Annotated in this window: 48 protein-coding genes and 1 tRNA gene (1 of these 49 running past the window's edge); 16 read left to right on the plus strand and 33 right to left on the minus strand. The window is 67.6% G+C overall.

Features of this window, described 5'->3' with window-relative positions; translation table 11 throughout:
• Positions 1 to 91: 91 nt before the first annotated feature.
• The 3 genes from hutG (at position 92) to AX750_RS13895 (ending at position 3,332) form a co-directional block, all read left to right on the plus strand.
• Positions 92 to 898, plus strand: a complete 807-nt coding sequence (gene hutG, locus AX750_RS13885; protein WP_066716609.1) for an N-formylglutamate deformylase — start codon at positions 92 to 94, stop codon at positions 896 to 898.
• Entirely contained in the window at positions 895 to 2,562 is a 1,668-nt protein-coding gene (hutU, locus tag AX750_RS13890) for a urocanate hydratase (RefSeq protein WP_066716612.1), read from the plus strand. Before hutG ends, hutU begins: the two co-directional genes overlap by 4 nt.
• Before the next feature lie 203 nt (positions 2,563 to 2,765).
• The gene (locus tag AX750_RS13895) at positions 2,766 to 3,332 is read left to right on the plus strand and encodes a HutD family protein (protein ID WP_066716614.1); all 567 of its coding nucleotides are present in this window, start codon (positions 2,766 to 2,768) and stop codon (positions 3,330 to 3,332) included.
• Between the two features lie 106 nt (positions 3,333 to 3,438).
• Here the strand turns inward: AX750_RS13895 and AX750_RS13900 are convergent, their stop codons facing one another.
• Positions 3,439 to 4,515 carry a citrate synthase/methylcitrate synthase gene (locus tag AX750_RS13900; RefSeq protein WP_066716616.1) on the minus strand — a complete coding sequence of 359 codons (1,077 nt, stop codon included), beginning with the start codon at positions 4,513 to 4,515 and terminating at the stop codon, positions 3,439 to 3,441.
• A gap of 86 nt (positions 4,516 to 4,601) precedes the next feature.
• On the opposite strand from AX750_RS13900, the gene AX750_RS13905 reads away from it, so the two are divergent.
• On the plus strand, positions 4,602 to 5,738 hold the full coding sequence (locus AX750_RS13905) for a citrate synthase family protein (RefSeq protein WP_066716618.1): 1,137 nt from the start codon (positions 4,602 to 4,604) through the stop codon (positions 5,736 to 5,738).
• Positions 5,739 to 5,769: 31 nt separating this feature from the next.
• Here the strand turns inward: AX750_RS13905 and AX750_RS13910 are convergent, their stop codons facing one another.
• The 7 genes from AX750_RS13910 to AX750_RS13940 all read right to left on the minus strand — a co-directional run bounded on the left by AX750_RS13910 (position 5,770) and on the right by AX750_RS13940 (position 12,617).
• Complete coding sequence (locus tag AX750_RS13910) at positions 5,770 to 7,176, minus strand: TRAP transporter large permease (protein ID WP_066716620.1); 1,407 nt, start codon at positions 7,174 to 7,176, stop codon at positions 5,770 to 5,772.
• Between the two features lie 8 nt (positions 7,177 to 7,184).
• Positions 7,185 to 7,769: a TRAP transporter small permease gene (locus AX750_RS13915; RefSeq protein ID WP_066716624.1), complete on the minus strand. Its 585-nt coding sequence runs from the start codon at positions 7,767 to 7,769 to the stop codon at positions 7,185 to 7,187.
• An 89-nt stretch (positions 7,770 to 7,858) separates the two neighbouring features.
• Positions 7,859 to 8,809 (minus strand): sialic acid TRAP transporter substrate-binding protein SiaP, encoded by a 951-nt coding sequence (locus AX750_RS13920; RefSeq protein ID WP_066734767.1) that lies wholly within the window; start codon positions 8,807 to 8,809, stop codon positions 7,859 to 7,861.
• 114 nt (positions 8,810 to 8,923) lie between these two features.
• The gene (locus tag AX750_RS13925; RefSeq protein WP_082735148.1) at positions 8,924 to 9,685 is read right to left on the minus strand and encodes a FadR/GntR family transcriptional regulator; all 762 of its coding nucleotides are present in this window, start codon (positions 9,683 to 9,685) and stop codon (positions 8,924 to 8,926) included.
• Positions 9,686 to 9,874: 189 nt separating this feature from the next.
• Positions 9,875 to 10,654 (minus strand): ABC transporter ATP-binding protein, encoded by a 780-nt coding sequence (locus AX750_RS13930; RefSeq protein WP_066716626.1) that lies wholly within the window; start codon positions 10,652 to 10,654, stop codon positions 9,875 to 9,877.
• Between the two features lie 12 nt (positions 10,655 to 10,666).
• Positions 10,667 to 11,440, minus strand: coding sequence for an ABC transporter permease (locus AX750_RS13935; protein WP_066716628.1), 774 nt, complete (start codon positions 11,438 to 11,440; stop codon positions 10,667 to 10,669).
• Positions 11,441 to 11,654: 214 nt separating this feature from the next.
• Entirely contained in the window at positions 11,655 to 12,617 is a 963-nt protein-coding gene (locus AX750_RS13940) for an ABC transporter substrate-binding protein (protein ID WP_066716637.1), read from the minus strand.
• 247 nt (positions 12,618 to 12,864) lie between these two features.
• Between AX750_RS13940 and AX750_RS13945 the strand changes: the two genes are divergently transcribed.
• Entirely contained in the window at positions 12,865 to 14,418 is a 1,554-nt protein-coding gene (locus tag AX750_RS13945) for an acetolactate synthase large subunit (RefSeq protein ID WP_066716639.1), read from the plus strand.
• A gap of 128 nt (positions 14,419 to 14,546) precedes the next feature.
• Here AX750_RS13945 and AX750_RS13950 read toward each other — a convergent pair whose 3' ends face one another.
• The 14 genes from AX750_RS13950 to AX750_RS14015 form a co-directional block, all read right to left on the minus strand.
• Positions 14,547 to 15,593: a histone deacetylase family protein gene (locus tag AX750_RS13950; protein ID WP_066716641.1), complete on the minus strand. Its 1,047-nt coding sequence runs from the start codon at positions 15,591 to 15,593 to the stop codon at positions 14,547 to 14,549.
• A gap of 74 nt (positions 15,594 to 15,667) precedes the next feature.
• Entirely contained in the window at positions 15,668 to 17,986 is a 2,319-nt protein-coding gene (locus tag AX750_RS13955) for a GGDEF and EAL domain-containing protein (RefSeq protein ID WP_066716642.1), read from the minus strand.
• Positions 17,987 to 18,058: 72 nt separating this feature from the next.
• The gene (locus tag AX750_RS13960) at positions 18,059 to 18,664 is read right to left on the minus strand and encodes a TetR/AcrR family transcriptional regulator (RefSeq protein WP_066716645.1); all 606 of its coding nucleotides are present in this window, start codon (positions 18,662 to 18,664) and stop codon (positions 18,059 to 18,061) included.
• Entirely contained in the window at positions 18,661 to 19,842 is a 1,182-nt protein-coding gene (locus tag AX750_RS13965) for an acyl-CoA dehydrogenase family protein (RefSeq protein ID WP_066716648.1), read from the minus strand. The genes AX750_RS13960 and AX750_RS13965 overlap by 4 nt, the downstream gene beginning before the upstream one ends.
• Before the next feature lie 96 nt (positions 19,843 to 19,938).
• A complete protein-coding gene (locus AX750_RS13970) occupies positions 19,939 to 20,433 on the minus strand; it encodes a hypothetical protein (protein ID WP_066716650.1) in 495 nt (164 codons plus the stop codon).
• 107 nt (positions 20,434 to 20,540) lie between these two features.
• Entirely contained in the window at positions 20,541 to 21,977 is a 1,437-nt protein-coding gene (locus AX750_RS13975) for an amidohydrolase family protein (RefSeq protein ID WP_066716652.1), read from the minus strand.
• Positions 21,978 to 22,091: 114 nt separating this feature from the next.
• Positions 22,092 to 23,681, minus strand: coding sequence for an ABC transporter substrate-binding protein (locus AX750_RS13980; RefSeq protein WP_197426510.1), 1,590 nt, complete (start codon positions 23,679 to 23,681; stop codon positions 22,092 to 22,094).
• A gap of 47 nt (positions 23,682 to 23,728) precedes the next feature.
• Positions 23,729 to 24,616 carry an ABC transporter permease gene (locus AX750_RS13985; protein WP_066716654.1) on the minus strand — a complete coding sequence of 296 codons (888 nt, stop codon included), beginning with the start codon at positions 24,614 to 24,616 and terminating at the stop codon, positions 23,729 to 23,731.
• Positions 24,609 to 25,553 (minus strand): ABC transporter permease, encoded by a 945-nt coding sequence (locus AX750_RS13990; RefSeq protein ID WP_066716657.1) that lies wholly within the window; start codon positions 25,551 to 25,553, stop codon positions 24,609 to 24,611. Before AX750_RS13990 ends, AX750_RS13985 begins: the two co-directional genes overlap by 8 nt.
• A 100-nt stretch (positions 25,554 to 25,653) precedes the next feature.
• The gene (locus tag AX750_RS13995) at positions 25,654 to 27,279 is read right to left on the minus strand and encodes an amidohydrolase (protein ID WP_066716660.1); all 1,626 of its coding nucleotides are present in this window, start codon (positions 27,277 to 27,279) and stop codon (positions 25,654 to 25,656) included.
• Between the two features lie 165 nt (positions 27,280 to 27,444).
• Positions 27,445 to 27,520 (minus strand) — tRNA-Thr (locus AX750_RS14000).
• Positions 27,521 to 27,601: 81 nt separating this feature from the next.
• A complete protein-coding gene (locus tag AX750_RS14005) occupies positions 27,602 to 28,549 on the minus strand; it encodes a prephenate/arogenate dehydrogenase family protein (RefSeq protein WP_066716663.1) in 948 nt (315 codons plus the stop codon).
• Positions 28,549 to 29,649, minus strand: a complete 1,101-nt coding sequence (hisC, locus tag AX750_RS14010; RefSeq protein WP_066716665.1) for a histidinol-phosphate transaminase — start codon at positions 29,647 to 29,649, stop codon at positions 28,549 to 28,551. Before hisC ends, AX750_RS14005 begins: the two co-directional genes overlap by 1 nt.
• A gap of 163 nt (positions 29,650 to 29,812) precedes the next feature.
• Complete coding sequence (locus AX750_RS14015) at positions 29,813 to 30,667, minus strand: chorismate mutase (protein WP_066716667.1); 855 nt, start codon at positions 30,665 to 30,667, stop codon at positions 29,813 to 29,815.
• A 201-nt stretch (positions 30,668 to 30,868) separates the two neighbouring features.
• On the opposite strand from AX750_RS14015, the gene AX750_RS14020 reads away from it, so the two are divergent.
• Positions 30,869 to 32,038, plus strand: a complete 1,170-nt coding sequence (locus AX750_RS14020; protein ID WP_066716669.1) for a homoserine O-acetyltransferase — start codon at positions 30,869 to 30,871, stop codon at positions 32,036 to 32,038.
• A gap of 128 nt (positions 32,039 to 32,166) precedes the next feature.
• Positions 32,167 to 32,790, plus strand: a complete 624-nt coding sequence (gene metW, locus AX750_RS14025) for a methionine biosynthesis protein MetW (protein ID WP_066716680.1) — start codon at positions 32,167 to 32,169, stop codon at positions 32,788 to 32,790.
• Positions 32,791 to 32,943: 153 nt separating this feature from the next.
• Here metW and clpB read toward each other — a convergent pair whose 3' ends face one another.
• Positions 32,944 to 35,565 (minus strand): ATP-dependent chaperone ClpB, encoded by a 2,622-nt coding sequence (gene clpB / locus AX750_RS14030; protein WP_066716691.1) that lies wholly within the window; start codon positions 35,563 to 35,565, stop codon positions 32,944 to 32,946.
• Positions 35,566 to 35,738: 173 nt separating this feature from the next.
• On the opposite strand from clpB, the gene AX750_RS14035 reads away from it, so the two are divergent.
• Both AX750_RS14035 and AX750_RS14040 read left to right on the plus strand, forming a co-directional pair.
• On the plus strand, positions 35,739 to 36,083 hold the full coding sequence (locus AX750_RS14035; protein WP_066716694.1) for a DUF2293 domain-containing protein: 345 nt from the start codon (positions 35,739 to 35,741) through the stop codon (positions 36,081 to 36,083).
• Positions 36,084 to 36,162: 79 nt separating this feature from the next.
• A complete protein-coding gene (locus AX750_RS14040; RefSeq protein WP_066716697.1) occupies positions 36,163 to 36,948 on the plus strand; it encodes an MOSC domain-containing protein in 786 nt (261 codons plus the stop codon).
• Positions 36,949 to 37,001: 53 nt separating this feature from the next.
• On the opposite strand, the gene AX750_RS14045 is transcribed toward AX750_RS14040, so the two are convergent.
• From AX750_RS14045 to AX750_RS14070, 6 genes are all read right to left on the minus strand, one after another.
• Positions 37,002 to 38,021 carry a DUF4167 domain-containing protein gene (locus tag AX750_RS14045; protein WP_082737577.1) on the minus strand — a complete coding sequence of 340 codons (1,020 nt, stop codon included), beginning with the start codon at positions 38,019 to 38,021 and terminating at the stop codon, positions 37,002 to 37,004.
• Between the two features lie 365 nt (positions 38,022 to 38,386).
• Complete coding sequence (gene prmC / locus AX750_RS26555; protein ID WP_066716709.1) at positions 38,387 to 39,205, minus strand: peptide chain release factor N(5)-glutamine methyltransferase; 819 nt, start codon at positions 39,203 to 39,205, stop codon at positions 38,387 to 38,389.
• A gap of 56 nt (positions 39,206 to 39,261) precedes the next feature.
• The gene (locus AX750_RS26925; RefSeq protein ID WP_066716712.1) at positions 39,262 to 39,540 is read right to left on the minus strand and encodes a hypothetical protein; all 279 of its coding nucleotides are present in this window, start codon (positions 39,538 to 39,540) and stop codon (positions 39,262 to 39,264) included.
• An 84-nt stretch (positions 39,541 to 39,624) separates the two neighbouring features.
• Positions 39,625 to 40,710 carry a peptide chain release factor 1 gene (gene prfA, locus AX750_RS14060; RefSeq protein WP_066716714.1) on the minus strand — a complete coding sequence of 362 codons (1,086 nt, stop codon included), beginning with the start codon at positions 40,708 to 40,710 and terminating at the stop codon, positions 39,625 to 39,627.
• 51 nt (positions 40,711 to 40,761) lie between these two features.
• Complete coding sequence (ptsP, locus tag AX750_RS14065; protein WP_067254467.1) at positions 40,762 to 43,029, minus strand: phosphoenolpyruvate--protein phosphotransferase; 2,268 nt, start codon at positions 43,027 to 43,029, stop codon at positions 40,762 to 40,764.
• A 184-nt stretch (positions 43,030 to 43,213) separates the two neighbouring features.
• The gene (locus AX750_RS14070) at positions 43,214 to 44,761 is read right to left on the minus strand and encodes a trehalose-6-phosphate synthase (protein ID WP_082735151.1); all 1,548 of its coding nucleotides are present in this window, start codon (positions 44,759 to 44,761) and stop codon (positions 43,214 to 43,216) included.
• 286 nt (positions 44,762 to 45,047) lie between these two features.
• On the opposite strand from AX750_RS14070, the gene otsB reads away from it, so the two are divergent.
• Together otsB and AX750_RS14080 are read left to right on the plus strand one after the other, a co-directional pair.
• Complete coding sequence (gene otsB, locus AX750_RS14075) at positions 45,048 to 45,842, plus strand: trehalose-phosphatase (protein WP_066716719.1); 795 nt, start codon at positions 45,048 to 45,050, stop codon at positions 45,840 to 45,842.
• 2 nt (positions 45,843 to 45,844) lie between these two features.
• Positions 45,845 to 47,686, plus strand: a complete 1,842-nt coding sequence (locus AX750_RS14080) for a glycoside hydrolase family 15 protein (RefSeq protein ID WP_082735152.1) — start codon at positions 45,845 to 45,847, stop codon at positions 47,684 to 47,686.
• A gap of 136 nt (positions 47,687 to 47,822) precedes the next feature.
• Here AX750_RS14080 and AX750_RS14085 read toward each other — a convergent pair whose 3' ends face one another.
• Positions 47,823 to 49,022 (minus strand): M20 family metallopeptidase, encoded by a 1,200-nt coding sequence (locus AX750_RS14085; protein WP_066716839.1) that lies wholly within the window; start codon positions 49,020 to 49,022, stop codon positions 47,823 to 47,825.
• A 195-nt stretch (positions 49,023 to 49,217) separates the two neighbouring features.
• Between AX750_RS14085 and AX750_RS14090 the strand changes: the two genes are divergently transcribed.
• A complete protein-coding gene (locus AX750_RS14090) occupies positions 49,218 to 49,724 on the plus strand; it encodes a hypothetical protein (protein ID WP_066716722.1) in 507 nt (168 codons plus the stop codon).
• Between the two features lie 8 nt (positions 49,725 to 49,732).
• Here the strand turns inward: AX750_RS14090 and AX750_RS14095 are convergent, their stop codons facing one another.
• The 3 genes from AX750_RS14095 to gcvA all read right to left on the minus strand — a co-directional run bounded on the left by AX750_RS14095 (position 49,733) and on the right by gcvA (position 52,478).
• On the minus strand, positions 49,733 to 50,239 hold the full coding sequence (locus AX750_RS14095; RefSeq protein ID WP_066716726.1) for a DinB family protein: 507 nt from the start codon (positions 50,237 to 50,239) through the stop codon (positions 49,733 to 49,735).
• A gap of 12 nt (positions 50,240 to 50,251) precedes the next feature.
• Positions 50,252 to 51,475 carry an FAD-binding oxidoreductase gene (locus tag AX750_RS14100; RefSeq protein ID WP_066716728.1) on the minus strand — a complete coding sequence of 408 codons (1,224 nt, stop codon included), beginning with the start codon at positions 51,473 to 51,475 and terminating at the stop codon, positions 50,252 to 50,254.
• An 88-nt stretch (positions 51,476 to 51,563) separates the two neighbouring features.
• Positions 51,564 to 52,478: a transcriptional regulator GcvA gene (gcvA, locus tag AX750_RS14105; RefSeq protein ID WP_066716731.1), complete on the minus strand. Its 915-nt coding sequence runs from the start codon at positions 52,476 to 52,478 to the stop codon at positions 51,564 to 51,566.
• Between the two features lie 111 nt (positions 52,479 to 52,589).
• Between gcvA and AX750_RS14110 the strand changes: the two genes are divergently transcribed.
• The 4 genes from AX750_RS14110 to AX750_RS14125 all read left to right on the plus strand — a co-directional run.
• Positions 52,590 to 54,110 (plus strand): aldehyde dehydrogenase family protein, encoded by a 1,521-nt coding sequence (locus AX750_RS14110; RefSeq protein ID WP_066716734.1) that lies wholly within the window; start codon positions 52,590 to 52,592, stop codon positions 54,108 to 54,110.
• Positions 54,111 to 54,249: 139 nt separating this feature from the next.
• Complete coding sequence (locus AX750_RS14115; RefSeq protein WP_066716736.1) at positions 54,250 to 55,467, plus strand: acyl-CoA dehydrogenase; 1,218 nt, start codon at positions 54,250 to 54,252, stop codon at positions 55,465 to 55,467.
• A gap of 110 nt (positions 55,468 to 55,577) precedes the next feature.
• Positions 55,578 to 56,765, plus strand: coding sequence for a CoA transferase (locus AX750_RS14120; RefSeq protein ID WP_066716738.1), 1,188 nt, complete (start codon positions 55,578 to 55,580; stop codon positions 56,763 to 56,765).
• Positions 56,766 to 56,814: 49 nt separating this feature from the next.
• Positions 56,815 to 57,671, plus strand: the 5' portion of a protein-coding gene (locus AX750_RS14125) for a thiamine pyrophosphate-binding protein (RefSeq protein WP_066716741.1). Its footprint extends 814 nt past the window's final position; only the first 857 of its 1,671 coding nucleotides appear in the window; its start codon is at positions 56,815 to 56,817; its stop codon lies beyond the right edge, outside the window.

A 57,671-nucleotide genomic window follows, 5' to 3' on the forward strand; every position in this document is an offset into this window, starting at 1 on the left:
GGGCCTACACCTCACCCCTGCCCCTCTCCTTACAGGAGAGGGGTTCCCCGCGCCTCAATGGACAAGACGCAACGCTTGCGAAAAGACGCTCATGACCTCGATCGTCACCGTCACCCGGGGCCCCTCCCCGCTCATCCTCTCGATGCCGCATCCCGGCACCGGGCTGCCGCCGGAGGTCGAAGCCGCGCTGAACGAACGCGGGCGGCTGGTCGAGGATACGGACTGGCACATGCGGGAGGTCTACGCCTTCGCGGAGCGCTTCCAGCCGACGATCGTCGAGGCGAAGCTGTCGCGCTTCGTCATCGACCTGAACCGCGACCCGTCCGGCGTCTCGCTCTATCCCGGCCAGGCGACGACGGAACTCGTACCAATGACGACCTTCGACGGGGCGCCGATCTGGATCACACCGCCCGACGCGGCCGAGATCGAGCGGCGCCGCGCCGCCTATTTCGCGCCCTATCACGAGGCACTCGCGGCCGAGATCGACCGGGTGAAGGCCGCCCATGGCTATGCCGTGCTGTGGGACTGCCACTCGATCAAGTCGGTGATCCCGCGGCTGTTTCCCGGCACGCTGCCGACGCTCAATCTCGGGACCAATTCGGGTCAGAGCTGCGCAGCCGCCATCGAGGCGGCGGCAGCGGCGGCGATGGCGGCGCAGCCCCTGACCCATGTCGTCAACGGCCGCTTCAAGGGCGGCTGGATCACCCGGCATTACGGCCGGCCCGACGCGCACGTTCATGCGCTCCAGATGGAGAAGGCGCTCTCAGCTTATCTCGCGACCGAGGCGCCGCCCTGGACCTTCGATGCCGCGATCGCCGCGCCGCTGCAATCCGCCCTCTCCGCCATCATCGCCGCCACGCTCGACGCCGCGGCCCAGCACGAACGGAGCCGTTCATGACCCGCATCGACAACAGCCGCGTCATCCGCAGCCCCCACGGCACGGAGCTCTCCGCCAAGAGCTGGCTGACCGAAGCGCCGCTGCGCATGCTGATGAACAACCTCGACCCCGACGTCGCCGAGAAGCCCGGCGAGCTCGTGGTCTATGGCGGCATCGGCCGCGCCGCCCGGACCTGGGAGGATTTCGACCGGATCTGCGCCTCGCTGCGCTCTCTGGAGGCCGACGAGACGCTGCTGGTCCAGTCCGGCAAGCCGGTCGGCATCTTCAAGACGCATCCGGACGCGCCGCGCGTGCTGATCGCCAATTCCAACCTCGTCCCGGCCTATGCGAACTGGGAGCATTTCCACCATCTCGATAAGCTCGGGCTGATGATGTACGGCCAGATGACGGCCGGCTCCTGGATCTATATCGGCACGCAGGGCATCGTTCAGGGCACCTACGAGACCTTCGTCGAGGTCGGTCGGCAGCATTTCGGCGGCTCGCTCAAGGGCAAGTGGATCCTGACCGGCGGGCTGGGCGGCATGGGTGGGGCCCAGCCGCTGGCGGCGACCATGGCGGGCGCCTCGATGATCGCGGTCGAGTGCAAGCCCTCCTCGATCGATTTCCGCCTGCGCACGCGCTATCTCGACGAGAAGGCCGACAGCATCGACGAGGCGCTGGAGATCGTCGAGCGCGCCCACAAGGCCGGCAAGGCCGTTTCCGTCGGCGTGCTCGGCAATGCCGCCGAGATCTTCCCCGACATGGTCCGCCGCGGCATCCGGCCCGACGTCGTCACCGACCAGACCTCGGCGCATGACCCGCTCAACGGCTATCTGCCGGCCGGCTGGACAATTGCAGAGTGGGAGGAGCGCAAGGAGCGCGATCCCGCCGGGACGATCCAGGCCGCCAAGCGCTCCATGGCGGAGCACGTCAAGGCGATGCTCGATTTTCAGACGATGGGCGTGCCGACGCTCGACTACGGCAACAACATCCGCCAGATGGCCAAGGACATGGGCGTCGAGAACGCCTTCGATTTCCCCGGCTTCGTGCCCGCCTATATCCGCCCGCTGTTCTGCCGGGGCATCGGCCCGTTCCGCTGGGCGGCCCTCTCGGGCGATCCCGAGGATATCTACAAGACCGACGCCAAGGTGAAGGAGCTGATGCCCGACGACGCGCATCTGCACAACTGGCTCGACATGGCGCGCGAGCGCATCCAGTTCCAGGGCCTGCCCGCGCGCATCTGCTGGGTCGGGCTCGGCGACCGTCACCGTCTGGGCCTCGCCTTCAACGAGATGGTGGCCAAGGGCGAGCTGAAGGCGCCGGTCGTGATCGGCCGCGACCATCTCGATTCCGGCTCGGTCGCCTCGCCCAACCGCGAGACCGAGGCGATGAAGGACGGATCCGACGCGGTTTCCGACTGGCCGCTGCTCAACGCCCTGCTCAACACCGCCGGCGGCGCGACCTGGGTCTCGCTGCACCATGGCGGCGGCGTCGGCATGGGCTATTCGCAGCATTCGGGCGTGGTCATCGTCGCGGACGGCTCAGCCGAAGCGGCCAAGCGGCTGGAACGCGTGCTCTGGAACGACCCGGCGACAGGCGTGATGCGCCATGCCGATGCCGGCTATGAGATCGCGCAGGACTGCGCGAGGGAGAAGGGGCTGAAGCTGCCGGGGATTTTGGGGTAAGGCGCAGCCGCCGGCTCAAAGTCGCGCCGTCATTCCGGGGCGGCGCGACAGCGCCGAGCCCGGAACCCAGAACCTCTGCCGCACAATGAAAGATGGCCCCGCTTGTCTCGGACCCGGCATCGGTTCTGGGTTCCGGGCTCATGGCTTCGCCATGCCCCGGAATGACAAGAGAGATCGACCGCGTTCCGTCTGAGGACATACTCATGCGCATCATCCGCGCCGCCGATTGCCGGACCATGCCGTGGAAGAACGGCGGCGGGACGACGACCGAGATCGTCGTGTGGCCGGGGGGAGCTTCGCTGAGCGATTTCGACTGGCGGGTTTCGATGGCGCAGGTCGGGGCGGACGGACCGTTCTCCTCCTTCCCGGGACTCGACCGGACGCTGTGCGTTCTGACCGGTGCCGGCATTCGGCTGGCCTTCGGCGATGGCGAGGCGGTGGCGCTCGATCACACCTCCCCGCCCTTCGCCTTCGCGGCCGACCGGGCTGTCGACGGCCTCCTGATCGACGGGCCGATCGTCGATCTCAACGTGATGAGCCGGCGCGGCGCCTGGACGCACAGCGTCGAGCGGCTCGTGGGCCCGGGCGAACACCGCATCGCGGGCGAAGCCGTCCTGCTGCTGGTCGCGCCCGAAGGCGGCTGGACCATTGACGAGGCGACGCTTTCCGCGGGCGACAGCGCCCTCATCCAGGGGCCGGCCGAGATGACCTGTGTCTCCGATGATGGTGGGCACGCGCTCTATGTGATCCGGCTGGCCCCCCAGCGCTGATCGCGCGCTCCCGCCATCACGAGCGCAGCGAAGCAATCCAGAGGCGGCCGAGCTCCGTGTCCCCCAGATAGCTTGGTCGCTGCGCTCCTCGCTAAGACGCGTCGCCTCACGCCGCCTGCATGGGCCGCGGCCCGACATAGACCGATTGCGGGCGGATCAGCCTGCCGCCGGCGATCTGCTCCTGCGCATGGGCGAGCCAGCCGATCGTGCGCCCCATCGCGAAGACGCAGGTGAAGGCCTCCGGCGGGAAGCCCAGCGCTTCCAGCAGCAGCGCCGTGTAGAATTCGACATTGGTTTCGAGTGGACGGTTCGGCTTACGCTCGCGCAGGATGGCGAGCGCAGCCTGTTCCACCGCCTCGGCGAGGACGAGCCGCGCGGAGTCGGCGCCGAGCCGCCGGAGCGCGGCCTTCAGCGCATCGGCCCGCGGATCGCGCACGCGGTAGACACGGTGGCCGAAGCCCATCAGCCGCTCGCCCCGGTCCAGCGCCGCCTCGAGCCAGGCGCGCGCATCGCCCGGCTCGCCGATCGCGTCGAGCATGTCGATCACGGGTCCCGGCGCGCCGCCATGGAGCGGGCCTTTCAGCGCGCTGATGCCGGCCAGCTCGGCCGAGACGAGCCCCGCGCGCGTCGAGGCGACGACCCGGGCCGCGAAGGTCGAGGCATTGAGGCCATGATCGGCCACGGTGACGAGATAGGCATCGAGCGCCGCCGCCTCGGCAGCGCTCGGTCGGTCTCCGCCCAGCATGCGCAGCGTGTCGGCGGCGTGAGACAGGCCCGCTTCCGGAGCGACCGGTTCGAGACCGCGGGCCCGCCTCACCGCGGCGGCGGTGAACACGGCGGGTGCGGCCAGCAGCGTCACCGCCGTGCCGGCGTCCTCGCCATCCGGGATCAGCGCAGTCCAGGTGCGCAGGGCCTCGACGGGCGACAGCCCCGCCGGAAGCGACGCGCGCAGCACAATCGGGAAGACCGAGGCCCGCGCCGCACCGAGGACCGCCTGCAGTTCCGCTCCCTCGGGCAGCCCGGGCAGGAGCCCGCCGAGCATCAGGGTGACCATCTCCTCGAAGGCCATACGCCCCGCCAGATCATCGAGGCTGCGGCCGCGGATCACCAGACGGCCGGCGACGCCATCGACGTCGGACAGGGTGGTGTGGGCGGCAACGACGTCTTCAAGACCATCGGACATGGGCTGGACTCCTTCAAGGCAAGGCCTTGAGGATCAGCGGATCGGGCGCTACGATCAATCTTGAACAATATAATCAATCTATTTCGATGAGCGACTGGCTGACGGCTTCAGAAGCGATGGCACGGCTCAAGCTCAAGCCGCAGACGCTCTACGCCTATGTCAGCCGCGGCCTGATCGAGACTAGGGGCGAGGCCGACGATGCCCGCCGTAAGCTCTATCGCGCGCAGGACATCGCGCGCCTCGAACAGCGCAAGATGCGAGGACGGCGACGGGCGGCCATCGCCGAGGATGCCATCGCCTGGGGCGAACCGGTCCTGACGTCGAGCATCACCACGATCGCCGGCGGCAGGCTCTGGTATCGCGGTCAGGACGCTGCACAGCTCGCGGAGACGGCCCGTCTGGAGGATGTCGCAAGGCTGCTCTGGGACTGCGGGGCGCAGCGCTTTCCCACGCTGACGCAGCCTGTACCGGCCGGTGCTCCCCTGACGCGCATGTTCACCGCCATCGCCACCCGCGCCGCCAGCGACACCGCGATGGCCGGCCGCACCAAGAAGGCGCTCTACCTGGAGGCGGCCGCCGTTCTCGATACGCTGGTCGATGCGGTGGCCGGCGGCCCGGGCGAGGGCCCGATCCATCAGCGGCTCGCGCGGGCCTGGGGCTGCGCGGACGGCGCGGATCTGATCCGGCGGGCGCTCGTCCTGCTGGCCGATCACGAGCTCAACGCCTCGACCTTCGCCGTCCGCGTCACCGCCTCGACCGGAGCCTCGCTGGCGGCCTGCGTGATGGCCGGATTGTCAGCGCTTTCCGGGCCTCTCCACGGCGGCATGGCGCGCCGGGTGCTCGGGTTGATGCGGGAGGCCCAGGCAAACGGCATTGCGGCCACCGTCTCCGACAGGCTGGCCGCCGGGGCGCGCCTACCGGGTTTCGGGCACCCGCTTTACCCCGACGGAGACCCGCGCGGGCGGGCGCTGCTGGCCGGCTTCGACATCCCCGCCGCCTACGCCGAAGCCAGGACCGTCGTCATGTCCATGACGGGCGCCGAGCCGAATGTCGACTTCGCCCTGACGGCGCTCGCCGCGCATCTCGGTTTGGGCGACGACGCGCCCTTCCAGATCTTCGCCGCGGCCCGCGCCACGGGATGGCTGGCGCATGCCCTCGAGCAGAACGAGACGGGGCGGCTGATCCGCCCCCGTGCGCGCTACAGCGGCCCGGCGCCGGGCTGACCCCGCCGCCGGGCCACCGGGCCGGCTTTGCCTAGCGCACCATCCCCATCTGTCGCGGCAGCCAGAGCGTCAGCTCGGGGATAAAGGTGATCGCGATCAGGGCGGCGAAGAGCGGGATCAGCCAGGGCAGGATCGCCATGGTCGTCCGCTCGACCGAGAGCTTGGCGACGCGCGAGAGCACGAAGAGCACCATGCCGAGCGGCGGGTGCAGCAGCCCGATCATCAGGTTCAGCACCATGATCAGCCCGAAATGGATCGGGTCGACGCCGAGCTTGAGCGCGATCGGCAGCAGGATCGGCACCACGATGGTGATGGCGGCGATGGTGTCGAGGAAGCAGCCGATGAACAGCAGCAGCAGATTGACCAGGACGAGGAAGATCCATTTGTTCTGGGTGAGGCCCAGAATGAGGTCGGACAGGATCTGCGCCGTCTGCGACACGGTCAGAAGCCAGGCGAAGATCGAGGCGGCCGTGACGATGAAGAGAACCGAAGCGGTGGTCTCGATCGTGTCGAAGGTCGCCTTGGTCAGGCTGCGCATGGTCATCGAGCGATAGCGCACGAGACCGAGGAACAGCGACCAGATCACCGCGGCGGCGGCGGCTTCGGTCGGCGTGAACCAGCCCATGGTCATGCCGCCGATCAGGATGACCGGCGTCATCAGCGCCATCACGGCCGAGAAGTCGAAATAGTAATCGAGGCCCAGCAGCACCGCGAGGGCGAGCCCAATGGCGAGGTTCTCCTCAAGCCCCACCCAGACGAGGCCATAGGCGAGCAGGGGAAAGCCGAGGACGACCAGCACCTCGATGCCGGCCGTTCCGATCTCGCGCAGCGAGAAGGCGGCATCGGAACCCCATTTGTAGATCCGGGCGAAGATCGCGACCGTCACCATCATGAACAGCGTCATCATCACGCCGGGGATAACGCCGGCGAGGAAGAGCGCGCCGATCGAGGTGTTCGACATCATCCCGTAGATGACGAAAGGCAGGGAGGGCGGGATGATCGGCCCCAGCGTCGCCGAAGCCGCGGTGACGCCGACAGCCACCTCGGTCGGGTAGCCGTGGTCCTTCATCGCCTTGATCTCGATCGTGCCGATGCCGGCAGCATCCGCGATCGCGGTGCCCGACATGCCCGAGAAAATCACCGAACCGATGATGTTGACCTGCGCGAGCCCGCCGCGCATCCAGCCGACGAGCGCAACCGCGAAGGCATAGATGCGCCCGGTCACGCCGGCGATGTTCATGAGATTGCCGGCCAGGATGAAGAAGGGCACGGCGAGCAGCGGGAAGCTCTCGACGCCCGCGATCATGCGCTGGGCCAGGATGACGTCGGGCACATTGCCCGAGATCAGGATGAAGGCGAGCGAGGCGACGGCCATGGCGATGGCCACCGGCACGCCGAGGATCATCAGGCCGAGGAAGGAACCGAGAAGGATCAGCATGGTCGCTCTCAGGCCTCCGAGCCGTCGAAGGCTTCGGGCTTTTCCAGCACGGAATACCCGCGGCGCCAGTTCTGCCAGGCGACGTGCAGCGCCCGCAGCGTCATCAACGCGAAGGCGAGGACGACAGCGTTGAATACGATCGACTTCGGCAGGTCCACCGTCGTCATCATCTCGTCGGGGATCAGCGAGGCGTATTTGTAGGTCAGCCAGGTCGCATAGGCCAGGAAGCCAATCCGCACGACATCGACGAAGGTCGCCATGATCCGGCCAGCACCCGCCGACATGTAGCGGTAGAGGAAGTCGACCTGGATGTGCCGGGAGGCCCGCACGCAGAGCGACGCGCCGAGGAAGACCACGACAACGAGCGCATTGATGGCGATCTCTTCGGTCCAGGCGAAGGAATTGTTCAGGACATAGCGTGTGAAGAACTGCAGGATGACGCAACCCACCATGACCCAGAAGGCGGCGAGCGTGATCCAGTCCTCAACACCATAAACCGAGAGATCGGCCGGCGGCGGCGCCTCGTCGAAGACGTGGGCCAGTTCCTCGCCGGTCACGGGCGTGTGGATTTCGTGTCGAACATCGGCGGCCACGGCAGACCTCTCGTGATGCGGCCGCAGCGGGGCCGGCGAAGCAGGAGACCCGGCGGCGAGAACGCCGCCGGGTCCGTTTGTCGAAGGCGTTACTTGATTGCCTGGATCCGCTCCCAGTCGGCCTTGCGATAGCCGAACTGCTCGAAGGTGACGTTCTTCTGGACATTGGCGAGGAAATCGGCCTTGTCGACCTCGGTCACCGTCAGGCCCTTGTCCTTGAAGAACTGGACGAGCTTGGCTTCGGAGGCCTGGATCTGCTTGGTGGCCCTGGCGGAGGCCTCCTGCGCGACCTCGGTGAAGATCTTGCGGTCTTCAGGCGACAGCTTGTCCCAGAGCTGCTTGGCGACGACCGTGTTGAGGTGGTCGACGATGTGGCCGGTCAGGACGATGTGCTTCTGGACCTCGTAGAACTTCTTGGCCTCGATCGTGGTCAGCGGGTTCTCCTGCGCCTCGACGGTGCCGTTCTGCAGCGCCAGATAGACTTCGGCGAAGGCGATCGGCGCGGTGTTGGCTCCGCAGGCGCGCGGCATGGCGAGATAGGCCGGCACGTCGGGCACGCGGATCTTGAGGCCCTTCATGTCGGCGCAGCTCTTGATCGGCCGGTTCGAGGTGGTGTGGCGCGTGCCGTAATAGGTCACCGAGACGATCTGGTGGCCGGTCTTCTCCTGATAGCCCTTGGCCATGTCAGTGAAGACATCGCTCTTGGTGTAGGCGAGCAGGTGGTCGGGGCTGCGGAAGGTGAAGGGATAGTAGGTCACGCCGATCGGCGCGAAGGAGCGCGCGGCGAAGCTCGAACCGGAGATGATGATGTCGACCGTTCCCAGGGTGAGTCCCTGGTTGATGTCGGTTTCCTTGCCGAGCTGCGACGCCGGGAAGACAGTGATCTCGTAGCGGCCGTTTGTCCGCTTCTTGAACTCGTCCGCCGCCCAGACCGATTCGGTGTGGAAGGGCTCCGAGGTCTCGTAGACATGGGCCCATTTCAGCTTGGTCTGGGCCTGCGCCGGCAGGCCGCCCAGCGCGAGGCCGGCGGCCATCGCCATGATCGTCAGACAGGTCTTCTTCATTGTCGTCCCTCCCTTGGGATTGATTTCGTTGACGTCGTTACGCGGTCTTCTTCTTGGTGATTGCTGATCCTGCTCCCGGCGGCCGCGTCATCATCCGGACTTTCCGGCGATGCGCGACAGCCCGACATTCCCGGTGTGGGTCCGGAGCGGCCCCTCGCCGAAGCTTTGGGAGAAGCGTTCCTGAGAGCGCTGAAGATGGAGCCGCATCGCCGCCTGCGCCGCCTCTCCGCTCGCTGCGTCCAGTGCGTCGCGGATGGCACGATGTTCCCCGACGGCCTCCCGCCAGGAATCTGCGTTCTCGAAATAGCTCGCGAGCTGGCGAAAATACGGGTTGATGCGCTGGTCGAAGAGCAGGCCGACGAAGCGGGCGAGCACGGCGTTGCCAAGGCTGGCCGCGATGGCGACGTGGAAGGCGCGATCGAGGGCGACCAGTTCGTCACTGCCGAGCTCGGGGAGTTCCATGCGGCGCAGGATGTCGTCCAGGACCGCGATGTCGGCTGATGATGCGGCACCCGCGGCTTCGGCGCAGATCGCACTCTCGACGAGTTCGCGCGCCTTCAGGACTTCGAAGGGGCCCTCCGGCGCTTCGTCGGTCGCAATCAGCGTCGCCGGGGCCACCGGCCGCTCGACGACATAGACGCCCGAGCCCATGCGAATGCGCACGCGGCCCTCGACCTCCAGCGCGATCAGGGCCTCGCGGACGGAGGGGCGGGAGACCCCCAGCTTCTCGGCGAGCTCGCGCTCCGGCGGCAGCCGGCCGCCCGCCGGATACTCGCGCCGATCGATGAGATGGCGGAGCTGGTCGGCGATCTGTCGATAAAGGCGTGGCGACTCGACAGCTTCGAGCGGCACAGTCTGCTCCCGGTTTCCATCCCAAGGCCTCTGTCGAGAGAGGCTCTTTTGGCCATATGGTCAGGCCAATTGACGCAGAGACAAGCATCTGCACCACCGGGTGTCAATCGCCGGAACGGAACACCGGTCGGCCACAACGTCGGGCTGGGGAGGAACGGGCCAGACGGCCCGGCGGCGCCATCGCCTCCCTCAATGGTCGGCCGCCATCACCTCGGCGCGAATTTCCTCGACAAGGCGCTCTTTCAGGGCGACGAATTCCGGGCTGGTCTTGATCGTATAGGGCCGCGGATGCGGCAGATCGACGGGGATGTCCGCCTTGATGCGACCGGGGCGCGCGCTCATCACCACCACGCGCGAGCCGACAAAGATCGCCTCCTCGATGTCGTGGGTGACGAAGAGCACCGTCTTGCGCTCGCGCTCCCAGATGCCGAGCAGCATCTCCTGCATCAGGGCGCGCGTATGGTTGTCGAGCGCGCCGAAGGGCTCGTCCAGCAGCAGGATCTTGGGGTCGTTGGCGAGCGCGCGGGCGATCGCGGTGCGCTGCTGCATGCCGCCCGACAGCTGCTTGGGGAAATGGTCAACGAAGCTCGCCAGCCCGACGCGCTCGGCCCAGCCGCGGGCGATGTCGAGGCGCTCGCGCTCGGCGAGACCTTTCTCGCGCAGGCCGAAGGCGATGTTCTGGACGACGGTCAGCCAGGGGAACAGCGTGTAGCTCTGGAAGACAAAGCCACGGTCCGCACCCGGCCCGGTGACGGGGGCACCGTCGAGCATGATGCGCCCCTCGCTCGCCGTCTCGAGCCCGCCGATGATGCGCAGAAGCGTGGACTTCCCGCAGCCGGAGGGTCCCAGGATGGCGATGAAGTCGTTGTCGCCGACGCTGAGCGAGGTCGGCATGAGGGCGCGCGTCGGCTGGCCGCCACGCTGGGGCGGGAACACCTTCCCGACATTCTCGACGAGGAGCTTGCTCATCTTCGCGACCGACTACCTTTGCGCCCACGGAAACAGGCGCTGGTTGACCGCCTTGAAGAGGAAATCCGACACCAGCCCGATCAGGCCGATGACGATGATTCCGAAGATGATCTGGCCGGTGTTCAGCAGCGCCTGGCTGTCGGTGATCATGTGGCCGATGCCGGAGGAGGAGCCGATCAGCTCGGCGACGATGACATAGGTCCAAGCCCAGCCGAGCACGAGGCGGAAGATCTCGGCGATCTCGGGGGCCGCATTCGGAAGCAGCACGCGCCGCACCACGGAGGTGTCGGTGGCGCCGAGCGTATAGGCAGCATCGACGAGATCGCGCCGGATCGAGCCGACCGCCACCGCGATCATCAGGATGAGCTGAAAGACCGAGCCGATGAAGATGACGAGCAGCTTCTGCGCCTCGCCGATGCCGGCCCAGAGGATCAGCAGCGGAATGAAGGCCGAGGCCGGCAGATAGCGCGCGAAGGAGACGAACGGTTCGAGGAAGGCTTCCACCGGCTTGTAGGCGCCCATCGCGATCCCGAGAGGCAGCGCGACGAGAGCCGCCAGCACGAAGCCGCCGACGACGCGCCAGATCGTCATGCCGATGTCGAAGGCGAAGCCATACTGGAAGAGGAGATTGTACCCCTCCCGGACCATGGTGAAAGGGTCGGCCAGGAACAGCTTCTGGACGTAGCCGCCGAAGGTCGCGACCGACCACAGCGCCACGAAGAGCACGAAGAAGGCGACGCCATAGCCGATGCGGGCGGGCGCAGAGACCGGCTGAAGGGGTTTCATGACTCAGTCGCTGACAAGAGGATGCGCGGGATCCCCTCTCCTGTAAGGAGAGGGGTAGGGGTGAGGTGTCGGCCCCTGGACCAGTGAAGCGCCGAATACGAAGCGAGGCCGCGGTGAGCTCACGGCCGAAGCGTCAATCGGCCGACCCCTCACCCTGCCCTCTCCCTACGGGAGAGGGTTCCCCGCGCTTCGTTAGGTTGGGACCCAGGTCAGCTCACTTGCCGGCGACGTATTTCGTCTCGACGAGGCTGGCGAGGTCCGGCTTGGTCTTGATCAAGCCGATTTCAAGCAGAAGATCCGCTGCCTTGGCCGAGAAGGCCTGCCAGTCGCCGGAGAAGAACTTCTTGTTGCCCTCGGCATCGGACCAGCGCAGGAAGCCGGCCGACTTGCCGAACTGCTCGGCGGTCTGCTTCACATCGGCGCCCATGATGCCATAGGCCTTGGCCTGGTCGGCCTTGATCATGTCCAGAGCCTCGAAATAGCTCTTGGTCAGCGCGGCCGCGGCGGCGTCGTTGGCGGCGAGGAAGGCCGGCGTGCAGCCGAAGGTGTCCATCACCATCGGGTAGTCGAGCGTGGTGGCGATGATCTTGCCTGCGTCGGGCTTCTCGCGGACGGCCGAGAGATAGGGCTCATAGGTCATCGCCGCGTCGTTCTGGCCGGCGATGAAGGCCTGAGCGGCCGGGCCGGGCTCCATGTTGACCACGGTCACGTCCTTCACGGACATGCCGTTCTCCTTGAGGAACCAGGCCAGCGCGAAATAGGGCGAGGTTCCCGGCGCCGAGGCCGCGACGGTCTTGCCCTTGAGATCCTTGATCGAACCGATGCCGGAGCGCGTCACCATGCCGTCGGCGCCGTAGCTCTTGTCGAGCTGGAAAATCTGCTTGGTCTTCACGCCCGCGCCGTCCCAGACGATCCAGGTCTCGACCGTGGTCGCCGCGCACTGGATGTCGCCGGAGGCGATGGCGAGGTGGCGATCCTTCTGCGGGATCTTCTTGATCGTGACGTCGAGGCCGTTCTTGGCGAAGATCCCGGCCTCCTTGGCGAGGACGAGCGGCGCGAAGCCGGTCCAGCCCGAAATGCCGATGCTGACCTTGGTCTGCGCCTGCGCGCCGCCGGTGGCCAGCGCCGCCGCGAGACCGAGACCCGCGACCGTTCCCCAACGCTTCAAACCTGTCATGACGGAACCTTCCCCTGTTGTGATGTCCGACCCAATGCGCGAGGGCGGAAACCCATCGCAGCGCATGGCGGCGCCGGATGCAACCTTCGTTCCAGACGAGGTTAAATGCATATGCAAATCCGTCAAGCGGTCGATCACCGCGGCTGGGGACAGCGATGACATTCTCTCGTTTGACAGGATCGGGAACATCCCCTCCCCTGTGCGTCCCTTCGACGACCCTCTTCTTCTTTTCCGTGGGATACTCGGAATGAACGGTGCCGACCGCCTCTGCGACACGCTGCTCGTCAATGGCGTGGATGTCTGCTTCGCCAATCCCGGCACCTCCGAGATGCATTTCGTGGCAGCGCTCGACCGCAAGCCGGAAATGCGCTGCGTGCTCGGCCTGTTCGAGGGCGTGGTGACGGGCGCCGCCGACGGCTATGCGCGCATGGCGGACAAACCGGCGGCGACGCTGCTGCATTGCGGGCCGGGCATGGCGAATGCGCTCGCCAACATGCACAACGCCCGCCGGGCCTGGACCCCGATGATCAACGTCGTCGGCGATCACGCCACCTATCACCTCGTCAACGACGCACCGCTGACCAGCGACATCGAGAGCCTGGCGCGACCGATGTCGCACTACGTGCACCGGATCGCGACGCCGGAGGATGTCGGGCCTGCGATCGGCGAAGCCTATGCGGCGGCGATGTCGCTGCCGGGCGTCGCGACCGTGATCCTGCCCGGCGACTGCGCCTGGGGCTCGGTCGAGCCGGCCGAGGTCAAGGCGACGCCGGTGCCGGCCTTCCGGACGGTCGGCAGCGATACCATCCGCGAGGTCGCGGCCGCGCTGCGCAAACATGGCTCGCGCGCCGCGCTGATGATGACCGGCGCGTCGCTGCGCGCCGGAGCGCTCGAGACCGCGGCGCGCATCTGCGCGGCGACCGGCTGCAAGATGTACGGGCAGATGTCGAACGGGCGCATCGAGCGTGGCGCCGGGCGCGTCGCGATCCCCAAGGTGTTCTACCCCGTCGACATGGCTCTGGAGCAGCTGAAGGACGTCGACCTGCTGGTGCTGGTCGGCGCGCAGATCCCGGTCGGTTTCTTCGCCTATCCCGGAAAGCCCGGCCGCCTCATCCATGACGGCTGCACCGTGACCACGCTCGGCAAGATGGGCGACGATCTCGTCGGCGCGCTCGATGCGCTGGCGGAGGAGACCGGCGCCGCCAAGGTCGAGCCCGCTTTCATCGCCAAGGCGCAGACCGAGACGGCGCTGCCGACGGGTACCCTCGACGCCGACAAGGTCTGCACCATCGTGGCGCGGCTGCTTCCCGAGAACGCGATCATCTGCGACGAGTCGGTCTCGTCCGGCCGCGTCTTCTACCAGCAGTGCCACAACGCGCCGCAGCACGACTATCTCCAGCTCACCGGCGGCGCGATCGGCGAAGGCATCCCGATGTGCGTCGGCGCGGCGGTGGCCTGCCCCGACCGCAAGGTCATCGGCATGCAGGCCGACGGCTCGGGCATGTACACCGTCCAGGGCCTGTGGACCCAGGCGCGCGAGAACCTCGATATCGTCACGGTCGTCTTCGCCAACCGGACCTATGCGATCCTGCATGGCGAGATGCGCGCCGTCGGCGTCAATGATTTCGGCCGCAATGCGACGCTGATGCTCAATCTCGACGAACCGGCGCTGGACTGGGTGTCGATGGCGCGCGGCATGGGCGTGGAAGCGGCGCGCGCGACCACCGCCGAGGAGTTCACCAAGCTCTTCAAGGGCGCGCTCGGCCGGAAGGGGCCGTTCCTGATCGAGGCGGTGATCTGAGGCAGACCGTCATTCTCGGGCGCCCAATGGGCGACCCGAGAATCTCTTGCCGCGTGAGCCCACTACTAAACTAGCAGGCTCCCCTCGTTACGAGATGGTCGGGTCAAGCCCGACCATGACGCATCTGGCTACGCCTTGAACCCGCCGAGGAACGCGTCGAGGCACTCGCCGATCGCCTCGATCGCGTAGCCGCCCTCCTGGACCACCAGCGTCGGCAGGCCGAAGGACTTCACCTTCGTGGCGATGTTGCCGAAATCAGCGGCGTCGAGCTTCAGCACGCCGATGGGATCATCCTTGTGGGCGTCGTAGCCGAGCGCGACGATGACGACATCCGCGCCGAAGGCCTTGATCGCCTCGCCCGCCCTGTCGACCGCCGCGGCCATCTCGGCGCCACCGGCGCCATGCGGCAGCGGCAGGTTGAGGTTGAAGCCCTCGCCCGGCCCGTTGCCGCGCTCGTCCTCATAGCCCGTGTAGAAGGGGTAGTAGTTCGACGGATCGGCATGGACCGAGATCGTCAGGACGTCGTCGCGGCGGTAGAAGATCTGCTGCGTCCCGTCGCCGTGGTGGGCGTCGGCGTCGAGGATCGCGACCTTGCCGAACTTCGAGCGCAGGCGCTGGGCCGCGATGGCGGTGTTGTTGAGATAGCAGAAGCCGCTGGCACGGTCGGCCCGGGCGTGGTGGCCCGAGGGGCGGCAGAGCGAATAGACGGCGCGCTCGCCGGCGATGACAGCATCGGCGGCCGTGACCGCCGTCTCGGCCGAGAGCAGCGTCGAGTGCCAGCAGTGCTCGCCGATCGGCACCGACATGTCGCCGAGATACCAGCCGAGCTGGCCGATGAAGCCGGTGGGACGGCAGGGCGGTCGGACGTCTTCCTCCGGGCGCCCGCTCCAATAGGGGAAGGTGCTGGGCCAGACTTCGGGACCGCGCTCGGCCGGCAGGTCCTGCCAGCGCTTCCAGGCGGTCTCGAGGAATTGGACGAAGCCGGCATCGTGGATCGCCAGCACCGGGTCCTTGCCATGGGCGACCGGCCGCTCGGGCGCGATGCCGTGCCGCGCCAGCGCCGCCAGCAACCGCGCGGTGCGCTCCGGCAGATCCTTCGGCGCGACGACCGCACCGAAACGCAGATACTGCTTGGGATCGTGCATCGACTGGTCGGGGTGATAGAAGGCGCGCATGGGTCGACAGGTCTCCGGGGACGGGCCGGTCGCGGCCCGAATGCCGCGAGGCTAGCAAAGCCTGCGCCGCGGCGTCAGGCGGGAACGACGCCGCCCTGCCCTGCGTCGGCAGCGGGCCGCAAATCCGGCTTCGCCAGCAGCGCCGACACATCCCGCGCCGCGACGGCCGGCGCATAGAGAAATCCCTGGCCGAAGCAGCAGCGATGCGCGCGCAGGAACTCCTGCTGCGGCAGCGTCTCGATGCCCTCGGCAACGACATCCAGCCCGAGTTCAGCCGTGAGCGCGACCACGGCGCGGACGATCGCCGCATCTTCGCCCTGCTCGCCGATGCGGGCGACGAAGGAGCGGTCGATCTTGACGACATCGACCGGGAAGCGTCGCAGATGGGTGAGCGAGGCGTAGCCGGTGCCGAAATCGTCCAGCGCCACGCTGATGCCGGCGCCCCGCAGCCGGTACAGGGCGGGGCCGGCCTGATCGCCCTGCCGCGTCAGCAGGACGTTCTCCGTGACCTCGACCCCGAACTGGGTCGGTGGGAGCCCCGCACTACGCAACCGCTCGAGCAGCCCGTCCGCAAACAGCGGGTCGCGGAATACGCCCGGTGCGAGATTGAGCCAGATCCGCGGGACCGTCACACCGGCGTCGCGCCAACCGCGGCAGTCAGCCAGCACTTGGCGGAGCACCGCCTCGCCGATCTGTCGCGCGGTCTCTGGATCCTGCAGCGCCAGCAGGAAGGCCCCGGCCGGCAGGATGCCGCGCTCGGGATGGTCCCAGCGCGCCAGCACCTCCAGCCCGTCCACCGCGCCGCTGCCGAGATCGATCTGGGGCTGGTAGAAGGGCAGGATCCGCCCCTGCGCCACGGCCTCCGAGATTGCGCCGCAAATCTCCACCCGCGCATTCATGGCCTCGCGCATCGCCGGCTCATAGGCCACCGCCATGTTCCGGCCGAGCGCCTTGGCGCGGTAGAGGGCCAGATCGGCATCCTTGAGCAATTCGCCCGCCTCGTCGTGGTGCTGGGGCGCCAGCGCGAAGCCGATGCTCGCGCGCATCGGACCCGCGATCGCAAGATCCGGCAGAGAACGCTGCAGAGCCTGGAGCAGATGGCGGGCCTTGGCCGCCGCCGTCTCCGGTCCCGGCGGGAGCGGCGCCACGACCACGAATTCATCGCCGCCGAGCCGCGCCACCCTGTCCCCCGGCGCCAGAGCCGCGGTCAACAGTTCTCCGACACTGACCAGAAGCCTGTCGCCGACATCATGCCCGAGCGTGTCGTTGATCGACTTGAAGTCGTCGAGATCGATCAGGAAGACGGCCACACATCCCTCGCCACGCCGGGCGAGCGCCTCCGTCAGCACATCCTGGAACATCAGCCGATTGGGCAGGCCCGTCAGCGCATCATGCGTCGCCTGCCAGCGCATGTGGGCTGCGGCGGCGTTGCGCTCGGTGACATCGACGATGCCGGCGGCGAAGCCTTGGCCCTGGCCGACCGGCACCGAGGCCGCCGTGATGACGGCTTCGCGCATTCGTCCTTGGCCGTCGCGCAGGGGCACCTCCAGCGCTTCGATCCGGCTGCTGGCCCGGAGCTCGGCGATGGCGCGTCGCCGGTCGTCGAGACTGATGCTGTCCACAATCGTGCGGCCGGCGAGATCGACGGCACCCGGCGTTCCGAGATAGCGGATCGCCGCCTCGTTGGCGCGCAGATAGCGGCCATCGTCGACCGCGGTGACGACGAGCGGAATCGGCACGGCCATGAAGACGCGTTCCAGCAGGGCCTGGCTCGCCTCCAGCGCCTCGCGCGCCGTGCGCTCGGACCGGGTCGCGAGCCATTCGAGCCGGCGCAGGCGGTTGGCATGAATGACGACGAGGCTGAGCGCGAAGTTCAGCATGACGAGCACCAGCACGAGGCCGAGCAGCGTCGAGGGATAGGGGCCGCGCCCGAGATAGCCCACCAGCATCAGCACGCTCGCGCCCATCCCCATGAGCAGGGTGAAGCGGAACGGCGTCGGTGCGACGAGGTAGAAGATCGACGGCAGCAGCAGCACGACGAACAGCGCCAGATCGCTGCGCGAGCTGACGAGGAAGGCGACTGCCACGGCCGTGGTCGCTTGCCAGAGCAGTGTCGCTCCAAGGGCGCGGCCGACGCCGGTCGCACGCCTGACCAGCAGGAAGCAGATCAGCGAGAAGGCGACGACGCAGAGCCGAGCCGGCACGGCCACGAAAAAATGCGGCGTCCCCACGAAACGCCAGTCGCTCACCAGAAACAGCGTGTTGAGCACCGCCGAGAGCAGGAACAGCAGCCGGCATTGCCGGAGCGTCTCATCCAGACGGGCAGCCGTGAAGGCGTGCTCCATGGCGGCATCGCGAAACTCGCCGCCGAACTTCAGTCTATCCCCACCCATGCGGCGCTTGTCCGCGATAACACCTCAAAAGCGAGTTAAATCGACCCGTCGCTTCCGAGGTGACGGTCTTTTCTACCAACGGGCAAGGATGAGGGCCGAAAACTCCTGCGCGACCTCTGCAATCGCGAAACGCCCGGGACGAAACCAGTCGATCGAGCCGTTCATCGCCCCCAGGATCATGTAGCGCATCAGATCGGGCGAGCGTTCCCTGGGCAGGGCTCCAGCCGCCTGCAACTCCGTAATGAGCCCACGCCAGACATCCTCATAGGCCCGCCTCGCCGCCCGCACGCTCTCGGGCACCGGTGTCGCGCCGAGGGTGAAGACGCGGAAGCTCGCGGTGGTGTAGTCGCGCTGGCCATGGAGGGCGGTCAGATGGGCAATGATCGCCGCCTCGAGCCGCTGCGGGGGCGGCGCGGTTTCCGTCGCGGCGAGCGCGGCGACGACGGTCTCGTGGACGAAGCGGACGCCGTCATTGACCACCGCCTCGACGATCTCCTCCTTGGAGGCGAAGTGGTGGTAAAGGCTCGCCTTGCGGATGCCGACCGCCTCCGCGATGTCGCGCAGGGTGGTCTGGTGGTAGCCGCCGGCGCGCAGGAGCCGCGCCGCCGTGTCGAGGATCAGGCGGCGCGAGCCGCCGACGGCCGCCTCGCGCGGGAGAGTATCCGTCGCTGCGCTCACAGCCGCTTGGCGACCTCTTCCAGCATCACTTCGGTGGCGCCACCCCCGATGGCCTGAACACGGGCATCGCGCGTCATGCGCTCGATCGCGCTCTCGCGCATATAGCCCATGCCGCCATGGAACTGCAGGCAGGCATACATGACCTCATTTACCAGCTCGCCGCAGTAGGCCTTGACCATCGAGACCTCGCGGGTCGCATCGACGCCCTGCGCGTCGAGCCAGGCCGCGTGATAGACGAGCTGTCTGCCGGCCTCCACCTTGGCGGCCAGCATGGCGAGTTTCTGGCGGATGGCCTGCTTGTCCCAGAGCGGGGCGCCGAAGGCTTTCCGGGTCTTCACATAGTCCAGCGTCAGGTCGATCGCGGCCTGCGCCTCGCCCATCGCCATGGCGCCGATCACGGTGCGCTCGTTCTGGAAATTGCTCATGATCGCGTAGAAGCCGCGCCCCTCCTGCCCGAGCAGGTTTTCGGCCGGGATGCGGCAGTCCTCGAAGACGAGTTCGGCCGTGTCCGAGGAGCGCCAGCCATGCTTGTCGAGTTCACGGGCGACGCGGAAGCCGGGCGTGCCCTTCTCGACCAGGAAGATCGAGACCGACTGCGAGGGCTTGGCCGCGAGATCGGTCTTGGCCGCGACGCAATAGAGATCGGCGTGGACACCGTTGGTGATGTAGACCTTGGCGCCATTGAGCACATAGCTGTCGCCTTCGCGGCGAGCCGTGGTGCGGATGCCCTTCACGTCCGAGCCGGCATCGGGCTCGGTGACGGCGACGGCGACGATCTTCTCTCCGGCGATGATGGCCGGCATCAGCCGGTCGCGCTGGGCCTTGCTGCCGGCATTGGCGATGTGGACGGAGGCCATGTCGGTGTGGACCAGCGCCGTGATCGCGACGCCGGAAAAGGTCGAGCGGCCGAGTTCCTCGGCGAGGACGACGGTCGCAAGCGTGTCCATTTCGGAGCCGCCATATTCGGCCGGATAGCGGATGCCGAAGAAGCCGAGCGACCCCATCTTGCGGAGCACCTCGCGCGGGACGAAGCCCGCTTCCTCCCAGGCCTTGGCGTGCGGCTTGATCTCGGTCTCGACGAAGCGGCGGACCTGATCGCGCAGCGCCTCGTGTTCCTCGGTGAAATAGGGCGAGCGTGCCGCCGTTCCTGCGGACCCGATCTTCTCGACTGCGGACATGCCGCTTTCCTCCCGATGCGCCAACCTACCGGACGGTAGGTTGGCGGCGCTCGGAGATCAAGCGGTGGCATGACGCAGTCCTCAAGACGGGGTGACTCAGGAGGCACGGGATTTCCAGCGCGCCCAGGCCGGAAGATAACGGTTGACGATGGGCACCAGACGCGGCGGGAAATCGCTGCGGAAGCGCAAATCGGTGATGTCGTTGTCGTCGAGATAGAGCGCGCAGGCGTAGCTGTTCAGCTCGAAGATCGTGTAGAGCGCCGAGGTCCCGCGGATCACCATGGTCTCGTTGCGGATCCGGTCGACGCAGCCGTCTGAGACGATCTGCGCATTGTCCATAGCGATGATGGCGTCCTGAAAGGTCGCGATCGCCGCTTTGGTCCGCGGACCGATGATGCCGTCGACCACGAGCTTGCGGCTGGCCGAGGGGCCAGCCAGCTCGCGCACGCGCGCCTGATTAGGATGCTGGAAATAGAGGTTGAGCAGATACTGCACGACGGTGACGTCGTCGCGGTTGTTGGCACGACCCGGGCCGACGCCCAGATCCACCGTCAGCATCGTGCCGTCGTCCGTCTCGATGACCTTGGCCATGTCGCGCTCCCGCTCCGGATGCGGGCCCCATGGCCCGCAGCTGGAGATCAGGAATAGGCTCGGCCGCGTGTCGGCGCTGTTCCGAGCGGAACAGGCCGCGGCTCAGGTCACTTCCCCGAGGGGAAGGTCAGCGGCGAGATCTCGAGATGGTCGCGCTTCGCCCAGTCGAGCTCCTTGACCTTCGGCTCGGCGCGGCGCTGGGCCTCTTCGAGTTCGGCGGCGGCGGCGGCGTAATCCATGGTCAGGACCTTGCCGTTCTCGACGACCGTGACGCCATCGACAATGACCGTCGTGACCGCGCGCTCGCCCGCCGCATAGATCAGGCTGCGGATCGGATCGCGCAGCGGGCGCATCATCGGATGCGTGACGTCGACCAGCACGATGTCCGCCTTGGCGCCCTTGGCCAGGCGACCGATATCGTCCCGGCCGAGCGCCTTGGCGCTGCCGAGCGTCGCGGCGTTGAAGGCATCCGAGGTGCGCAGGTCGAAGACGTCCTCCGCCATCATACGCGAGCCGATGCAGACAGCGCGCAGTTCCTCCAGCATGTGGTGCGGATAGGTGTCGGTGCCGATGCCGACATTGACGCCGGCGGCGACATATTGCCCGAAGCTCTGCATCGCGATGCCGCGGCGCTGGAAGACGACCGGGCAGTGGGCGACGTTGGTGCCGGTTTCGACGAGACAGCCGAGATCGTCCGTCGCCGGCCATTTCGCCGAGGAGTGGTGGTCGAGGAAGATGCCGTGGCCGATGATCGAGAACGGCCCGAGCACGTCGAGCGACTCCAGCCATTCGACCGGCGTCATGCCATGGCGGCGGGTGATCTCGTGGAACTCCACCACGCTCTGGGCGGCGTGGATCTGGAAGGGAACCTTGCGCTTCTCGGCCTCGGCATAGCTGGCCTGGATCAGCTCGGGCGTGCAGGTGTCGATCTGCGAGGGCGAGACCATGCCTGAGAGCCGCCCGCTGTCGTCGGCCGCGACCTGGTCGAGCAGCTTCATGGCGGCAGCCATGGCGGCCTCGCCAGCCTTCTCGTCCCATTCGTATTTCGCGAGATGGCCATTGTCCGTGTACCAGCGGGCCGAGCGGTACATCGGCGAGAAGACGCCGCGCAGGCCGGAGGCCTTGAAGGTCTCGAGCCAGCCGTCCCAGGCGACCGACATGTCGACCAGCGTGGTCACGCCCGACATCAGCAACTCGGAATAGGTCACCTGTGCGCAGGACTTGATGCCCTGGGCGTCGCAACGGAACAGCGGCATGAACTCGTAGAGCGCCGTGCCATACATTTTCGGTGAGCCGAGTTCGTCGTTCCAGCCCTTGGTCATCGCCTCCGAGGAGGGATGGGAATGGATGTTGACGAGGCCCGGCATGACCATCTTGCCGCGACCATCGATGGTGACGTCGGCCTTGCCGGCATAGCTGCCGCCGACATGGACGATCCGGTTGCCGTCATAGGCGACGTCGCCGTCACGCAGATAGACATGGCCCTTCGCCTCAGCGTCATAGGCGACGATCCAGCTGGCGTTGCGGATGAGTGTGATCGGCATGGCAGGCTCCGGCGTGGGGCGGAATGAAGGCGTCATGGTCGGCCACAGGCCGACCATCTTCGGCGAGAGTGGTTCCCGGGTGCGCGTTCCGCTTCGCCCGAGAACGACGAGAGGTCAGCGGACGAACTTCAGGTCCAGTCCCTTGTAGAGCCCGCAGCCATAGATGTTGTGGGCCTTGAAGGGGGCGAGGCGAGCCGAGGCCGCGATCTTCATCGGCTCGTGATAGAGCGGCAGCCAGACGGCGGCCTCATGCACCTTCTTCAGAACCTCGCCATAGGCGGCAGCGCGATCGGCATCGTTCAGAGCCGTCATGCCCTTGGAGAGCAGCGCATCGGTCTCGGCGTCCTTCCAATTCATCCGGTTCGGCGTAGGCGCATTGGCGGAGGGGAAGTAGAGGTTCAGCGCGTCGCCGGCCGAGATATAGGGGAAGCTCATCCCGAACATGTCGAACTCCTGCGTGGCCATCTTGCCCCAGGCGATGGTAGCGTCGAAGAGCTGGACCTTGAGATCGACGCCGATCTTGCGCAGGTCACCCTGGATCGCCTCCATCAGCTTCTGCCAGGTCGAGCCCGTGAAGCCATAGACGACGGGAGCGAGCTTCTTGCCGTCCTTGGCGCGGAAGCCGTCAGCGCCCTTCACCCAGCCGGCGGCGTCAAGGATCTTGTTCGCCTCGGCGACATTGGTCCTGAGCGGCGTGACGGCCTTGTTCCAGTCGAGAGCTTCAGTCGAGATATAGCTGTAGGCGGGCTCGACCTCGCCGAAATAGAGGTTCTCGGCGATCGCCTTCTGATCGACGGCCATGACCATGGCGCGGCGCACCGCGGGGTCATTGACGCCCTCCTTGTCGATCTTGAAGCCGACGAAATAGGTCCAGAAGGCTTCCTTGGAGTCCACCAGCTTAAGATTGCGGTTGGCGCGGATCTGCGACAGGCCGGAATAGGGCACATATTGCGTGACCTGGCTCTGGCCGGTCATCACCGCGGCGAGGCGGGTGTTCTCCTCCGGAACGATGCGCCAGACGATCTCCTCGATCTGGGCGGCACCCTTGTTCTCGTAGATCGGCGGGCCCCACTTGTAGGCGGCGTGCTTCTTCAGGCGGAATTCGTTGCGCGGCTTCCAGTCACCCCAGCAATAGGGGCCAGTGCCGTTGAAGCCCTTGACGCCGAAATCGGCGCCGAGCGCCTCGACATTGGCCTTGTCGACGATGACGGCGAAGCTCTGGGTGAGCTGATAGAGCAGCTCGGAGAAGGGCGCGGTCAGCTTGTACTCGACCGTGGTGTCGTCGACCGCGACGATGTCGTCGACCTTGCCGGCGCGCCAGCGCACCGGCGAACGCGTGGCCGGATCGATCCAGCGCTTCATCGAATAGACGACGTCCTGCGCCGTCATCTTCTTGCCGTCGCAGAAGGAGACGTCGTTGCGCAGCTTGAAGGTGTAGGTCTTGCCGTCGGGCGACATCGTCCAAGAGGTGGCGAGGCCAGGCTTGATCGTCGACATGTCGTGGTCGAGCGAGACCAGCGTATCGGCCATCATGAAGATGACCTCGGAGGCCGCGCGTGCCGTCGAGCGGTGGGGGTCGTAGCGGTCGCTGTCGACCTCGCGGACGATGGTGAGGCTGTTGCTCGAACCTTGCGCCAATGCTGGCCCGGCGAGCGCCGTCAACCCCAGAAGGGCGCCTGCGGCGATGGATGTCAGATGCTTCACGATCGTTCTCCCCTTTTGTTTTGAAACGAGCGGTCCGGGCGGGCGCCTCACTGGTTGCGCATGCGCGGGTCGAGCAGGTCCCGCAGGGCGTCGCCCAGCAGGTTCACGCAGAGCACGATGGCGACGATCACGAGGCTCGGCAGAAGCGAGATATGCGGCGCGAAGAACAGCGCGTCGCGGCCGAGCGATGCCATCATGCCGAGCTCGGCTTCAGGCGGGCGCACCCCGAGGCCGAGGAAGGACAGGGCCGCGCCGATCAGGATGATCTGGCCGAAGCGCAGCGTCATGAAGACGAAGACCGGCGACAGGCAGTTCAGCGCGAGGTAGCGCCAGATCAGCGTCCGGTCCGGCAGGCCCATGGCGCGGCCGGCCTCCATGTAGTCCTGCCCCATGATGACGATGGCCGCGCTGCGGGTGATGCGGGCAACGTCGGGAATGGTCGCGATCGAGAGCGCGATCACGATGGCCGTCAAGCCGGGACCGACGACGGCGGCCAGCGCCAGTCCGAGCAGGATCGCCGGGAAGGACAGAAGGATGTCGGCGCCGCGCATGATGTAGGGGTCGAGCCGGCGGTAATAGACGCCGAGCAGCGCGACGAGCGCGCCGAGCCCCCCGCCGATGACGATCGAGGCGAGGCCCATCACCAGGGTCAGCCGCGTGCCGTAGAGCAGGCGGGAGAGCATGTCGCGGCCCTGCCCGTCCGTACCGAGCCAGTGCTGCGGCAGCGAGCCCTCGCTCCAGACCGGCGGGATGAAGGGACGGCGGGTGGTGTTGTACGGGTCGAAGGGCGCGAGCCACGGCGCAAACAGCGCCGCCAGCACGATCAGCAGCAGCACGACGGCCGCCAGCAAGGCGAGCTTGTCGCGCAGGATGCGACGCCCGAAGGCGGCGAGCGGCCGGCTCGCGGCGGGGGCGGCGATCGCGACGTCAGCCATGTTTTTCCACCCGCGGATCGAGCACGGCGTAGAGCATGTCGACGATGAGATTGATCACCAGGAAGGCCAGCGCCAGCACGAGGATCGCGCCCTGTGCGAGGGGGAAATCGCTCGCCAGGATGGCACCGACCGCGAGCCGGCCGACGCCGGGCCAGGAATAGATCGTCTCGGTGACGACGGCCCCGCCGAGCAGGTAGCCGGCCTGCAGCCCGATCAGCGTCACCACCGGGATCAGCGCGTTGCGCAGCACATGGCGCAGCACCACGGCGCGCTCGGACAGGCCCTTCGCGCGGGCGGTGCGGACATGGTCGGCGCTCAGCACCTCGAGCGCGGCGGTGCGGGTCATCCGCGCGATCGGGCCGATGAAGACGAGGCCGAGCGTCAGCGCCGGCAGCGCGATGGCCGCGAGTCCGTCGAGGCTCCAGAGCGGGCCTCCGCGCCCGATAAAGGGGAGCAGGCCCCAATGGTAGCCGATGTACTGCATCAGGATGAGCCCGATGAAGAACACCGGGGTCGAGACGCCCGCCACCGAGATCGCGATCACGATGCGGTCGAGCAGGCGGCCGCGATAGACGGCCGCGATGGTGCCGAGCGCGATGCCGAGCGGCACCGCCCAGACCAGGCAGGCGAACATGAGTTCGGCGGTGGGGCCGATCGCCTCACCGAGTTCGGCGACGACGCTGGTGTTGGAGATCAGCGAGACGCCGAGATCGCCCTGCAGGACGCGGGCGAGATAGATGCCGAACTGGACGATGACGGGCCGATCGAGCCCGAGATCCTTGCGGATCTGTTCGACCAGTTCGGGGCTCGCGGTCGGCCCGGCGACGATGGCGGCCGGGTCGGCCGGGACCAGTTGCAGCAGCAGGAAGCCGAACAGGAGCACGCCGAGCAGAACCGGCACCGACATGGCGACGCGCTGGGCGATGTGGTTCAGCATGCGCGCGCCACCCCCGTCATTGCGAGCGCAGCGAAGCAATCCAGCGCCGCGTGCTCTGCAACTCCTGGATTGCTTCGCTCCGCTCGCAATGACGAATCCATCACGCTTCCGCCTCGTACACGACCTTGCCTGCGATGATCGTCATGTCGCAGCGGGTCTCGTGCAAGAGCTGTTCCGGCGTGGCGGTGGAGAGGTCGCGCGAGAAGATCGCGACATCCGCCGCCATGCCCGGCAGCAGGCGGCCGCGGCTGTCCTCGCAGCGATTCACATAGGCGCCGAACTCGGTGTAGGCGGAAATGGCCTCGTCGATCGTCAGGGTCTGGTCCGGCGAAATGACCGTGCCGCGCGCCGTCTTGCGGGTCAGCATGGTGTAGATGTTGGGCCAGATGTTCGCGTCGCAGACCGGCGCATCCGAGGAGGCGGCAGGCTTCAGCCCGGCTTCGATCCAGTCGCGCATCGGATAACAGGCCTCGACGCGGTCAGCCTCCAGCACCGAGAGATAGAGATCGCCGAAATCATAGATGAAGACCGGCTGCGGAACGGGCTCGATGCCGAGCCTGACCATGCGGGCGATCTGCTCCTTCGAGTTGAAGCCGCAATGCTCGATGCGGTGGCGGCGGTCGGGATCGGGGTGATCGTTCAGCCCGTTTTCCATCGCGTTCAGCGTCTGCTCGATCGCGGCATCGCCGATGGCATGCACCGCGAGCTGATAGCCCTTGGCGTGATAGTCGCGGGTCAGCGCGTCCATCTCGGCATCGGTGAGGCAGAAGATGCCCTTCGTCTCCGGCTCGCCGAGATAGGGCAGGCTCATCGCCGCGGTGCGGCCGCCGGCCGAGCCGTCCGTGAAGATCTTGACCGGGCCGACGCTGAGCCAGTCGTCCCCCGCACCCGTCACCAGCCCGTCGGCGAAGCACTGCTCGACGATGCCGTTATGCCCGCCGAGCAGGCACATGTTCGTGCGCACCGGCAGGCGGCCCGTTCGCTGCGCCGTGCGATAGGCCGCGACCTCGCGATAGCGCGAGCGCATGCCGACCGCGGCGTCCATGACCGAGGTGATGCCGAAGGAATTGCAGTAGCGCCCTGCCCGCTCGATCGCCGCGACGAGTTCCTCGTCGGTCGGATCGGGGATGACCTTCTTGACCGGGTCGCGGCCGTTCTCGGCCATTAGCCCGGTGAGCACACCATTGACCTGCTCGATCGCGCCGCCGGCGGGAACGGGGGTTGTCTCGTCGACGCCGGCGAGCTTCAGCGCCAGCGAATTGGCGACGGAAAGATGGCCGCAGGCGCGCACGATATAGACGGGGTTGTTCGGCGCGGCGCGGTCCAGCTCCGTTCGGTGCGGGTGGCGCTTCACGTCGAGTTCGAAATGGTCGTAGCCGCGCGCCAGGATCCATTCGCCGGGCTTCGCCTTGGCCGCCGCCTGCGCGATCATCTCCAGCAACCCGTCCAGCGTGCGCACGAAGCGCGGGCGGATGTCGAGCTCCTTCATCGTCAGACCGAGCGGCAGCAGATGCAGATGCGCCTCGTAGAGGCCGGGCGTCGCCATGCGACCGGCGAGGTCGATCACTTGGGTGCCGGGCCCGATCAGCGGCGCCATGTCGGCCGGCGTTCCGGTCGCCAGCACCTTTCCCGCCCACAGCGCGACAGCCGAGGTGTAGCCCTCCTTCAGCCCGAGATAGACCGGACCATTCTGGAGAATAAGATCGGCATGCGGCAGGCAGGGCATGGAATTAGTTCCTCCGGGAACCAATTCATGGCATCAAAAAAATCCCCGGGCAATCGCAGCGCGCGCAGCAAAATGCGGCATGGCGGCGATCAAGAGATGGGCAGCATCGCGCGCCCTCGCTCGTCGAGCAAGGCATGTTCTGATGACGCTGCGGAAGATGGGGAGTGGTGCCGCTTGAGGGATTCGAACCCCCGACCCCCTCATTACGAATGAGGTGCTCTACCAGCTGAGCTAAAGCGGCGACGCGGGAGCCTCTACCAGCCCGGCCGATTCTTGGCAAGGCGACGGCGCGAGGCGCGGGCCGGAAAATCCGGCCCGCTCGTCAGTCCTTGCGCAGCTTCTCCGTCTCCGGCTTCTCCTGGCCGAGCGCGACGATGCCGCGGCGGATGGCGCGGGTGCGGGTGAAGTGCTTGTGCAGCGTGTCGCCATCGCCGAAGCGGATCGCACGGGTCAGCACCGCCAGGTCCTCGCTGAAGCGGCCGAGCATCTCCAGCACCGCATCCTTGTTGTGCAGGAAGACGTCCCGCCACATCGTCGGGTCGGAGGCCGCGATGCGGGTGAAGTCGCGGAAGCCGCCGGCCGAGAACTTGATCACCTCCGACTGCGTCACCGCCGCCAGATCCTCCGCCGTGCCGACGATGTTGTAGGCGATCAGATGCGGCAGATGGCTGGTGACGGCGAGCACGAGGTCATGATGGCTCGCGGTCATGATCTCGACGATCGCGCCCATGCCCTCCCAGAACTGGCGGGTCGCGGCGATGGCCGCGGGGTCGGCACCCTCCGCCGGAGTCAGGATGCACCAGCGGTTGAGGAAGAGGCTCGGGAAGCCGGCATCGGGGCCGGAATTCTCGGTGCCCGCCACGGGATGGGCCGGCACGAACTGCACGCCCTCCGGCAGATGCGGCGTCACCGCCTCGACCACGGATTTCTTGACCGAGCCGACATCGGAGAGGATCGCGCCCGGCTTCAGCGCAGACGCGATCTCGGCCGCCACCGGCCCGCAGGCGCCGACCGGCACGCAGAGGATGATGTGGTCGGCGTCCGCCACGGCAGCCGCCGCGCTGTCGGCGATCTCGTGACCGAGGCCGAGTTCGCGGGCGCGCTGCCGGACCTCCGGTTCACGATCGTAGAGTACGACGCGGCCGGCGAGGTTCAGCGCCTTGGCGGCATGGGCGATGGAGGAGCCGATCAGCCCGATGCCGATGATCGCGAGCCGCCCGAAGAGCGGGGCCTCACGCCGCGGCGCGAAGCTGTCCTGGGACGGCGCCATCACGCCGCCAGGAATTCGCTGAGGGCGGCGACGACGAGCCGGTTCTGCTCCTCGGTGCCGATGGTCATGCGCAGCGCGCCGGGCAGGCCATAGGCGCCGACGCCCCGCAGGATCAGGCCGCGCTGCGTCAGGAAGGCGTCGGCCTCCTTCGCCGTCTTGCCCGGCGTCGCGGGGAAATGGACCAGTACGAAATTACCGACGGAGGGCGTGACCGTCAGCCCGAGCTTTTCCAGCTCGGCGGTGGTCCAGGCCAGCCATCTGTCGTTGTGCTCGATCGCGGCGGCGACATGGGCCTCGTCAGCGATGGCGGCCGCGCCGGCTTCGATCGCCGCGCCATTGACGTTGAACGGGCCGCGGATGCGTTCCAGCGCGTCGATGATGTGGGCGGGGCCGTACATCCAGCCGATGCGCAGATTGGCGAGGCCGTAGATCTTCGAGAAGGTGCGCGTCATCACGACGTTCTCGCTCTCGGCGACCAGTTCGAGGCCGGACGCATAGTCGTTGCGGCGGACATATTCGGCATAGGCCGCGTCCAGCACCAGCAGCACGTTCGAGGGCAGCCCGGCATGCAGGCGCTTGACCTCGTCGAAGGGCAGATAGGTCCCGGTCGGGTTATTGGGGTTGGCGAGGAAGACGATCTTCGTGCGCGGCGTCACGGCCGCCAGGATGGCGTCGACATCGGCGGTGAAGTTCGTTTCATCGACCACGACGGGCCTGCCGCCCGCGGCGAGGATGGCGATGCGGTAGACGAGGAAGCCGTGCTGGGTGAAGACGCCCTCGTCGCCGTCGCCGAGATAGGCCTTGGTGATGAGCTGGAGCAGCTCATCCGAGCCGGTGCCGCAGAGGATGCGGCCGGCGTCCAGCCCGTAGCGGGCGGCGATCGCCTCGCGCAGCTTGGTCGAGGAGCCGTCCGGATAGAGCTCGAGCTTGCCCGCGATCTTGCCGTAGGCCTCGACGGCCTTGGGGCTCGGCCCCAGCGGCGTCTCGTTCGAGGAGAGCTTGTGCAGCTTCACGCCGGCTGGGGCGGCCGATTTGCCGGGGACATAGGCCTCGATGTCGAGGACGCCAGGGCGGGGCATGGGGCGGGTGGCTGCGGACATGGTCTTGGCTTTCTTCGATTCTAACACCCGTACCGTCATCCTGGGCGACCGCAGGTCGACCGGGATCCATCGGAGGGCGCGACGCTCTACGATGGATCCCGGAGCGCCGCTGCGCGGCGTCCAGGATGACGGAAGGTGGTTCAGGACGACATCGGAAGCGGGTTCACGAACGGACGGGCTTGAAGGCGAAGCGGGCGGCGTGGCTGCCGATCTCGGCGAAGTCGCTCAGGCCGGCCGGCTCCAGGGAGGCGCGGATCGTGGCCTGGTCGACCTCGCCGGAGGCGGCCACCAGCAGCGAGAGATGGGAGCCGTCGGCAGCCGAGGCCGAGACTTCGGCCAGATGCTGGGCGAGCCCGGCACGCAGCGTCTCCGACCAGCGCTCGACCCGGGCGGCATAGAGCACGATCTCGCGCACGGCGGCATCGGCAAGCGGCTTGGCGACGCAGTAGACCGGCGTGCCGGCCGGGTGATCCGGCCGCTCGATGAAGGGCAGGCGCGCGATGATCTTGGGCGCGTCGGCGCCGACGAGATCGCGCCACCAGATGCCGGCGCTGGCGCCCTGGTCCATGCGGAAGATGCCGAGATCGCCGGCCGAGCCCGCCACGGCGCGGATGACGGCGCGCGCATCCTCATGGGTGACGAAGGGCACCGTGAAGCCGAAATGGAAGCGGGCGGAATCGCGCATCGCGGCATCGCCGCCCGAGACGTCGGCATGCACCGCGTAATTCGCCTGCACATAGGTGAAGGTGGCGATGATGATGCGCCAGATGCCCTCGATCGTATCGAGCGGCAGCAGGCCGCGATGGCGCAGCGCGAGGCGCTTCATCATGTCCGCCTCGCGCCCCGGGCGGAAGGCGGAACCGGAGGCCTGCGTCTTCTTGACCGAGATCAGCGTCTCGATGATCGAGGAGCGCTCCATCAGCAGCGCATGCATCTCGGCGTCGATGCGGTCGATCTCGGCCCGCAGATCGGCGAGGGTCGTGGGGGCTGCGAGCGTGGGCGGGGCGGCTTCGGTCATGATGGCAAGACGCGCTTCTCGCCTGCTCCTCAGGATGAGGGCTTTGGCGATCGTCACGCTCCTTAGCGCCCCCACCTCGCCTTGGCAAAGCGACCCGATGCATCGCCGCGTTGACAGAAGCCGCGCGTCACGCCATCGCTAGGGTTCGATCTTCCGAACGAGCCGACCGGCAAGGCAGATTATCGCGTCAAAGCGGACAAGATGAGCGATTTCGCAGCGAGCCTGGCCGATCCCCTGAAGGAAGCCAACGAGCCGAGCAGCGCGGTGGCGCGCTTCGGCCCCGAGACGCCGCTCGCCATGGATTGCGGCGTCAGCCTCGACCATTGGCAGATCGCCTACCAGACCTACGGTGCGCTCAACGCGGCGCGCTCCAACGCGATTCTGGTCTGTCATGCCCTCACCGGCGACCAGCATGTGGCGAGCCGCAACCCGATCACCGGCAAGGGCGGCTGGTGGACCGCCATGGTCGGCCCCGGCAAGCCGATCGACACGGACCGCTTCTTCGTGATCTGCGCCAATGTCGTCGGCGGCTGCACGGGGACGACCGGACCGGCCTCGACCAACCCCGAAACGGGGCAGCCCTGGGGGCTCGCCTTCCCGATGGTGACGATCCGCGACATGGTGCGGGCGCAGCGCCATCTGGTCGACAGCCTGGGCATCGACACGCTGTTCTGCGTCGCGGGCGGCTCGATGGGCGGCATGCAGGTGCTGCAATGGGCAGCGAGCTATCCCGACCGCGTCTTCGCCGCGCTGCCGCTGGCGACCGCCGCGAAGCATTCCGCCCAGAACATCGCTTTCCACGAGGTTGGCCGCCAGGCGGTGATGGCGGATCCCGAATGGCGCGGCGGGCGCTATCTCGAGGAGGGCACGCGGCCCTCCAAGGGGCTCTCCGTGGCGCGGATGGGCGCGCATATCACCTATCTCTCGGAGCCGGCGCTGCACCGCAAATTCGGCCGCAAGCTGCAGGACCGGGAGGCGCCGACCTTCTCCTTCGACGCCGATTTTCAGGTCGAGAGCTATCTGCGCTACCAGGGGCTCTCCTTCGTCGAGCGCTTCGACGCCAATTCCTATCTCTATGTGACGCGGGCAATGGATTACTTCGACCTCGCCGCCGACCATGACGGCGTGCTGGCCAAGGCATTCGCGGGCACCAAGACTCGGTTCTGCGTGGCGTCCTTCACCTCCGACTGGCTGTTCCCGACCGCCGATTCACGCGCCATCGTGCATGCGCTCAACGCGGCGGGCGCCTCGGTCTCCTTCGTCGAACTCGAAAGCGACAAGGGCCACGACGCCTTCCTGCTGGAGGAGCCGAACCTGTTCGCGACGACGCGCGGCTTCATCGGCGCCGCGGCGCGGGCGCGGGGGATCTGAGATGACGGTGACGAGCCTTCCCGTCATGCTCGCCCTTGTGGCGAGCATCCACGTCTTGAACAGAGGTCTCGACCAACGAAGACGTGGATGGTCGGGACAAGCCCGACCATGACGGAAAAGGCCACGCCATGACCTTCCCCGACACCCACACCAACCGCATCGACCTCAAGCTCGTCGCCGAAATGGTGACGCCCGGCTCGCGTGTGCTCGATGTCGGCTGCGGCGACGGCGAGCTGCTGGCGCTGCTGGCCGAGACCCGCAACGTCGATGCGCGCGGCATCGAATTGTCGCGCGAGGGCGTGGCCGGATGCGTCGCGCGCGGGCTCTCGGTGATCCAGGGCGACGCCGACACCGACCTGACCGAATATCCCGACGACGCCTTCGATTACGTCATCCTCTCCCAGACGATCCAGGCGACGCGCAATCCGCGGTTCGTGCTGGAGCAGATGCTGCGTGTGGGACAGCGCGCGATCGTCTCATTCCCGAATTTCGGACACTGGCGCATGCGTTCGCAGGTGTTCTTCCAGGGCCGGATGCCCGTGACCGATGCCCTGCCCTATGCCTGGTGGGACACGCCCAACATCCATTTCTGCACGATCCGCGATTTCGTGACGCTGTGCGAGACGATCGGCGCGGTGAAGGAGCGTGCGGTGGCGCTCGACGCGGCGGGCGGCCGCGTCGGCGTCAGCGCGCCCTGGTGGTTCTGGAACCTCTTCGGGGCGCAGGCGGTGTTCCTGCTGAAGCGGGGGTGATCCTTCTCCCCTCGGGGGAGAAGGTGGCAGCGCGCAGCGCTGACGGATGAGGGATGCCTCGACCGCAAACAAGAAAGGGCCGCTTGCGCGACCCTTCCCTCATCCGTCTGCTGCGCAGACACCTTCTCCCCCAAGGGGAGAAGGGAAAAGACTTCAGTTCAGCGGCACGCCGACGGGCCGCTTCTCCTTCACGGCCGCGACATCGCCCAGCATCAGGCTGGCCGGGCCGACCGTGACCGGTACCGTCTCGCCATCATGGACCTTGCCGGCCAGCAGCAGCTCGGCCAGCGGGTCCTGGACCGACTTCTGGATGACGCGCTTGAGCGGGCGCGCGCCGTAAGCCGGGTCGTAGCCCTTGTCGGCGAGCCACTGACGCGCCTCCTTCGACAGCTCGAGCGTGATCTTGCGATCGGTCAGCAGCTTGCCGAGACGGGCCATCTGGATGTCGACGATCGCGCCCATATCCTCCCGCCGCAGGCGGTGGAACAGGATGATGTCGTCGATGCGGTTCAGGAACTCCGGCCGGAAGGCCTGCCTGACCACGCCCATGACCTCGTCGCGGACGGCCTCCGAATCCTGCCCCTCGGGCTGGTTCACCAGATACTCCGAACCGAGATTCGAGGTCATGATGATCAGCACGTTGCGGAAGTCGACCGTACGACCCTGGCCGTCGGTCAGGCGCCCGTCGTCGAGGACCTGCAGCAGGACGTTGAAGACGTCGGGATGCGCCTTCTCGACCTCGTCGAAGAGCACGACCTGATAGGGCCGGCGGCGCACCGCTTCCGTGAGCGCCCCACCCTCCTCATAGCCGACATAGCCGGGAGGCGCGCCGATCAGACGGGCGACGGAGTGCTTCTCCATGTATTCCGACATGTCGAGGCGCACCATCGCGGTGTCGTCGTCGAACAGGAACGAGGCCAGCGCCTTGGTCAGCTCGGTCTTGCCGACGCCGGTCGGCCCCAGGAACATGAAGGAGCCGATCGGACGGTTGGGGTCCTGCAGACCGGCGCGGGCGCGACGGACGGCCGTCGAGACGGCCTCGACCGCCTCGCGCTGGCCGACGACGCGCGAGGCCAGCACCTGCTCCATGCGCAGGAGCTTGTCCTTCTCGCCCTCCAGCATCCGGTCGACCGGCACGCCGGTCCAGCGGCTGACGACCTGCGCGACATGGTCGGCCGTCACGGCCTCCTCGACCATGCCGCTGGTGTCGCCCTTGGCCTCGATCTCGGCCAGTGTCTTCTCGAGCTGGGGGATCTCGCCATAGGCGAGCTCGCCGGCGCGCTGATACTCGCCCTTGCGCTGCGCCTGGGCCAGTTCGTTGCGGGCGTTGTCTAGCCGCGTCTTCAGTTCGGCGGCGGCACCGAGCTTGTCCTTTTCGGCCATCCATTTCGCGGTGATCGTGGCCGAGCGCGACTCCAGATCGGCCAGCTCGGATTCGAGCCGCTTCAGGCGCTCCTTCGAGCCGGCATCGTTCTCCTTCTTGAGCGCCTCCTGCTCGATCTTGAGGCGCACGATCTCGCGGTCGATCGAGTCGAGTTCCTCCGGCTTGGAGTCGACCTGCATGCGCAGCCGCGCCGAGGCCTCGTCGACGAGGTCGATCGCCTTGTCCGGCAGGAACCGGTCGGTGATGTAGCGGTTGGAGAGGGTCGCAGCCGAGACCAGCGCCGAATCCGTGATGCGGACGCGGTGGTGCTGCTCGTATTTCTCCTTCAGCCCGCGCAGGATCGAGACGGTGTCCTCGACCGAGGGCTCCTCGACGAAGACGGGCTGGAAGCGCCGCGCCAGGGCCGCGTCCTTCTCGACATATTTGCGGTACTCGTCGAGCGTCGTCGCCCCGATGCAGTGCAGATCGCCGCGGGCGAGCGCGGGCTTGAGCAGGTTCGAGGCGTCCATCGCCCCGTCGCTCTTGCCGGCGCCGACAAGGGTGTGCATCTCGTCGATGAACAGGATGATGCCGCCCTCGGCCGCCGAGACCTCGTTCAGCACGGCCTTCAAGCGCTCCTCGAACTCGCCGCGATACTTCGCGCCGGCGATCAGCGAGCCCATGTCGAGCGAGAGCAGGTCCTTGTCCTTCAGGCCCTCAGGCACGTCGCCATTGACGATGCGCAGCGCCAGCCCCTCGGCGATGGCGGTCTTGCCGACGCCGGGCTCACCGATCAGGACAGGGTTGTTCTTGGTCCGGCGCGAGAGCACCTGGATCGTGCGGCGGATCTCCTCGTCGCGGCCGATGACCGGATCGAGCTTGCCCTCGCGGGCGGCGGCGGTAAGGTCGCGGGCGTATTTCTTGAGCGCGTCGTAGCTCTGCTCGGCGCCGGCGGAATCGGCCTTGCGGCCCTTGCGCAGGGCCTCGACCGCGGCGTTCAGCGCCTGCGGCGTCACGCCGGCCTTGCTGAGCGCCTTGCCGGCCTCGCTGTCCTTCTCGACCGCCAGAGCCAGCAGGAGCCGCTCGACCGTTACGAAGGAATCGCCAGCCTTCTCGGCCGCCTTCTCCGCAGTGTCGAAGACGCGGGCGAGGCCCTGCGTCAGGCTGAGGCCGCCGGCCCCCGCGCCGCTGACCTTGGGCAGCCGGGCGAGTGTGGTGTCGGTCAGTTGCAGGGCGAGCTTGGCATTGCCGCCCGAGCGGTCGATCAGACCGGCGGCCATGCCCTCATTGTCGTCCAGCAGCGCCTTGAGCAGATGCTCCGGCGCGAACTGCTGATGGCCCTCGCGGAGCGCAATGGTCTGGGCCGCCTGCAGGAAGCCCTTGGCCCGATCGGTGTATTTCTCGATGTTCATCTGGTCACTCCGCCCACCGGCACGCCCCGTGGCAGCGTGAACCGGTCGCCTTTCGTCAGGATGGAGCGCCCGTTCGGGCCGCCCCTCGCGACTTAGATAGTGTGGCATTCCCGCAACGGAAGAGGGTGCGAAACCGAATTGACCTGGGTCAAATCCAGCGGGCACGATGGGCCATGGCTGGCACGCAGCGACAGCAGGCGATCCGAAAGGCGCTCCGGGCACTGGCTCCGGGGATTCCGTTGGCGGACGCCCAGGCCGTGATCGAACTGGCCGAGCGCCGGCACATGAAGGATCTGCCGCCTTCGACCGCGCTTTGGCTCGCGCTGGGCAGCCATGTCCGCCACGTCCATACCGATTACGAGCAATTGCTGGCCGATGGTTACGAGCGCGAGGCGGCGCGATTTTTCGTGGTCGAGGAGACCGATGCGGTTCTCGCCGGCTGGGGGTGCCAGCGCTCGGTGGCAGACCTGCCGGAGGCGGAGGACGAGGCGGTCCGGACCCGCATCGCGCGGCGCTGATGGTGACCATGACACAGAGTCATCGGACCTCGCCGCCGTATCGCGCTAAGGTCCCGCCGCCACCGACTAAGGACCAGCCATGCGTATCGCCTCGCTCTATCGCTACCCGGTCAAAGGTCTCTCGCCCGAGCGCCTGACGTCAGCGCGGCTGGAAAGCGACAGCTATTTTCCGGGCGACCGGCTCTTCGCCATCGAGAACGGGCCTTCGGGCTTCGATCCGGCGGAGCCCGTCCATCAGCCGAAGATCAAATATCTCATGTTGATGCGGCATGAAGCGCTGGCGACGCTGCGCACCCGCTTTGACGACCCCACCGGCGATCTCGTCATCGCCCGCGACGGGGCCGAGGTCCTGCGCGCTTCGACACGGACGGAGGCGGGCCGCCGTTCGATCTCAGCCTTCTTCGAGTCGTTCATGCCGGAGGCGCTGCGCGGCGAACCGCGGCTCCTGAAGGCGCCGGCGGGCTACCGCTTCACCGATTCGCGCTCGGGCTTTGTCTCGCTGATCAACCTCGCCAGCGTCGCCGATCTCGAACGCCGCCTCGGCGCGGCGGTCGATCCGCTGCGCTTCCGCGGCAACATCATGGTCGAGGGCCTGGCGCCCTGGGCGGAGCTCGATCTGGTCGGGCGTGACCTCTCCGCGGCCTCGGGGCTGCGGCTCAACGTCATCAAGCGGATCGAGCGCTGCGCCGCGACCAATGTCGACCCGCAGACCGGTGCCCGTGATCTGCAACTGCCGAAGACCCTGATGTCCGCCTTCGGTCATGTCGATTGCGGGATCTATTGCCGCATCGTCGCGGGCGGCACACTGGTCGAGGGCGAGCGCCTCGAACTGGCCGAGCCGCCCGCCTCCCTCGGAATCGCCTGACAAAAAAAGGGGCCCTCGCGGGCCCCTTCTTCAACGTTCAAACGCGGCTGCGTTCACTCGGGCGAGCCATCGGCCTCCGAGCCCAGCGCATCCATGACCTCGCGCGGTGAACGCCGCCGACGCGGGCGCTTGGGAGCCCCCTCCGCCGCGGCTTCCGGCGCCTCACTGGCGGCAGGCTCCGCAGCGACCGCCGCCGGCTCGACGGCGACGGGAACGCGCACCGGATTGGTCAGGAAGGACGGCAGCGCGGCCGCAACGTCCTCGCCCGGCTGATCGGCATCATGCGCGGCGTCGCGCTCGCGGCGAGGCCGGCGCTCGGGGCGCGGGCCACGATCGGGCCGGTCGAAACGACGCTCTCCCTGCACCGGCTGCGGCGCCAGATCAGGCTGCTCGCCCCCGACGGGAATATCGGAGCGCGGCGCATCGGGGCGCGGCGCGTAACCGCCCTGCGGATTCTGGCCGCCCTCGGCGCGCTCGAAGCGCCGCTCGCCATTGCGATCGAAGCGGCGGTTGCCCTGACGATCCTGGCCCTGCCGATCCTGGCCCTGCCGATCCTGGCCCTGGCGATCGTTGTGGCGCGGGGGGCGGTCGAAACGCTGCCCCTCGCCGCCTTCGCCCTCCGGGCGAGCGGCATGCTGGCCATTGTAGCCGTTGCCGTTGTAGCCACCCTGGCCACCGCGCTGCTCGGGCTGCTGCGGGCCGCCCTGCTGGACCGGCTGGTCGTCGTCGCCATCCTCCTCGCCCTCGTCCGCATCCTCGTTGAAGGCGCGGTTGGGCGGGAAGCTGTGGCCGAACTGCTGGGCCATCTGCTCCTGGGCCGCCAGCAGGATGCGGTAATAATGCTCCGCATGCTGGAAGTAGTTCTCGGCGGACACAGGGTCACCCGAGGATTGAGCGTCACGCGCCAGCTGCAGGTACTTTTCAGCGACATGCTGCGCCGTACCGCGGACCTTCACGTCGGGACCGTTGGACTCGTAGCTCCGCTGCAGCGGGTTCGGCGCCTTCCGGTTACCATTGTTGTTGTTATTGTTGTTGTTGCGGCCGCGCATGCGCCGGTTCTGACCTGGTCTCATTCGCGTGAATCTCGCGCTCTGTGCTCAAGGCAACCGTGGGGACATCATGCGCGTCCCGGCGCACAGCGGGTTGCGGCGCTGCGCCGGAGGAGTTTGACCTGAAGTGGCTTTGCGCCGTTCCTGGTCTTCACGCGCTCTTTCCAAAGGGGACCCGAGGTCCCGTCAGCCGATCAGCGCCACGGCGCTTTCGGTGTCCAATCTGGCTGGTCAGTTCCGTCGATTCGCGGACATGTCCGGGGGAAGCGACCAGGGCGCCACAGGCATGACCCGCGGCTCCATGCTGACGACACCAGCGTCGGCTAGGTTGGTGCATAGAGGATTTCCCCGTCCGCTCCAAGCAAAATCGCGCGAATGATCGCGCTTTTTCAGTGGAGAGCGAAGATCAGCGCGCGCGGATGATCTCCGAGATCGCGCCGCGTTGCACGATGGCACCAGCCCGCCTCCCGCATGATCGCCGTCACATCCCCTTCCTGCCCCGCCCCGATTTCCAGCACGACGAAGCCGCCGGGCGCCAGATGGCCGCCGAGGCTGCGCGCGAAGATGCGATAGGGCGCAAGCCCGTCGGCGCCGCCGTCGAGCGCCAGCAACGGATCGTGCTCACGCACCTCACGGTCGAGTCCGGCGATGTCGCGGCTCGGGATGTAAGGCGGATTCGAGAGAATGAGGTCGAAGCGAGCGTCGAGCCCCTCCGTCCATTGTCCCTGGCGGATCTCGCAGCGCTCCCCGACGCCGTTGGCCAGCGCATTGGCGCGGGCGATCTCGCAGGCGCCGGACGACAGATCGATGCCCAGCCCGGATGCGGCAGGACATTCGTGAAGCATGGCGATCAGGAGGCAGCCGGTCCCGGTCCCGAGGTCGAGCATCGTCAGCGGCTGGCCGCGACGCGGCCCGAGCGTAGCGAGGGCGGCCTCGATCAGGGTTTCGCTGTCGGGCCGTGGTTCGAGCGTGTCGGGGGACAGGCGGAAGGGCAGCCCCCAGAACTCGCGCTCGCCGATCACCCGCCAGAGCGGTTCGCCGGCGAGGCGCCGGGTGAGGAGCGCGTCGAGACGGTCCGCGTCTTCCGGCGCCAGCGGCACCGACATGTCGGCGGAGGGCCCCGCAACCTGCTCGACCAGCCAGCGGCCCTCGAGCGCCGCATTGACGAAGCCGGCCTCGGTCAGCCTCCGAACAACATCGCGCCGCACCTCCCTCAGGGGAGATGCGGCGTCGAAAGAACCGGCTGCCGCGGCGGTCGCCGGGGTCAGTTGCCCTGCATCTTCTCGTTGATGCAGAAGCGCATCTTGGTGCGGATCGCCGAGCGGCTCTCGCCCGAGCCGCGCATTTCGTTCTGGCAGGCCCGACGTGCCTGCGACTGCGTCATCGCCTTGTTGATGCGGGCCGGCTGGCCGCTCGTTGCGCGCTTCAGGCCGCGCTCCATCGAGCGTTCCACACGCTCCGCCGTGCCCTGGGCCTGAGCCGGCGCGGCCAGCATGCCAGCCATCAGAGCGGCGGCGGCGAAGCTCGAAAAGGTCTTGATCATCGAGGGGTCCCCCCTGTTGCACTGTCGATGCGTCAGCAACGCCGGAGGGGCGAAGAGGTTTCATCGCTGGGGGCTCGTCGCGCTTCACGCCAGCCCCTCGGTCGCCAGCAGGCGGGCCTGATGCTCGGCCGTAAGGGCGTCGATGATGTCGTCCAGCACCAGCCCCTGCATCATCTCGTCGAGCTTGTAGAGGGTGAGGTTGATGCGGTGGTCGGTGACACGGCCCTGCGGGAAGTTGTAGGTGCGGATGCGCTCGGAACGGTCGCCGGAGCCGACCTGCGAGCGCCGGTCGGCGGAGCGTTCGGCATCCAGCCGCGTCCGCTCCATGTCGTAGAGCTTGGCGCGCAGCAGATCGTAAGCACGGGCCTTGTTCTTGTGCTGCGAGCGTTCGTCCTGCACCACGACCGCGATCCCCGTCGGGATATGGGTCAGGCGCACGGCCGATTCCGTCTTGTTGACGTGCTGGCCGCCGGCGCCGCCGGCCCGCATGGTGTCGAGGCGGATGTCGGCGTCGTTGAGGACGATGTCGACGTCGCCGGCGAGCGGGAGCGTCGCCACGGTGGCCGCGGAGGTGTGAATGCGGCCGCTGGTCTCGGTATCGGGCACGCGCTGGACACGATGCACGCCGGATTCGTATTTCAGCCGCGCATAGACGCCGCGGCCCGAAATCTCGGCGATGATCTCCTTGTAGCCGCCGACCGTGCCCTCGCTTTCGGACAGGATGTCGAGACTCCAGCTCTTCTGGGCCGCATAGCGCTGATACATGCGGAACAGGTCACCCGCGAAGAGCGAGGCCTCGTCGCCACCCGTGCCGGCGCGGATCTCGAGGATGACACCCCGCTCGTCGGCGGCGTCCTTGGGCAGCAGCGCGATCAGAATCTCGCGAGCCCGGGCGTCGATCTCGGCCCGGGCGGAATCGCGCTCCTCATAGGCGAGTTCGCGCAGCTCGGCATCGGTCGCGCCATCCTCGATCAGGGCCTCGGCCTCAGCCAGCCCCGTCTGTGCCTGGCGCCAGGCGGCGATGGCGTCCACGACCGGGCCGAGCTCCGAGAGCTCGCGCGAGAGTTCGACCACCCGCGTCGCCTCGGTCGCGGTGTTGATCTCGGCGGACGCCGCGGCGTGGCGGGCGACGATGGCGTCGAGGCGGTCCTGCGGAAGCTGAAGCGACATGATGAACTCGGACGGGAGGTGTGAAGGGCGCGGTGGGGCCAGAACGGCCCGCTAGACCGGCACCTTGAATTCGGCGGCGAAGGCTGCGAGCTGCGGCCGCAGGCTGGCCGCGCCCTCTCCGGAGGCCAGCATCCAGTCGATGCGCTCCGTGAGCTTGCCGACATCGAGCGCCCGCAGCATCGCCTTGACCGGGCCGATCGACGCCGCCGACATCGAGAAGGCGCGATAGCCCAGCCCGATCAGCGCCAGCGTCTCGAGCGGCTTGCCGCCCATCTCGCCGCAGACGGTGACCGGGCAGTTCGCGTCCGCCGCGGCCTCGACGATGCTGCGAAGGGCGCGCAGCGCGCCGACGCCGAGCGGATCGAAACGGTCGGCGACCCGCTTGTTCTCGCGGTCCGCCGCAAAGAGGAACTGCATCAGGTCGTTGGTGCCGATCGACAGGAAGTCGGCCTCGCGCACGATCTCCGGCAATTCGAACAGGAGCGACGGCACCTCCACCATGACGCCGAGCTGCAGGCTGAGCGGCGGCACATGGCCCTGCTTGGCCAGCATGGCCTGCTCGCGGTCGACAATGGTGCGGGCGCGCAGGAACTCGTCGACCGTCGCGATCATCGGCAGCATGATCTTCATGTCGCGGCCCGATCCGGCCCGCAGCAGCGCGCGGATCTGGGCGCGCAGCAGGCGCGGCTTGTCGAGCCCGATGCGGATCGCGCGCCAGCCCAGCGCCGGGTTCTCCTCCTCGACGCGCTCCATATAGGGCAGCACCTTGTCGCCGCCGATGTCGAGCGTGCGGAAAGTGACGGGGCGCCCTTGCGCCTGGTCGAGCACCGCCGTGTACAGCGCCTGCTGCTCGCTCGTCGTCGGCATGTGCTCGGCGACCATGAACTGAAGCTCGGTGCGGAACAGGCCGATGCCCGCCGCGGCCGTCGCCTCCAGATTCGGCAGGTCGACGAGCAGGCCGGCATTGATCTGCAGGACGATCGGCACCCCGTCGCGGGTGACTGCCGGCTGGCTCTTGAGCTTGCGGTACTGCTCCTGCTTGCGGGCGCGCAGCCGCGCCTTGTCCTTGTAGGCGTTCTCGACGTCGGGCTGGGGCCGGATCTGGACCTCGCCGGCCTGGCCGTCGACGATGACGGCGTCGCCCGACTGGATCAGGGCCGTGGCGTTGACGATCTCGCCCACCGCCGGGATGCCGAGCGCGCGGGCGACGATGGCGATGTGGCTGGTCGGTCCGCCCTCCTCCAGCACCAGCCCCCGGAGGCGGGCACGGTCGTAATCCAGCAGCGCGGCCGGGCCCATGGAGCGCGCGATCAGGATCGCGTTTTCCGGCATCTCCTCGCGGGCGACGCCGTTGGCCTTGCCGACGAGGGTACGCAGCAACCGGTTGGCGAGGTCGTCGAGATCGTGCAGGCGCTCGCGCAGATAAGGGTCCGTCTGGCGCAGCATCTTGGCGCGGGTGTCGGACTGTACGCGTTCGACCGCCGCCTCGGCCGTCAGGCCCGTCAGCACGACCTCGCGCATGCGGCGCAGCCAGCCCTGGTCATGCGCGAACATGCGGAAGGTCTCGAGCACCTCGCGATGCTCGCCGATATGGGCGACGTCGCCGCGCTCGATCAGCTCGTCGATCGAGGCGCGCATCTCCGCGATGGCGGCTTCAAGACGCTGCACCTCGGCGGCCGGGTTCTCGGCGATGAGGTTGGTGATCGCCACGCGCGACTCGTGCAGCACGGCGTGTCCCAGGCCGACGCCGTCCGCCAGCGAGACGCCGACGCTGTGGATCGGGCGGTCCAGACCGATCGAGGCGCCGGGCCGGGCCAGAGACTTCAACCCGCCGGCGGCGATCATCTCCGCCATGATCATGGCGGTGGTCTGGAGCGACTCGACCTCCTCGTCGCTGTAGAGGCGCGAGGCGCGGTTCTGGATGACGAGCACACCCATCACTGCACCGCCCCGCAGGATCGGCACGCCGAGGAAGGAGCGGTAGATCTCTTCACCCGTCTCCGGCCGGTAGGAGAAGGCCGGATGGTTCTGGGCGTCCGAGAGCGCGAGCGGCTCCGCCTCACGCGCGATCAGGCCGACAAGTCCCTCGCCGGCGCGCATGGTGGTGAGATGCACCGCCTCGCGGTTGAGACCTTCGGTGGCGTAGAGCTCGAGCGAGCCGTCCTCACGCAGCACATAGACGGAGCAGACTTCGGCGACGAGGTTGGCGGCGATGAGGACGACGAGCCGGTCCAGCCGCTCCTGCGGGCTGATCGACGCCGCCATGACCTCGCGAAGGCGGCGCAGCAGAACGCCCGATCCTCCGAGAGCGCCTCGCATCGATTGTTCGTCCTCCGCCTGCCCGGACTTCCAGGCCGCCTTGCATTGCAGACCTGACACCTGTCATGGCCGAGTCGCAAGCGCTCCCGCCTCGGGCGCCTTCTAGCCACCCGGGGCGGTCTTGGGCAAGGGCCGCGGCGGCGATGGCGCGGAATGGTTGTAGGGACCGCCGCTCGAGCGGATGTCAGCTGCGCGGCTGGGGACCGGCTGGAGCGCTGCCCCGCAGGCCGACCGGACCAAGCTTGCGCGCCGGGGCACCTCCTGCGGAGCGCGGCTTCTGCGGCGGCTTGCGCGATCCGGATCGCCCTTGGGGGCGCTTTGCGGATTTATCCGGGCCTGGCACGATCTCGGGCTCCAGCGGCGCTGCACCCGACAGGACGGCGAGATAACTTCGTGTCCACCAGCCGATATCGGTTGCGGCAATGGTGTCATAGAGCTTCTCAAACCGCCGGACTCGCTCGGATTTCGGCATGGCCAGCGCGGTGCGGATCGCCTCCGCGACCTCGTGCGTATCGAAGGGATTGACGATCAGAGCCTCGCCCATCTGATGCGCCGCGCCCGCGAACCGCGACAATACGAGCACGCCGGGATCGGCCGGGTCCTGCGCCGCCACATACTCCTTGGCAACGAGGTTCATGCCGTCGCGCATCGGGGTGACGAGGCCAACCTGGGCACGCCGGTAGAACCCTGCCAGCGCGTTGCGAGAGTAGGCCTTCTTGACCACGCGGATCGGCGTCCAGTCGAATTCACCCAGCGCCGCGTTGAGGCGCCCGGCGACCTCGTCCGATTGCCGGTCGAGTTCGGCATATTCCGGTACATCCGAACGCGAGGGCGGCGCGATCTGCAGGAGACCGACGCGGCCGCGCTGATCGGGGTGGCTGCGCAGGAACTGCCCGAAGGCTTCGAGCCGCTGGACGATGCCCTTCGAATAGTCGAGCCGGTCCACCCCGACCACGAGCTTGCGCTCGCCCAGCGACTGGCGCGTCGCCTTGAGGGGCGTGGTGGCCGAGCGCACGGAGGCCGCCGCGAGCTTGCGGAACGCCTCGACATCGATGCCGATGGGGAAGGCCTGGACCTGCGTCTGGCGGCGGCCGACGCGCAAGCGCGAGCCGTTGATGCTCGCGCCGCACATGGCGACGAGGCAGCCCATCAGATTGGCGACATCGGTCTGCGTCTGCAGCCCCACGAGGTCGTAGGCCGCGACCGTGCTGGCGAGCGTCGATGCAAAAGGCAGCGCCCCGAACACTTCCGCCGGCGGCCAGGGGATGTGGTGAAAATAGCCGATGCGGTTGCCGACACCACGGCGACGCAGTTCCGCTGCCAAGGGAATCAAATGGTAGTCGTGGATCCAGATGATGTCGTCCGGACGCAGGAGACCGATCAGCGCCTTGGCGAAGCGGCGATTGACCGCGAGGTAGCCGGCATAATCCGTCCGCGAAAACTCGGTGAGACCGAGCCGGTAGTGCATCAGTGGCCAGAGCGCGCGGTTCGAGAAGCCGAGATAGTAGGACTGGCGCTCGGCTTCCGTCAGGTCCGTCACCGCGTAGGTGACATTGCCACGCTCCACCACATTGGGCGCGCTGGTCGCTTCCCTGACATTTCCACTCCAGCCGAACCAGAGGCCGCCCTGCTTCTCCAGCGCCTCGCGCAGTGCCACCGCCAAACCACCGGCTGCGGCTTTCTCGGTCCGCTCGGGGATGGTGACACGGTTCGAGACGATGACGAGGCGCATGGTGGCGATGATCTCCTGTGGCTGTATACCCGCGATCGCAGCGATCCGATTTTAGGCGGGGAAGCAGGAACAGAACGCCTGCCGCGGCGTAATGTTTCGATTGCGGGGCACCGGATTTCGGCGTCCGAGCGGCGAAGCTGTGAGCAGAAGAAGGCAGGACCATCCACGAAATGTCAAATTCCGATGCTGAGTAGGCGCGCATTCCGCGTCGTATTGCCGGTGTCCGTAGAAATCTAAAAAGTCCACGTTCCGTTCAAAAGCTCTTGATTTCAAACAGGCTATTGTCATGAACTTGACACAAACCGGGAATGAACCGCCCCTCGACGATTGGGCCCGGGACGAGCGCGCCATCGCGCTGTTCCTCGACTTCGACGGAACCCTGGTCGAGATCGCTCCCTCACCTGCCGATGTGCGGCTCGACCGCCGGGTGCCGGCCGCGCTCGACCGCCTGCGCGGCCATCTCTCGGGTGCGCTTGCGCTGGTGTCAGGTCGGCCGATTTCCTTTCTCGACACGGTGCTGGCGCCCTACCGCTTCGACACCGCCGCGCTGCACGGCGCCGACATCCGCTGCGGGGACGAGGTGCTGACCCAGGCTGCCGCTTCCGCCGAAATGCGGCAGGCGGTGCGCGATCTCGTCCGCTTCGCCAACAGCCATGTCGGCATCATCGTCGAGGACAAGGACCTCTCCGTCGCCCTGCACTGGCGCCTGGCCCCTCAAGTCCATGACGAGGCTCTGGATCTGATGCGCGCGCTCGCCGAGCGGATGGGCCCGCTCGTCCGGCTGCAGGAGGGCAAGGCCGTCGCCGAGCTCGTGCCGGCGAGCGCCAGCAAAGGCACAGCCATCGCCCAACTGATGCAGACCGCGCCCTATGCCGGGCGCGTGCCCGTTTTCATCGGCGACGACGTCACCGACGAGCACGGCTTCGAGGCGGTGAATGCACTCGGCGGGCTATCGATCCGCATCGGCGACGGCGAGACACTGGCTCCGCTGCGCCTGCCCTCGCCGACCGCGCTGCGTGCCATTCTGCTCAACGCGGCCGAAACCGGCCGCCTGACGGCTTCCAGCTTCTATCAGGGATAACCATGACTGTTTCGACGATGCCCGCGGGGCCCCACTCGGCCTCGCTCGACCTCGGCGTGATCGGCAACTGCTCGATCGCCGCTCTCATCGACCGGCGCGCCCGGATCGTCTGGGGCTGTTTCCCGCGGTTCGACCGCGACCCTGTGTTCTGTGCGCTGATCGACAATCAGGCGGAGGATGGCGATGCGATGCCGCGCAAGGGCGTCTTCGCGATCGAACTCGTCGGCATGACGCGCTGCGAACAGACTTACCTGGACAACACCGCGATCCTGTCCTCTGTTTTGTCCGACGATCACGGCAATGCCATCGAGATTCTCGATTTCGCGCCCCGCTTCGTCCGCTACGAGCGCTTCTTCCGGCCACCGCAAATCGTCAGGCGCGTGCGTCGCGTCTCAGGACGGCCGCGCATCCGTGTCATCGTGAAGCCCGCGCTCGGCATCGGCGAGGAGCCTGACGAGATCACGCGCGGCTCCAACCATGTGCGGTTCGTCGGCGCCGACCAGACGATCCGGCTGACGACGGACGCCCCCATCTCCTATGTCGTGGACGGCGTACCCTTCGCGGTGGAGCGGCCCTATTCCTTCTTCATCGGCTCTGACGAAGCCTTACGCGCCGAGATCGAGGAGACCTCGCGCGAGTTTCTCGACAAGACGACAGACTATTGGCGCGACTGGGTGCGCTCGCTCTCGCTGCCCTTCGAATACCAGCGCGAGGTGATCCGCGCTGCGATCACGCTGAAGCTTTGCGCCTTCGAGGAAACCGGCGCCATCGTCGCCGCGCTTACAACCTCGATCCCGGAGGCGCCGGGCACCCAGCGCAACTGGGACTACCGCTTCTGCTGGCTGCGGGATGCCTATTTCGTCGTCCATGCCCTCAACCGCCTCGGCACGACCAGGACGATGGAGGATTATCTCAACTTCATCACCAACATCGTCGACAGCTTCACCGAGAGCGGCGCCGATCATCTGCCGCCGCTCTATCCGATCACGCGGGGCGGGTCGCTGCGCGAATTCGAGGCCGCGACCCTATCGGGCTATCGCGGCCATCAGCCGGTGCGGTTCGGCAATGGCGCGGCGATCCAGATCCAGAACGACGGCTATGGCGCCGTTGTGCTCGCGGCGACGCATGCGTTCTTCGACCAGCGCCTGATCCAGCCCGGCAAGGAATCCCTGTTCGGCCAGCTCGAGCGGATGGGTCAACTGGCCGTCACCTCTTTCGACAAGCCCGATGCGGGGCCCTGGGAGCTGCGCGAGAAGGAGGCGGTGCACTCCTTCTCGAGCGTGATGTGCTGGGCAGCCTGCGACCGGCTCGCCCGCATCGCGGCGACGCTCGGACGCGCCGACCGCAGCGATTACTGGGAGGGCGAGGCGACGCGCCTCAAGAGCGTGATCCTCGACAACATCTGGAACGCGCAGAAGGGCCACCTCGTCTCGACCTTCGGCGGGGAGGATCTCGACGCGACGCTGCTGCTCTTCGCCGAGCTCGGCTTCCTCAAGGCGGACGACCCGCGCTACGTCGCCACCGTGGAGGCGATCGGCCGGGATCTGACGCGCGGCGATCTGCTGCTGCGCTACGCGACGCAGGATGATTTCGGCTTCATGCACACCGGCTTCCTCATCTGCGCCTTCTGGTATGTCGATGCGCTGCACGCGATCGGCCGGCGCGAGGAGGCGAAGGCCCTATTCGGCCGCATCCTGCAGCGGCGCAACAGCTTCGGCCTGCTGTCGGAGGATGCCGATCTGGAGACGGGCGAACTCTGGGGCAACTTCCCCCAGACCTATTCCCATGTCGGGATGATCAACTCGGCCATGCGGCTGAGCCGCAACTGGGAAGAAGCGTTCTGACGGCAGTCGCGCGGTCCGACGCCGTCATGCTCGGGCTTGTCCCGAGCATCCACCTCTTGAACACCGTGCTCAACCCGCGACGCAGTGGATGGTCGCCACAAGGGCGACCATGACGACGGAGCGGGGCCGGCCGGCCTCATTCCATCAGCTTCGCCGCGCGCATCACCGACAGGGCCAGCACCTGCGCGGCGGGCACGATGCTCTCGACCTCGAGGAATTCGTCCGGCGTATGCGCCATGCCGCCGATGGGGCCGACGCTGCAGAGCGTCGGGCAGCCCTGTGCCGCGGTGAAGCCGGAATCGGCGCAGCCGCCGGTGAACTCGGCGATGGTGGCGATGCCGAAGCCGGCCGCAGCGTCGCGATAGGTCTCGAACAGCTTCTGCGAGTCCGGGGTGCCTTCCAGTGGCAGGAACTCGCCCTTGATGGTCAGGGCGGCCGATGTCCCCACGACAACCGGCGTCTCGACGATGGCGCGGATGGCCTCGACCAGTTCGGCCCGCTGGGCGGCGGTGACGTAGCGCAGGTCGATCTCGCACCAGGCATGGGGCGCGACCGTGTTGACGGTCTGGCCGCCGCCGATCAGCCCGACATTGACCGTGATGCCCTTCTCCAGATCGGTGAGGCCCTGAAGCTTCGGAATCTTGTGGCCGAGATCGACGATGGCCGAAGCGCCCTTCTCGTAGTTCGCACCGGAGTGGGCCGGCTTGCCGGTGAATTCGGCGCGCATGAAGACGCCGCCCTTGCGGCCGCTGGTGACCGATTGCCGCCGGTCCTTCGCGAAGCCGCTACCCGCCGGGAGGCGGCTGGGCTCGGCATTGAAGACGCAGCGCGATTCCCGCGCCGCCGCCTCGATCACCGGGCGCGAGGACGGCGAGCCGATCTCCTCATCGCTCGTCGTCAGCATCGTCAGCGGCGCGGAGAGGCCGCCGCATTCGGCAAAGGCTGCGGCGACGAAGGCCTCGATCACGAGGCCGGCCTTCATGTCGGCGACGCCCGGCCCATAGGCCCGGCCATCCTTGATCGAGAACGGCCGGCGCGTCGGCTCGCCTTTCGGGAAGACGGTGTCGCGATGGCCGAGCAGCAGCACCGGGCGCTGGTCGTTGGCGGTGGGATTCGGCAGGCGCGCCTTGACCGCATCGCCATAGCGGCCATTCGCAATGATCTCGACTGCGAGACCGTTGCGCTCATGGAAGCGGGCGAGCACCTGCCCGGCGCGATCGACACCCTCCTTGTCGTAGGAGCCGGAATCCGTGTCGACCATCTCGCGCAACAACGCGACCATCGCGTCCTTGCGTTCGGCGAGCCAGGCCGTGACCTTGGCTTCTTCCGGAGTCATCGTGCTCATCGCTGCTCTCATGGTTCCGTATGGGACAGGTTGTGCAGCATAGCGATGCCAAAGCGGGCCGGGTAGCGCTGCGCGGAGGGCGATCCCGCGCAAAAATGGAGATCGACAACGCGGTTCCCGCAAGGGAACCACGCCCAGCCGCCACCGTTATCACCCGGGCCCGCAGGTCGGGTCGGGGGGACTTCCATGACGCTGTTCAGCCGTCTGCTTTACACGATGATTGCCTTCACGCTGCTGGCGGCGGCGATCCTGCTCATCGCCGTCGCCGTCTGGCGCACAGCGACGGGCTTCTGGACCGGCGAAAATGCTTTGGGGTCGATGCTCGACGGCATCAGCCTGATCATCATCGCGGTGGCGGTCGCCGATGTCGGCAAGTTCCTTTTCGAGGAGGAGGTTCTGTCAGACCGGGAGTTGCGGCGTCCGGCCGAGGCGCGTGGGTCGCTGACCAAGTTCATGACCATCATCATCATCGCACTGCATCTCGAGGCTCTCGTGCTGATCGCCAAGACCTCACGCGAGACGATGGGCGACATCGTCTATCCGGGGCTGCTCGTTTTCCTGGCCGCGACGTCGATGGTCGGGCTCGGCCTGTTCCAGAAGCTCAGCCAGAACGCCACGGCCGTGGTGCCGCCGGACCGGACCGGCGGCGAGCGCGACGAGCCGCAGCTTCGCGCGGCAGCCACCGAAACCTGACGGCAGGCTCAGCCCTCCGGCTCAAGCAGCATCAGGTCCGTGTCGTCCGGCCTCGCGCCGGCCGCCGTCAGCATGGCGTGGATCTGGCCGCGATGATGGGCCTGATGGTTGAAGAGATGGACGACCAGCAGCGCGCGGGGCTTGCGCATTTCGCGCTGCGTCGCGCCGGAGAACCAGACCATGTCGTCGGCCAGCCATTCGGGAGACAGCCCGCGCGCCCACTCCAGGATCGTGACGTCGAAGGCCTGCCGCTGCGCGACGAGGTCGGCCCAGTCCGCGACGAGGTCGGCGGATTCGTGGATGCGGTGGGTCGGCTTCGGTGTGCCGGCGAAGCGCGAAAGCCACATGCGGTCGGCCCAGAGCAGATGGCAGAGCGTGCCATGGATGGACTTGAAGAACGCGCCGCGATCCTGCCGGCGGGCCGCGTCGTTCAGCGTGGCGGCAGCGGTCAGGAGGCACTCGTTCTGCCAGGCGTTGTAGCGCGCCATCGTCCGCGCATAGGCCGTGTCGATCACTGCCGCCTCCGCTCAGATGACGTTGGTTTCCAAGAGCGGCCGGCCCTCAACGATCCGCTCATGGCCGAGATCGCTGAGATCGAGTGTGCGATAGCCGCCATGCAGGATGTGCTCGGCGATGCCGCGCCCGACCGCCGGCGCCTGCTGCAGACCATGACCCGAAAAACCGTTGGCGAGGTAGAGCCCCGACAGGCCAACCGCCGGGCCGACGATGGCGTTGTGATCGAGCTCGTTCATGTCGTAGGGGCCGGCCCAGGCACGGCCCGGCCTGATCTGCTCGAAGGCCGGAATACGGTGGGCGAGCGCCGGCCAGACGACCTCCTCGAAGAAGCCCCAATCGACATCCTCGACATCCGCGTCGGTCTCGATCCACTCCCGGTCCTGCTCGGGCGTCAGCGGCGAGCAACTGCCGATGAAGAGCTGGCCGTCGCTGCCGCGCTTGCCTTCCGGCCGGCACCAGGAGCCGCTGCGGTCGATCAGCAGCGGGCAGTTGTCGACCTCGCCCTTGCAGAGGAAGGAGAAGACATAGCGCTTCATCGAGCGGACCGGGATCGTCACGCCGGCCGTCGCGGCGAGGCGAGCGCCATGCGTGCCCGAGGCGTTCACCGCCGCGCCGCAGGCGATGCGGCTGCCGTCGGCGAGTTCGACGGCGGTGACGCGCCCGTTCTCGACGATGTAACGGGCCACCTCCCCCTGGCGGTAGTCGACGCCGAGCGACCGCGCCTTCTTGCGAAACGCTTGCAACAAGGCCCAGCCGTCGAACCAGCCCTCGCCGCTGACGCCGAAGCTGCCGCAGGCGATGTCGTCGATGTTCATCCAGGGAAATTTGCTGCGCAGCATGGGCGCAGCATAAAGCGCAATATCGGCGCCCTCGGCGGCCTGCAGCGCCTGGTTGGCGGCGAGCACGGGAGCCCCCTCCTCACCCGCCAGATAGAGGTAGCCACCCTCGTGCAGATCGATCACCGGTGCCTCGCCATCGACAGCCAGATGGGCGCCGATGTCGCGGAGAAACTCGATGCCGTGCAGCGAGATCCGGATGTTCACCGCGCTCGAATATTGCTGGCGGATCGAGGCGGCCGACAGCGCCGAGGCGGCGTAGCGATAGGTCGGGTCCTTCTCGACGACGACGATCCTGCCCGTGAAGCCGGGATCGGCCGCGAGGTGATAGGCGACCGAGGAGCCAAGGGCCCCGCCGCCGCAGATGACGACGTCGGCGGATTCGGACGAAGACGACATGGCGGGTTCCGAGTCAGAGAAGGGTGCGCGCTGCGACCCGGTTGATGAACGCTGCGCATGAATGGCGCGGCCGGCGAAACTTGTCGAGTCAGCTCGCCATCTCGCACTCGGCAAGCAGCCAGTCGCGAAAGGCCACGACCGCCGGCAGTTCCGCACGGGTCTCCGGGTAGACGAGGTAATAGCCTTCCGTCCCAGTGACCGGGCGATCGAAGGGGATGACCAGCGAGCCGGAGCGAAGTTCCTCCTCGACCAGGAATCGCGGCACGATGGCGAGCCCCAGCCCGGCGACGGCCGCTTGAGAGACCATGGCGAACTGTTCGAAGCGCGGCCCCATCAGTGCCCGCTGTGGCGGCAGACCCTGCTGCTCGAGCCAGTTGGCCCAGGCGCGGGGCCGCGTCGATTGCTGCAGCAGCGAGCCCCTGAGCATGTCGGCGGGTTCCTTGAGGCCCAGGCGCGCCACCAGGCCCGGCGCCGCGACGGGCACGATCTCCTCGCCCATCAGGCGGTGCAGCCGCGCGCCCGGCCAGACAGGATCACCGAAATGGATCGCCGCATCGAGCGGCTCGCGCGCGAAGTCGAAGGGCACGAGCTTCGTGGTGAAGTTGATGGTGATGCCGGGATGCGCCTCGGTGAAGCGCGGCAGGCGCGGGATCAGCCAGCGCGTGCCGAAGGTCGGGAGAATGGCGAGGTTCAGCACACCGCCCGCGCCCCGGAAGGCCATGGTCGAGACGGTGGCCGCCGCCAGCCGCGAGAGTCCGTCGCGTATCTCGGCGGCATAGGCGGCACCCGCCGGCGTCAGCGCGACGCGCTGCCTTGCGCGCTGGAACAGGGCAACGCCCAGCACCGTCTCGAGATGCGCGACCTGCCGGCTGACGGCCCCCTGCGTCAGGTTCAGCTCCTCCGCCGCGCGCGTGAAACTGCCATGGCGCGCCGCCGCCTCGAAGGCCGCCAGGGCAGACAGCGACGGCACGGTGAGGCGGCCTGGGACGATCTCGAGGTTCATGAGTCCTTCTCATCAAGTCGTGAGAACATATCGGTTGCCCGGGCGGGGCGGAAGGGGGCATTCTAGCCCGCCTTAAATCTCCATCCGGCCGAGCCTCGCCCAGGACGCATCATGACCACCAGTCTCCCCCAGGACGCACTCGCGCTGCTGAAGCGTCTCGGCGTCACGGATGCCGCCTTCGCCACAACCGGTCTCGCCGCCCGCTCGCCCATCACGGGCGAGAGCGTCGCGACCCTGCGGGAGACGAGCGCCGCCGAGGCCTCGGCCGCCATCGGCCGGGCGCATGCCGCCTTCCTGACCTGGCGCAAGGTGCCGGCGCCGCGCCGCGGCGAATTCGTGCGCCTGCTCGGCGAGGAGCTTCGTGCGGCCAAGGACGATCTCGGCCTGCTGGTGACGATGGAAGCCGGCAAGGTGACCTCGGAGGGCCTCGGCGAGGTCCAGGAGATGATCGACATCTGCGATTTCGCCGTCGGGCTGTCGCGCCAGCTCTACGGCCTGACGATCGCGACCGAGCGCCCGAACCACCGCATGATGGAGACCTGGCATCCGCTCGGCGTCTGCGGCGTGATCTCGGCCTTCAACTTCCCCGTCGCGGTCTGGTCCTGGAACGCCGCGCTCGCCTTCGTCTGCGGAGACAGCGTCGCCTGGAAGCCCTCCGAGAAGACCCCGCTGACCGCGCTCGCGGTTCAGGCGATCGTCCAGAAGACGATGAAACGCTTCGGCCCCGAGGCGCCCGCCGGCCTGTCGGAGGTGCTGATCGGCGGGCGCGAGATCGGCGACATCCTCGTGCAGGATCACCGTGTCCCGGTCGTCTCGGCCACGGGCTCGACCCGGATGGGTCAGGAGGTCGGCCAGAAGCTCGCCGCCCGCTTCGCCCGCGCCATCCTCGAACTCGGCGGCAACAACGCGGCAATCGTCGCCCCGTCGGCCGATCTCGACCTCGCGCTGCGCGGCATCGCCTTTGCGGCCATGGGGACGGCGGGGCAGCGCTGCACCACGCTGCGCCGCCTGATCGTGCATGAGAGCGTCTATGACGCGCTGATCCCCAAGCTCATCAAGGTCTATGCCAGCGTGAAGATCGGCGATCCGCGCGAAGCGGGCGTTCTGGTCGGCCCGCTGGTCGACGAGGCCGCCTTCAAGGGCATGCAGGCGGCACTGTCAGAGGCGAAGGCCGCCGGCGGGACGGTGCATGGTGGCGAGCGCGTCACGGTCGGAACCGGGGGCTTCTATGTCCGCCCCGCGATCGTCGAAATGCCCGCGCAGACCGGACCGGTCGCCCGCGAAACCTTCGCGCCGATCCTCTACGTCATGAAGTACAAGACGCTGGACGAGGCGATCGCGATCCAGAACGCCGTCGGCGCCGGGTTGTCCTCCTCGATCTTCACGCTCGACATGCGCGAGGCCGAGACCTTCATCTCGAGCGAGGGCTCGGATTGCGGTATCGCCAACGTCAATATCGGCCCGTCCGGCGCCGAGATCGGCGGGGCCTTCGGCGGCGAGAAGGAAACCGGCGGCGGCCGCGAGGCCGGCTCCGACGCCTGGAAGGCCTATATGCGCCGGGCCACGAATACGCTCAATTACGGTACGACATTGCCGCTGGCGCAGGGCGTCAGCTTCGATGTGGATGCGTGACGAACAAAGCCGAGGAACCACACCGTCATTGCGAGCATCGCGAAGCAATCCAGGAGCGGCCGCGCTCGACGCCCCCTGGATTGCTTCGTCGCTACGCTCCTCGCAATGACGGTGAGCAGGAACGATGAGGGAGACGACCATGGCCGAAGCCGCCCGCAGCCACAGCACCAGCCACAAGCTGGCCGAATTCACCTGGGACGACGCCTTCCTGCTCGACGAGCAGCTGACCGAGGATGAGCGCCTGATCCGCGACACGGCGCGGGCCTATGCGCAGGAGAAGCTGCAGCCGCGCGTGGCGGAAGCCTATCTCGAGGAGAAGACCGACCGCGCCATCTTCAACGAGATGGGCGAGCTCGGCCTTCTCGGCGTGACCGTGCCGGAGGAGTATGGCTGCGCCGGCGCCAACTACGTCTCCTACGGGCTGGTCGCTCGCGAGGTCGAGCGGATCGATTCCGGCTATCGCTCGATGATGTCGGTGCAGTCCTCGCTGGTGATGTACCCGATCTACGCCTATGGCGACGAGACCCAGCGCAAGAAGTACCTGCCCAAGCTCGGCTCGGGCGAGTGGGTCGGCTGCTTCGGCCTGACCGAGCCCGATGCCGGCTCCGACCCGGCCGGGATGAAGACCCGCGCCGAGAAGGTTGCCGACGGCTATCGCCTCACCGGCTCGAAGATGTGGATCTCGAACTCGCCGATCGCCGACGTCTTCGTCGTCTGGGCGAAGTCGGCCGCGCATGACAACCAGATCCGCGGCTTCATCCTCGAGAAGGGCATGAAGGGGCTCTCGGCCCCGAAGATCGGGGGCAAGCTCAGCCTGCGCGCCTCGATCACCGGCGAGATCGTCATGGACGGCGTGATCGTGCCGGAAGAGAACCTGCTGCCCAACGTCTCCGGCCTTAAAGGCCCGTTCGGCTGCCTCAACCGGGCGCGCTACGGCATTTCCTGGGGCGTGATGGGCGCGGCCGAGGACTGCTTCCATCGCGCGCGCCAGTACGGGCTCGACCGCAAGCAGTTCAACAAGCCGCTCGCCCAGACGCAGCTCTACCAGAAGAAGCTCGCGGACATGCTGACCGAGATCACGCTCGGCCTGCAGGGCTCGCTCCGCGTCGGCCGGCTGATGGACGAGGGCAAGATGGCCCCGGAGATGATCAGCCTCGTCAAGCGCAACAATTGCGGCAAGGCGCTGGACATCGCCCGCCAGGCCCGCGACATGCATGGCGGCAACGGCATCCAGATCGAGTACCACGTGATGCGCCATGCGGCGAACCTCGAGACGGTGAACACCTATGAGGGCACGCATGACGTCCACGCGCTGATCCTCGGCCGGGCCGTCACCGGGCTGCAGGCGTTTTTCTGAGCGTGTCCGGCAGCCGTCATGCCCGGGCTTGACCCGGGCATCTCGCCCCGCGTGAACTTCCCCGGAGATGGTCGGGTCAAGCCCGACCATGACGTCGAGCCAAAGGCGCCATGACCGTCACCCCTCCCCTCGCCGGCCTGCGCGTCCTCGAACTCGCGCGTATCCTCGCCGGGCCCTGGATCGGCCAGGTGCTGGCCGATCTCGGCGCCGATGTCGTCAAGGTCGAGGCGCCCGAGGGCGACGACACCCGCAAATGGGGGCCGCCCTTCGTCGAGGGCGCGGGCGAGGAGCATCTCTCGGCCGCCTATTTCCACTCCGCCAATCGCGGCAAGCGCTCGATCACCGCCGATTTCCGGACACCCGAGGGCCAGGCGCTGGTGCGCAGGCTCGCCGCCCATGCCGATGTCGTGGTCGAGAACTTCAAGGTCGGGGGCTTAGAGAAATACGGGCTCGACGCCGCCTCGCTGCGAGCCGCCTATCCGCGACTGATTTACTGCTCGGTCACGGGCTTCGGCCAGACCGGCCCCTATGCGCCGCGCGCGGGCTACGACTTCCTGGTCCAGGGCATGGGCGGGGTGATGTCGCTGACCGGCGAGCCGGAGGGCGCGCCGATGAAGGCGGCCTATGCGACGGCGGATATCTATACCGGGCTCTACGCCACGATCGGCATCCTCTCGGCGCTGCGGCGGCGCGATGCAACCGGCGAGGGCGCGACGCTCGACATGGCGCTGCTCGACAGCCAGATCGCCGTGCTCGGCAACCAGGCACTGAACTATCTCGTCTCGGGCAATCTGCCGCCACGGCTGGGCAACGCGCACCCCAATATCGTGCCCTATGACGTGTTCCCCGTCGCGGACGGGCACATCATCATCGCCACCGGAAATGATGGGCAGTGGCGCAAGCTCTGCGAGGTGTTGGGTGAGGCAGGTCTGGCGGACGACCCGGCCTATGTCGACAACCGCTCGCGGGTGAAGAACCGCGTCGCGCTCACCGAAAGGCTGCATGCCCTTTGCCAGCGCTACACCAAGGCCGACCTGCTGGCGGCGCTGGAGAAGGTCGGTGTCCCGGCCGGCCCGATCAATGCCGTCGACGAGGTCTTCGCCGATCCGCAGGTGGTCGCGCGCGGCGTCCGGGTCGATCTCGCCAGCGCCGAGGCGAAGGGCGGCGCGATTCCCACGGTCGCCTCGCCGATCGTCATGGACGGAGTCCGGCAGGTCTCGCCGCGTCCGAGCCCGCGGCTGGGCGAACATGCCGACGAGGTGTTGAACGACCCGGCCTGGGGCGGGCGCCTCGGATAATGTGACGTACACGGCCCTCGATTTGAGGAGCCGCGAGAGGAATGTGGCTATGGCACTACGCACCGGCGGGCAGATCCTCGTCGACCAACTCCTGATCCATGGCGCGACCGACGCGTTCTGCGTGCCCGGCGAGAGCTATCTCGCCGTGCTCGACGCGCTGCACGACGCCAAGTTGAGGGTCACGATCTGCCGGGCCGAGGGCGGCGCCTGCATGATGGCCGAAGCCGCCGGCAAGCTGACGGGAAAGCCCGGCATCTGCTTCGTCACCCGCGGGCCGGGTGCCACGAACGCCTCGCCGGGCGTCCATATCGCGCATCAGGATTCGACGCCGCTGATCCTCTTCGTCGGCCAGATCGACCGCTCGATGCGCGAGCGCGAGGCCTTCCAGGAGCTCGACTATCGCGCCGTCTTCGGCACCATGACGAAATGGGCGACCGAGATCGACCAGGCCGAGCGCATCCCCGAGATCATCAGCCGCGCCTTCCATGTCGCGACCTCGGGCCGGCCCGGCCCGGTGGTGATCGCGCTGCCCGAGGACATGCTGACCGACGTCGTCGAGGCGGTGGACGCAGAGCCTTACCAGGTCACCGAGACCCACCCTTCCCTGCTGCAGACGATCGACCTGCAGAAGCGGCTCTGGGCGGCGAAGTCGCCCATCGCGATCCTGGGCGGCTCGCGCTGGAACCCTCAGGCGATCGAGCGCTTCCAGCGCTTCGCCGAGCGGTTCGATCTTCCCGTCGCGGTGTCCTTCCGGCGGCAGATGCTGTTCCCGGCCACCCATTCGAATTTTGCTGGCGATCTCGGCATCGGCCCCAATCCGAAGCTGCTGGCGCGGATCAAGGAGAGCGATCTCGTCATCCTCGTCGGCGGGCGGCTCTCGGAGATGCCGAGCCAGTCCTATACCCT

The sequence above is a fragment of the Methylobacterium sp. CCH7-A2 genome (genome assembly GCF_001557075.1).
GTDB lineage: Bacteria > Pseudomonadota > Alphaproteobacteria > Rhizobiales > Beijerinckiaceae > Allobosea > Allobosea massiliensis.

Coding starts and splice junctions, on each gene's coding strand:
- AX750_RS14080 (WP_082735152.1), top strand. CDS start 45,845: ATGACTGTTTCGACGATGCCCGCGGGGCCCCACTCGGCCTCGCTCGAC.
- AX750_RS14070 (WP_082735151.1), bottom strand. CDS start 44,761: ATGCGCCTCGTCATCGTCTCGAACCGTGTCACCATCCCCGAGCGGACC.
- hisC (WP_066716665.1), bottom strand. CDS start 29,649: ATGTCCGCAGCCACCCGCCCCATGCCCCGCCCTGGCGTCCTCGACATC.
- AX750_RS14110 (WP_066716734.1), top strand. CDS start 52,590: ATGACCACCAGTCTCCCCCAGGACGCACTCGCGCTGCTGAAGCGTCTC.
- AX750_RS14085 (WP_066716839.1), bottom strand. CDS start 49,022: ATGACTCCGGAAGAAGCCAAGGTCACGGCCTGGCTCGCCGAACGCAAG.
- AX750_RS14100 (WP_066716728.1), bottom strand. CDS start 51,475: ATGTCGTCTTCGTCCGAATCCGCCGACGTCGTCATCTGCGGCGGCGGG.
- metW (WP_066716680.1), top strand. CDS start 32,167: ATGACCTTCCCCGACACCCACACCAACCGCATCGACCTCAAGCTCGTC.
- prfA (WP_066716714.1), bottom strand. CDS start 40,710: ATGTCGCTTCAGCTTCCGCAGGACCGCCTCGACGCCATCGTCGCCCGC.
- AX750_RS14020 (WP_066716669.1), top strand. CDS start 30,869: ATGAGCGATTTCGCAGCGAGCCTGGCCGATCCCCTGAAGGAAGCCAAC.
- AX750_RS14035 (WP_066716694.1), top strand. CDS start 35,739: ATGGCTGGCACGCAGCGACAGCAGGCGATCCGAAAGGCGCTCCGGGCA.
- AX750_RS13940 (WP_066716637.1), bottom strand. CDS start 12,617: ATGACAGGTTTGAAGCGTTGGGGAACGGTCGCGGGTCTCGGTCTCGCG.
- AX750_RS13965 (WP_066716648.1), bottom strand. CDS start 19,842: ATGTCCGCAGTCGAGAAGATCGGGTCCGCAGGAACGGCGGCACGCTCG.
- AX750_RS13990 (WP_066716657.1), bottom strand. CDS start 25,553: ATGCTGAACCACATCGCCCAGCGCGTCGCCATGTCGGTGCCGGTTCTG.
- AX750_RS13900 (WP_066716616.1), bottom strand. CDS start 4,515: ATGTCCGATGGTCTTGAAGACGTCGTTGCCGCCCACACCACCCTGTCC.
- AX750_RS13970 (WP_066716650.1), bottom strand. CDS start 20,433: ATGGCCAAGGTCATCGAGACGGACGACGGCACGATGCTGACGGTGGAT.
- clpB (WP_066716691.1), bottom strand. CDS start 35,565: ATGAACATCGAGAAATACACCGATCGGGCCAAGGGCTTCCTGCAGGCG.
- ptsP (WP_067254467.1), bottom strand. CDS start 43,029: ATGCGAGGCGCTCTCGGAGGATCGGGCGTTCTGCTGCGCCGCCTTCGC.
- gcvA (WP_066716731.1), bottom strand. CDS start 52,478: ATGAACCTCGAGATCGTCCCAGGCCGCCTCACCGTGCCGTCGCTGTCT.
- otsB (WP_066716719.1), top strand. CDS start 45,048: ATGAACTTGACACAAACCGGGAATGAACCGCCCCTCGACGATTGGGCC.
- AX750_RS14015 (WP_066716667.1), bottom strand. CDS start 30,667: ATGACCGAAGCCGCCCCGCCCACGCTCGCAGCCCCCACGACCCTCGCC.
- AX750_RS13995 (WP_066716660.1), bottom strand. CDS start 27,279: ATGCCCTGCCTGCCGCATGCCGATCTTATTCTCCAGAATGGTCCGGTC.
- AX750_RS13930 (WP_066716626.1), bottom strand. CDS start 10,654: ATGAGCAAGCTCCTCGTCGAGAATGTCGGGAAGGTGTTCCCGCCCCAG.
- hutG (WP_066716609.1), top strand. CDS start 92: ATGACCTCGATCGTCACCGTCACCCGGGGCCCCTCCCCGCTCATCCTC.
- AX750_RS13935 (WP_066716628.1), bottom strand. CDS start 11,440: ATGAAACCCCTTCAGCCGGTCTCTGCGCCCGCCCGCATCGGCTATGGC.
- AX750_RS14005 (WP_066716663.1), bottom strand. CDS start 28,549: ATGGCGCCGTCCCAGGACAGCTTCGCGCCGCGGCGTGAGGCCCCGCTC.
- AX750_RS13955 (WP_066716642.1), bottom strand. CDS start 17,986: ATGGGTGGGGATAGACTGAAGTTCGGCGGCGAGTTTCGCGATGCCGCC.
- AX750_RS13910 (WP_066716620.1), bottom strand. CDS start 7,176: ATGCTGATCCTTCTCGGTTCCTTCCTCGGCCTGATGATCCTCGGCGTG.
- AX750_RS14120 (WP_066716738.1), top strand. CDS start 55,578: ATGACCGTCACCCCTCCCCTCGCCGGCCTGCGCGTCCTCGAACTCGCG.
- AX750_RS13920 (WP_066734767.1), bottom strand. CDS start 8,809: ATGGCGATGGCCGCCGGCCTCGCGCTGGGCGGCCTGCCGGCGCAGGCC.
- AX750_RS13985 (WP_066716654.1), bottom strand. CDS start 24,616: ATGGCTGACGTCGCGATCGCCGCCCCCGCCGCGAGCCGGCCGCTCGCC.
- AX750_RS13895 (WP_066716614.1), top strand. CDS start 2,766: ATGCGCATCATCCGCGCCGCCGATTGCCGGACCATGCCGTGGAAGAAC.
- hutU (WP_066716612.1), top strand. CDS start 895: ATGACCCGCATCGACAACAGCCGCGTCATCCGCAGCCCCCACGGCACG.
- AX750_RS13975 (WP_066716652.1), bottom strand. CDS start 21,977: ATGCCGATCACACTCATCCGCAACGCCAGCTGGATCGTCGCCTATGAC.
- AX750_RS14090 (WP_066716722.1), top strand. CDS start 49,218: ATGACGCTGTTCAGCCGTCTGCTTTACACGATGATTGCCTTCACGCTG.
- AX750_RS14045 (WP_082737577.1), bottom strand. CDS start 38,021: ATGAGACCAGGTCAGAACCGGCGCATGCGCGGCCGCAACAACAACAAT.
- AX750_RS26925 (WP_066716712.1), bottom strand. CDS start 39,540: ATGATCAAGACCTTTTCGAGCTTCGCCGCCGCCGCTCTGATGGCTGGC.
- AX750_RS13905 (WP_066716618.1), top strand. CDS start 4,602: ATGAGCGACTGGCTGACGGCTTCAGAAGCGATGGCACGGCTCAAGCTC.
- AX750_RS14040 (WP_066716697.1), top strand. CDS start 36,163: ATGCGTATCGCCTCGCTCTATCGCTACCCGGTCAAAGGTCTCTCGCCC.
- AX750_RS13950 (WP_066716641.1), bottom strand. CDS start 15,593: ATGCGCGCCTTCTATCACCCCGACCAGTCGATGCACGATCCCAAGCAG.
- AX750_RS13945 (WP_066716639.1), top strand. CDS start 12,865: ATGAACGGTGCCGACCGCCTCTGCGACACGCTGCTCGTCAATGGCGTG.
- AX750_RS14115 (WP_066716736.1), top strand. CDS start 54,250: ATGGCCGAAGCCGCCCGCAGCCACAGCACCAGCCACAAGCTGGCCGAA.